Raw genomic sequence first — 57,671 nt, forward strand, 5'->3', positions numbered from 1 at the left:
ACCAGTGTGCTCGACGACAAATGTTCGCCAAACAGCAGAACGGCCTGCAACAGCACCAGCGTTGGCGCCAGGTACTGGAGGAATCCCAGCGTCGTGTAGGGCAAATGCCGTGCAGCGGCGTTGAAACACACCAGCGGCACCAGCGTCACCGGACCAGCGGCCACCAGCCACCAGGCTTCTGACGTGGTCCAGAATTCGGCTTGAGCGCTGCTCGCGGTGGGGTTGAACAGCAACCACGCGACGGCAATCGGCACCAGCATCCAGGTTTCCACCACCAGGCCCGGCAGCGCCTTGACCGGTGCCTGCTTGCGGATCAGTCCGTAGAAACCGAAGGTCAGCGCCAGCACCAGGGACACCCACGGCAGACTGCCGACTTGCCAGACCTGCTGCGCGACGCCGACCGCCGCCAGGCCAACCGCCAGCCATTGCATGCGGCGCAGTCGTTCGCCAAGGATCAGCATGCCCAACAGCACGTTCACCAGCGGGTTGATGTAGTAACCGAGACTGGCTTCGAGCATGCGCCCGTTGTTCACCGACCAGACGTAGGTCAGCCAGTTGGCCGCGATCAGCGTGCCGCTCAGGGCCAGGATCGCCAGGCGTTTAGGGTTGTCACGCAACTCGCGCCACCAGCCCGGATGTTTCCACACCATCAGCAGCAAGGCGCCGAACAGCGCGGACCAGAGCACTCGGTGGATGATGATCTCCACGGCGGGCACGCTGGCGATGGCTTTGAAGTAGAGCGGGAAAAGTCCCCAGATGATGTAGGCACTCAGGCCCAGAATGTACCCGCGACGCGGGTTGGCGGCTTGCATTCAGAATCCTTGCTTAGGCAGCTAACAAAGAGGGGATTGTAAGGAGGTTTGCCTAGGAAAGTCTTACCTGATTAGGTAGGGCAATTGTGAATACCTGACTGTGGGAGTGAGCCTGCTCGCGATAGCGTTGTGTCAGCAACTGATGTGCTGAATGTGTCGCCGTCATCGCGAGCAGGCTCGCTCCCACAGGGGGCCGTGTTGGGTCAGAAGAGTTTTAGGGGTTCTTCATTCAGGGCCGCCAGTTGTTCGCGCAAGGCCAACACCTGATCGCCCCAATACCGCTCCGTACCAAACCACGGAAAACTGTGCGGGAACGCCGGGTCGTCCCAGCGGCGGGCGAGCCAGGCGCTGTAGTGCATCAGGCGCAAGGCGCGCAGCGGTTCGATCAATGCCAGTTCCCGCGGATCGAAGTCGTGGAACTCACTGTAGCCGTCCATCAATTCTGACAACTGACCGAGACATTCCTGACGATCACCCGCCAGCATCATCCAGATGTCCTGCACCGCCGGGCCCATGCGGCAGTCGTCGAGGTCGACGATGTGGAACATCTCGTCGCGGCACATCATGTTGCCGGGGTGGCAGTCGCCGTGCATGCGGATGTTCTTGTGCGGCGTAGCGTTGTAGACCTCTTCCACCCGTTTGAGCAGGTCGCGGGCCACGGACTCGTAGGCCGGCAGCAGACTTTTGGGTACGAAATTGCCTTCGAGCAATGTCGTCAGCGAGTCATGACCGAAGTTCTTCACACCCAGCGCTTCACGGTGTTCGAACGGTTTTGTAGTGCCGACGGCGTGCAGGCGACCGAGCAGTTGCCCCAGGCGATACAGCTGATCGAGATTGCCCGGCTCCGGCGCACGGCCGCCACGGCGGGGGAACAGGGTGAAACGGAAACCGTTGTGTTCGTGCAGGCTGGCACCGTTGTGAATCATCGGCGCGACCACCGGCACGTCGCACTCGGCGAGTTCGAAGGTGAATTGGTGTTCTTCGAGAATCGCTTCATTGGTCCAGCGCTGCGGACGGTAGAACTTGGCGATCAGCGGCTCGGAGTCTTCGATACCGACCTGATAGACACGGTTCTCGTAGCTGTTGAGCGCCAGAATGCGCGCGTCGCTGAGAAAGCCGATGCTTTCGACGGCATCGAGCACGAGGTCTGGGGTGAGGGTTGCAAACGGGTGGGCCATGCTGACTCCTGCGCGCGGCAGGCTGCCGCGTCCGGCCAAGCATGGTAGCGCAGACGGGGCTTCTTTAGGGGGATCGTTCCCACGCGGAGCGTGGGAACGATCATTAGGGGGGCGTTTATCAGGCGCCGACGATCCCGCCGTCCTCGCGGGAAATTGCCATCACCGAAGACCGCGGCTTGCCATTTGGCAGATGCTCAGGGAACGTCGACCCACCGTTCTCCCCCGGATGCTGAATCCCGACAAACAAGGTCTTCTGGTCTGGCGAGAAGCTGATCCCCGTCACCTCGCAGCCCACCGGCCCGACCATGAAGCGACGAATCTCCCCGGTCACCGGATCAGCGCAGAGCATCTGATTGTTGCCCATGCCCGCGAAGTCGCCGGCGTTGCTCGAATCGCCATCGGTGAGAATCCACAACCTTCCGGCCTTGTCGAAACCCAAGCCGTCCGGGCTGTTGAACATGTTCTGCGGTGTGATGTTCGACGAGCCGCCCTTCGGCGTACCGGCGTGAACACCGGGGTTGCCCGCGACCACAAACAGGTCCCAGGAAAAGCTTTTGGCACCGTGATCGTCACGGTCTGTGCGCCAACGCAAAATCTGTCCGTAGACGTTTTTCTCGCGAGGGTTCGGTCCGCCCACCGGCTGGCCATCCTCGCCACGCTTGGCGTTGTTGGTCAGCGTGCAGTAGACCTGGCCATCCTTGGGGCTGACAACGATCCATTCCGGACGGTCCATGCGCGTGGCTTTCACCACGCTGGCGGCGAGGCGGGCGTTAATCAACACTTCGGCCTGATCGGCGAAACCGCTGCTGGCGTCGATGCCGTTTTTACCGTGAGTCAGTTCGATCCATTCGCCCTGGCCTTTTGGGTGATCGGTGTTGCCGTCGCCCGCGTCGAAGCGCGCCACGTACAAGGTGCCATGGTCCAGCAGGTCGCGGTTGGCCTTGGGGTTTTTGTGGTTGATCTTGTCGCGGCTGACGAATTTGTAGATGAACTCACCGCGCTCATCGTCGCCCATGTACACCACGGCGTGACCGTCACCGGTTTCGGCCAGGGCGGCGTTTTCATGTTTGAAGCGGCCCAGCGCGGTGCGTTTGACCGGCGTCGATTGCGGGTCGAACGGGTCGATCTCCACGACCCAACCGTGACGGTTGAGTTCGTTGGGATTTTTCGCCAGGTCGAAACGCTCGTCGTGCGGGTGCCAGTTGATCTCTTTGCTGGCCGCCACCGCGCCGTAGCGTTTCTGCGCGGCGTCGAATTTTTGCTCGGCATTGCTGCTGCCGAAGCAGTCGGTGAAGTTTTCTTCGCAGGTCAGGTACGTGCCCCACGGCGTCTTGCCGTTGGCGCAGTTCTGGAAGGTGCCCAGGACGTTCTTGCCGTGTGGGTCGGCACTGGTTTTCAGCAGCGCGTGGCCGGCGGCCGGGCCGCTCAGGCTGATTGGCGCGTTGCCGTGAATGCGCCGGTTGTAGCGCGAGCCCTGGACGAAATGCCACTGGTCGTTCTTGCGCTGCACTTCGATCACCGACACGCCTTCGCAGGCCAACGCCTTGCGCACGTCAGCAGCCGATTGCGGCATGCCGCCGTGGGCGTAGAGGTAGCGATAGTTGGTGTATTCGTTGTTGATCGCCATCAGCGCCCGGTTTTTGTCACCGGGAAACTCGAACAGGCTCATGCCGTCGTTGTTGTCGCCGAACTGGACTTCCTGATGCTCGGCCGTGCCGTTGCCACTCGGGTCGAACGCCGGACCGTTCTTCTGCAGGGGTTGGCCCCAACTGATCAATACCGAAGATTTGTAGCCTGGCGGCAGAGTGATGGCATCGCTGGTGGCGGCGGGAATACTGTCAAACCCCAACAGTTTGCTGGAGCCGGCGCTGACGCTGGCGGCCAGTACGCTGCGGCTCAGCAGGTTGCCGCCCAGGAACATTGCTGCACCGCAAAGGGCGCCGGCGCTGATGAAGCCTCGGCGGCTGAGGCCGACCATTTTCTCGAGGTCGGTGGATTGGTTGTCTTCTAATAGGCTCACATCAGGCTCCCTGCGGGTTTTTGCAGTCACCTTAATGAGCGTTAATGACACTTGTGTTTCAAAGCGGTGTACCGAGCAAAACGTTGGATGGTGCGAACTGCACCAGCACCGGTTTATTGGCGGCCAGACCGAGGGTTCTCAAGTGCAGCGGCTCGGCCAGCGCGCAGAGTGTCTGGCCATTGGGCAAGCCGATGCGCACTTCGCTGGGGCCGTCCTCGGCGTCGAGAATTTCCTCGATAATGCCCTTCAGGCAATTATTGCCGGGTGTTGCCCCTTGATCGATGCCCAGCAACTCCAGCCAGCCGGCCTTGATCAGTGCGACCACTTCGGTGCCGGTTTCGAGTTCCAGACGCAGGGTGCTGTCGTGAGTGATCTGCGCATCGATGCTCAAGCCTTCGGCCAGTTCAAGGCGAATCCGGTCGTTGTGCCCTTGGTTCTCAATTGCCACAACCTTGCCATGCAGTTGATTGCGCGCGCTGGTTCTGAGCATCAGTCGACCGAGCAGGTCGAGATCGCTGGCATCTTCGGCGGCTTCCAGCACCTGAGCCTGCAAGGCTTGCAGCTTTTGATACAGGCGCAATACGCGCTCGCCTTCGCTGGAGAGTTTGGCGCCACCGCCGCCCTTGCCGCCGACACTGCGCTCCACCAACGGTTTTTGCGCGAGGTTGTTCAGCTCGTCGATGGCGTCCCAGGCCGCTTTGTAGCTCAGCCCCGCGCTTTTCGCGGCACGGGTGATCGAGCCCTGTTCGGCGATGTGTTGCAGCAACGCGATGCGCTGCGGACGACGGACGATGTGCTGGGACAACAACGTAGGCAAGGACATGGCAAGACGCTTTGGGCTGTGGCGATGGGAAGGACGTTGGCGGCTTGGGGCCCGGGAGTCAAGTCAGGGCGCATCGCCGGGTTTGGGTGTGCGGGCCAGGCAATAGACGTCGACACGTGCGGCGCCGGCGTCCATCAACAGGCGAGCCAAGGCTTGGGCCGTGGCGCCGGTGGTCAACACATCGTCCACCAATGCTAAATGACGACCCTTGGTGCACGCATCGGGCGTCAGGGCGAAGGCGTTGCGCAGGTTCTTTTTGCGGGCCTCGGCATTCAGGTCCTGTTGGGCGCTGGTGTCCTGAATTCTCAGCAACAGCGTTTCATCGCACGGAATCTCGAGGCTGGTGCTGAGCCAACGGGCGGGCATCGCGGCTTGGTTGAAACCCCGTTGGCGCAGGCGTTTGGTGGCCAGCGGAACCGGGATGAGCGCGTCGGGTCGATTCAGGTCTTCATCGAAGCGATGTTGCAGAAACTGAGCGAGAAGCTCGGCAAGCAGGCGACCAAACGGCCACTTCGCAGAGTGTTTGAAGCGTGTGATCAACGTGTCCACAGGAAAGCTGTAAGTCCAGGGCGTAGCGACCCGTTCAAAGGCTGGCGGCAGTTTCAAACATTGGCCACAGGTCAGGCCAGCAGTGGGCAACGGCAGGGCGCAGGTTTGGCATTGATCGCCCAGCCAGGGCAACTCCGTTTCACAGGCCATGCAGAGGGGTGTGCATTCATCGGCGGGTTCTGAACAGAGCAAACAGAGTTGTTCGTTTTTTAACCAGATGTAAACCGGTCCTTCGTATCGTGGTTGACAGCGCATGAGTCTTCCTTAAATATGCCGAACATCCGTGTCGCGTCTGTGGGTATTCCATTCCCCAGTCGCTTGCCAAGCATAAAACAAAGGAAACGCCCATGAGCGCCAGCACCACTGCAACCCTGCGTCATGACTGGTCTTTGGCCGAAGTCAAAGCACTCTTCGTTCAGCCATTCAATGACCTGTTGTTTCAGGCGCAGACGGTGCACCGCGCGCATTTCGACGCCAATCGGGTCCAGGTGTCGACGCTGCTGTCGATCAAGACCGGTGCCTGCCCGGAAGATTGCAAATATTGTCCGCAGTCCGGTCACTACAACACCGGCCTGGAAAAAGAAAAGCTGATGGAAGTGCAGAAGGTCCTCGAAGAGGCCGCTCGCGCCAAGGCCATCGGTTCGACCCGTTTCTGCATGGGCGCGGCGTGGAAACATCCGTCGGCCAAAGACATGCCTTACGTGCTGGAAATGGTCAAAGGCGTGAAAGCCATGGGCCTGGAAACCTGCATGACCCTCGGTCGTCTCGATCAGGACCAGACCGTTGCGCTGGCCGACGCCGGCCTCGACTACTACAACCACAACCTCGATACCTCGCCGGAGTTCTACGGCAGCATCATCACCACACGCACCTACAGCGAGCGCCTTCAAACCCTGGCTTACGTGCGTGAATCGGGGATGAAGATCTGCTCCGGCGGCATCCTCGGCATGGGCGAGTCCCTCGATGACCGCGCCAATCTGCTGATCCAGCTGGCCAACCTGCCGGAGCACCCAGAGTCGGTGCCGATCAACATGCTGGTGAAAGTCGCCGGTACGCCGCTGGAAAATGCTGACGATATCGATCCGTTCGACTTCATCCGCATGCTCGCTGTCGCACGCATCCTGATGCCGCAATCCCACGTGCGCCTGTCCGCCGGCCGCGAAGCGATGAACGAGCAGATGCAGGCCCTGGCGTTCTTCGCCGGTGCCAACTCGATTTTCTACGGCGAAAAACTGCTGACCACCGCCAACCCGCAGGCGGACAAGGACATGCAGCTGTTCTCGCGTCTGGGCATCCTGCCGGAAGCGCGCGAAGAGCACGCTGACGAAGTGCATCAGGCCGCGATCGAACAAGCGCTGGTTGAGCAGAAGAGCAGCGAGCAGTTCTATAACGCTGCTGTTTGAAGCCTCCACCGAACCTGTAGGAGCAAAGCTTGCTCGCGAAGGGATCGCCTCGGTCATTCAGAAAAACCGAGGTGCCTTAATCGCGAGCAAGCTTTGCTCCTACAGAGCTGTATCTCCTTCCCACTCGCGAGGTCTGCATGTCTTTCGATCTCAGCGCGCGCCTTGCTGCCCGTCGTGCCGAAAATCTCTACCGCCAACGCCCATTGCTCGAAAGCCCCCAAGGCCCGGAAGTGGTGGTCGATGGTCAGCCGTTGCTGGCGTTCTGTAACAACGACTACCTGGGCCTGGCCAATCACCCGCAAGTGATCGAAGCCTGGCGCGCCGGTGCGGCCCGTTGGGGTGTTGGCGGCGGCGCGTCGCATTTGGTCATCGGCCACAGCAGCCCACATCACGCGCTGGAAGAGGCCCTGGCCGATTTCACCGGTCGCCCGCGCGCGCTGTTGTTCACCACCGGTTACATGGCCAACCTCGGCGCAGTCACCGCGCTGGTCGGGCAGGGCGATACGGTGCTGGAAGACCGGCTCAATCACGCGTCCCTGCTGGATGCGGGTCTGTTGTCCGGGGCGCGCTTCAATCGCTACCTGCACAACGACGCGGCGAGTCTGGCCAAGCGTCTCGAGAAGGCGACCGGCAATACCCTGGTGGTCACCGACGGCGTGTTCAGCATGGACGGCGACATCGCCGACCTGCCGGCGCTGGCTCGAGAGGCGAAAGCCAAAGGTGCCTGGTTGATGGTCGATGACGCTCACGGGTTTGGTCCGCTGGGCGCCAATGGTGGCGGGATCGTCGAGCATTTCGGCCTGAGCCAGGAAGATGTGCCGGTTTTGGTCGGCACCCTCGGCAAGGCGTTCGGGACCGCCGGGGCTTTTGTCGCCGGCAGCGAAGAGCTGATCGAGAGCCTGATCCAGTTCGCCCGTCCCTACATTTACACCACTAGCCAGCCGCCGGCGCTGGCCTGCGCGACGCTGAAGAGCCTTGAGTTGCTGCGCACCGAACACTGGCGACGTGAGCATCTGAAAACGTTGATCCGCCAATTCCGCCACGGTGCCGAACAAATCGGCCTGGAGTTGATGGACAGCTTCACGCCGATCCAGCCGATCATGATCGGCGATGCCGGGCGTGCGGTTCGACTGTCGCAGATGCTGCGTGAACGCGGTCTGATGGTGACGGCTATCCGTCCTCCGACCGTGCCCGCCGGCAGCGCCCGACTGCGGGTGACCCTGACCGCCGCGCACAGCGAGGCACAGGTGCAGCTATTGTTAAATGGACTGGCCGATTGTTTTCAACAACTGGGACCGGAGCCAAGCCATGCGTGATCGTCTGATTCTGCTGCCCGGCTGGGGCCTCGGAATTTCTCCCCTGGAGCCCTTGGCGGCAGCGTTGCAAGGACTGGATGAACACTTGCGGGTCGAGATCGAGCCGTTGCCGGAACTGGAATCGAGCGATCTTGAGGAGTGGCTCGATGAGCTGGACTCGACGTTGCCTCAGGACGCCTGGCTCGGCGGCTGGTCGCTCGGCGGCATGCTCGCTTCAGAATTGGCGGCCCGGCGCGGCGATCGTTGCTGCGGCTTGCTGACCCTGGCGAGCAATCCTTCTTTTGTCGCCCATGAGCAATGGCCGAGCGCGATGCCTGCCGAAACCTTCGATGCGTTTCTGGCCGGTTGCAAGGCTGATCCGCGCATGACGTTGAAGCGTTTTTCGCTGCTCTGCGCTCAGGGTGCCGAAGACCCGCGCGGGTTGTCTCGGCTGTTGCTCGGTGGCGCGCCACACACTTCGGCAGAGGTGCTGATGAGCGGCCTGGAGTTGCTCGCACAACTGGATACCCGCCAGGCTTTGCAGGCGTTTCGCGGCCCGCAATTGCACTTGTTCGCCGGCCTCGATGGACTGGTTCCAGCCGAAGCGGCGGGCGACCTGCTGACATTGCTGCCGGATGTTGAAATTGGTCTGATCGAGCAGGCCAGTCACGCGTTTCTTCTGGAAGACCCTCACGGTGTGGCGGGGGCGATTCAGGCCTTTTTGCATGAGTCCGGTGATGACTGATTTATCCCTTCCCAACCTGCCCGGCGGCTTGCCCGACAAACGCCAGGTGGCGGCATCTTTTTCCCGTGCGGCGGCAAGCTACGACAGCGTGGCCGAATTTCAGCGCGACGTTGGCAGTGAATTGTCGAGTCGTTTGCCGGAGGACTTCGTGCCGGGTGTGTGGCTGGATCTGGGCTGCGGCACCGGGCATTTCAGTCGTGCATTGGGCGAGCGATTTCCTGCCAGTCACGGCCTGGCCCTGGACATCGCCGAAGGCATGCTCAATCACGCCCGGCCGTTGGGCGGTGCAATGCATTTCATCGCTGGCGATGCCGAGCGGTTGCCGTTGCAGGATTCGACCTGCGATCTGATCTTCTCCAGCCTGGCGGTGCAGTGGTGCGCGGACTTCGCTTCGGTGCTCAGTGAAGCCAATCGCGTATTGAAACCAGGCGGAATTTTCGCGTTTGCTAGTCTGTGCGTAGGCACACTGTTCGAGCTGCGTGACAGCTGGCGTCAGGTGGATGGCATGGTGCACGTCAACCGCTTCCGCGAGTTCGGGGTTTATCAACAGCTTTGCGCGGACAGTGGGTTGAGCGTCGCGAGTCTGGAAACCCGACCGCACGTGTTGCATTACCCGGATGTGCGCAGCCTGACCCATGAGCTGAAGGCGCTGGGCGCACACAACCTGAACCCCGGTCGGCCGGGCGGTTTGACCGGCAGGGCGCGGATCCTCGGTTTGATCGAGGCTTATGAGCGGTTTCGTCAGGCCAAAGGATTGCCGGCGACTTATCAAGTGGTCTACGCCGTGTTGGAGAAACCCTTATGAGCGCAGCCTATTTCATCACCGGTACTGACACCGATGTCGGCAAGACCACCATTGCCGCAGCTTTGCTGCATGCCGCGCGGTCGGCCGGTTTGAGCACGGCGGCGGGCAAACCGGTCGCCTCCGGTTGCGATGTGACGCCCAAGGGCTTGCGCAATGCCGATGCGTTGGCGTTGCTGGCGGAGTGCTCAGTGCCTTTGACTTATGCACAGGTCAACCCTATGGCGTTCGAACCGCCGATCGCACCGCATCTGGCAGCGCGGGAGGCTGGCGTGGCATTGACGGTGCAATCACTGTTGACGCCCATGCTGGAGATTCTCGATATGCAGGCGGATTTCACCTTGATCGAAGGTGCTGGCGGCTGGCGGGTGCCTTTGGCAGATCAGGACAATCTGTCGGACCTGGCGATGGCGCTGGATCTGCCGGTGATCCTGGTGGTGGGTGTGCGCCTGGGTTGTATCAACCATGCGCTGCTGACGGCCGAGGCGATTGCTCAGGACGGTTTGCAGTTGGCGGGGTGGGTGGCCAATATCATCGATCCAAAGACTTCGCGCCTGGAAGAAAACCTTGCAACACTTGCTGAGCGGATCCCGGCACCGTGCCTTGGGCGAGTGCCGAAACTTAAGGTGGTGACGGCTGAAGCGGTGGCGGAGTATCTGCAGCTGGACTTACTGGACTGACTTTTTCTGGCAGGGGTTTTAACTATGACAAGGCACTGTGCCATTAGTGTTTTTGTCGGGCCTTTTGACGGTGGGTCTGGTTCAATGGCCGCTGTTGATCCTTTGTAGGACGAGTTCTCCCATGGAAATCTCAGGAAACACCGCTTTTTATGCCGGTCTGAGCACTATTCAGACAGGGCAGAACCGCGTCGATCAAGCCTCTGGCCAGATCGCCAACAACACCATCGAACGTTCGGTCACCAGCCAGTCTTCCGAGGCTCAGGTTGATCGCCTGCGCTCGGTGGATCGCAGTCAGCAGTCGGACCTGGCCAGCAATATGGTCGAGATGTCCCAGGGCAAATTTCAGGTTGAACTGGGCGTCAAAGTCGCCAAGGCTTCTGACGAAATGCTCGGTACGTTGATTGATACCTACGCTTGACCCCAAGCTGAATCCGCTCCCACAACGCCGCGACTATTCGCGGCGTTTTTCTGCGTAAGTCCTTCTCGCTCAACTAATCTCTTCTGCACAGCGTATTGCTCAGGCGACGGTGTTGCGTGGCTGTGGATCTGGCATTTGCATCGGATGATGACGAACGGCAAAAGATCGGCGCTTGACAAGAATTAGGCGTAAACGTATGTTTCAAACAACTGTTTGACCGCCACAACAAATCAACGCGGTCGTTCATTCCCGGTTACATCAGCAGAGGTTTATCGCTATGCCTGACTACAAGGCCCCCTTGCGTGATATTCGCTTCGTTCGTGACGAACTGCTCGGCTACGAAGCGCACTATCAGAGCCTTCCGGCTTGCCAGGACGCAACTCCAGACATGGTTGACGCCATTCTTGAAGAAGGCGCCAAGTTTTGTGAGCAGGTGCTGGCTCCGCTGAACCGCGTGGGTGACACCGAAGGCTGCACCTGGAGCGAGTCCGGCGTTAAAACCCCGACGGGCTTCAAAGAAGCCTACAAACAATTCGTCGAAGGCGGCTGGCCTAGCCTGGCCCATGACGTAGAGCACGGCGGCCAAGGCCTGCCGGAATCTCTGGGTCTGGCCGTCAGCGAAATGGTTGGCGAAGCCAACTGGTCGTGGGGCATGTACCCAGGCCTGTCACATGGCGCGATGAACACCATTTCCGAGCACGGTACGCCCGAGCAGCAAGAGGCTTACCTGACCAAGCTGGTTTCCGGCGAATGGACCGGCACCATGTGCCTGACCGAACCGCACTGCGGCACCGACCTGGGCATGCTGCGCACCAAGGCTGAACCTCAGGCCGATGGTTCCTACAAAGTTTCCGGCACCAAAATCTTCATCTCGGCCGGTGAACACGACATGGCCGACAACATCGTCCACATCGTGCTGGCACGTCTGCCGGATGCACCGGCGGGCACCAAAGGCATTTCGCTGTTCATCGTTCCCAAGTTCATGCCGAACGAAGACGGTTCGGTCGGCGCACGCAATGCTGTGACCTGCGGTTCCCTGGAACACAAGATGGGCATCCACGGTAACGCCACCTGCGTGATGAACTTCGACGCGGCCACCGGTTTCCTGATCGGCCCGGCGAACAAAGGCCTGAACTGCATGTTCACCTTCATGAACACCGCACGTCTGGGCACCGCGCTGCAAGGTCTGGCTCACGCCGAGATCGGCTTCCAGGGCGGTCTGAAATACGCTCGTGATCGTCTGCAAATGCGCTCCCTGACTGGCCCGAAAGCGCCGGAAAAAGCCGCTGACCCGATCATCGTGCACCCTGATGTACGTCGCATGCTGTTGACCATGAAAGCGTTCGCCGAAGGCAACCGCGCGATGGTTTACTTCACCGCCAAGCAAGTCGACATCGTTAAATACGGCGTGGACGAAGAAGAGAAGAAGAAAGCCGACGCACTGCTGGCTTTCATGACGCCAATCGCCAAAGCCTTCATGACTGAAGTCGGCTTCGAATCTGCTAACCACGGCGTGCAAATCTACGGCGGCCACGGCTTCATCGCCGAGTGGGGCATGGAGCAGAACGTTCGCGACAGCCGCATTTCGATGCTGTACGAAGGCACCACCGGTATCCAGGCACTCGATCTGCTGGGCCGTAAAGTGCTGATGACTCAAGGCGAGGCCCTGAAAGGCTTCACCAAGATCGTCCACAAGTTCTGCCAGACCAACGAAGGCAACGAAGCGGTCAAAGAGTTCGTCGAGCCATTGGCTGCGCTGAACAAAGAATGGGGCGAGCTGACCATGAAGGTCGGTATGGCTGCCATGAAAGACCGCGAAGAAGTCGGCGCGGCGTCGGTGGATTACCTGATGTACTCCGGTTACGCCTGCCTGGCTTACTTCTGGGCTGACATGGCGCGTCTGGCTGCCGAGAAATTGGCTGCCGGCACCACCGAAACGGCGTTCTACACCGCCAAGCTGCAGACTGCGCGCTTCTACTTCCAGCGCATCCTGCCGCGTACCCGCACTCACGTTGTCACCATGCTGTCGGGCGCTAACAACCTGATGGACATGAAAGAAGAAGACTTCGCGCTGGGTTACTAAGCCTCACGCTGCTCTTCAATAAACCGCCGCTTCTTTTGGGAGCGGCGGTTTTTTTATGGGCGCCAGACACGCAACGCTGCAGCGTCCATCAAGGCGTCGGGATAAAAGGCGTGCCATCGCAATAGAAGTTCCCCGGCAAAACACCCCTGACCGGTACGGCCTCCGGGGCTGACCGAATCGCTTGCCCGGCCGCATTGAGCGTCGTATAGAAGACGTACATTACCCCTCTGCCGATCAGGCCCATGGTCAATGGATACGGCACGTTCAAGGTCTGACCCAGCGTCGCAGCGTCGGCTGACAGCAAGGCAGAGACGGTGACTGGCGGATTGATCAGCGTGGAGCCATCGTCCTGTCGACTGAGTGCACAGTTCACAGTAACCGTCGCATTGACCCGCAAGAGCACCGAGGGCGGGATAAATACCTCAATGAAACGGTTGGAATAGGGCAGGTCACTGGGTTGCGGGGAGTTGCAGGTGAGATTGCCATTGTTCAGGTTTCTTACCACTGGCGGCAGCAACTGCATGAAGGTCGACAGATTGAAGATCAGATTCCTGGCGACCAGCCCGTCGAAGTTTACCCCGCCACTGGTGATCCTGAACCTGACGGATGCCGGCGTATCATTGGTGTTGGCTCCCGGAACAGCGGCTTGCACGCGTGCCGCAGGGACCACCAACCGCATCGGCAACGACTGCCCGGCATACACAACAGCCACCGCCGCCAGCGTACCGACGAGCACCGTGATGGAGTTGCCAATCTGCAAACCGTCGACACTGTCCAGCCACACCTCCATCCCGGCTGGGGTGATATCAGCCAGGGTCACTGTGTTGTCTGGCGCAATAGCCTGCGTCACCCGCGGCACGGGAATATTTGAAGGCGCTATTTGAAGCGCGACCCTGACTTCAAGGATCAATGAGTCTCGAGCGCGATTGCCGGCTCGGTCCATAAGGCGGTAGATCAGCTCGCCAGTGCCGCGGGTACGAAAAATTTCCGCCGGGACGGCGATAAATCGATCGGCCGGAGAATCGGGCAAAGTAACAACCGGCGGAACGGCATAAGAAACCTCCCTGTGACTATTAGTGTTTCCGTAGTAGGGCACGTAGCGCAGGCCAATCTGGTTATCGATTTCGGGGTGCGGTGGTATCCGGAACATAACGGGGTCGTTGGCGAGCAGATAAGCCTCGGTGATCAGCGCAGTGTCGAGGTTGAGCGGTAGCAGCGGGCGTGGCGGTGTGATGGTCAGGTGGCCAAAAGGTGCAGTTTTCTGAATCAGCAACCGGGTGCTGGCGGTGGCGCTCAGTAAATTGTCGCCGTCATCCAGAACGTACGTGAGCCGATACTCGCCTTCACTGCCTACCTTACGGCGCGCTACAAGCACCTCGAAATCCCCGGCGGGATACGCCGCCATTTGATGGTAGGCAAGGATTTCATATTCACCCGGAGACGGTAACTCTGCGTATATCCGGATAATGGGGCGTGACCCGGCGGGACCGGGTTGTGGCAATGCCGGGATGCGAATACGCAGGTCACGTGCCGTCGCCGTCAGGGGAATCAAGCCACCGGAATTGGGTATGGCTTCCACCACGCTCAGCGGTAGCAGCCTGGGTATCGCATCACGAATCTGAGCAAGTGAAGTGGTGCTGACTGCCTCGATAATTAGGTCTTCCATACGTGTCACTCCTGTCAGGTTTGGACGACACTCTCCTATCCCGAAAGTGGTGGCAGGGCTCCGGTGAGTGGTGCAGGGAATTAAACGCTGTTAAAACACCGACCGATACTGTCATAAGTGACAGTTGCAAATGGCGTGCATTTTGCATGAGGCGTGATGTTGCCAAGCGCCAAGCTCTGAAGGCTTTCCTGCTCCGGCGATCCGACATCTGTAAAAAAGCCATGGTTGATCGATCTAATGGCTATCAGCCACTTTTTTCTGAAATACCTGGCAAATCGCTCAGAAAAACCGAATTTCTGCCGTTATAGAGGGTGCGGTGTGATGCAGATCACATTGCGTGTGCTTAATTGTGCCAAGTAAAGGCACAATGCCATCTTCGATTTGCCCGGGCCGGAGCTCAACCCCTTGCCGCGTTCTTCTGCTGTACGTTTCAGCCATTTCCTGCCGTCATTACTGCTTTTACTCGCGGGGCTTGCGGCTGCGTACGTGAAGGATCTGAACGTCTTTTTCACCTCGCTGTTCAACGTACTGCCAACCCTGGTGTTGTTGCTCGGCGGTGCTTACTGCGCGGTTTACCGACGTCAGCGTGAGCTGTTTCTGATGGTTACGGTGTACATCGCCTACTATCTGCTCGACACCCAGACCGACTATTACCGCGACAACGGCAAGGTTCGTGAAGACGCAGCCGTGGTGTTCCATTTGTGTTGCCTGCTGTTGCCGTTGCTGTTCGGCATCTTCGCCGCGTGGCAGGAACGCACTCATTTGTTTCAAGACATGGTGGCGCGCTTCGCCGTGTTGCTGGCCTTCGGTAGCGTGGCGTTGGGACTGGAACAAAGTTACCCGCAGGCGCTGTTGATGTGGTTGTCGGAGATCCGTTGGCCAGCGTTGCATGGCGCCTGGATGAGCCTGATCCAGTTGTCTTATCCCGTGTTCATCGCCTCGTTTGTGTTGCTGGCCTGGCAATACTGGCGCAACCCGAGACCCTTGCATGCTGCCCAACTGGTGGGCTTGCTCGGTTTGTTCTGGATGTTGCCGAAAACCTTCATCCTGCCGTTCACCTTGAACATCATGTGCAGCCAGGTGATGTTGATGATTGCCGCAGCGGTCGCCCATGAGGCCTATCAAATGGCCTTCCGCGACGAACTTACCGGCCTGCCGGGGCGCCGCGCCTTGAACGAGCGGATGCAGCGATTGGGGCGCAATTACGTGCTGGCGATGAGCGACGTCGATCACTTCAAGAAATTCAACGACACCCACGGTCACGATGTCGGCGATCAGGTATTGCGACTTGTCGCCAGCAAGTTGTCGAAAATCGGCGGAGGCGGTAGGGCGTATCGCTACGGCGGTGAAGAATTCGCCCTGGTGTTCGCAGGCAAGACCCTCGAAGAGTGCATGCCGCACCTGGAAGTCATCCGCGAATCCATCGCCACCTACAACATTCAACTGCGCAATCAGGACAGCCGTCCTCAGGACGACCAGCAAGGTCGTCAGCGTCGCGCGGGCTCGGGCGCCTCCAGTGTATCGGTCACCGTCAGCATTGGCGTGGCCGAACGACTGGAGCAGCGCACTCCCGAAAAAGTGCTCAAGTCCGCGGACGAGGCGCTCTACAGTGCCAAAGGTGCCGGTCGAAACTGTGTGGTGGCGTTCGGTCAGACCCGCCGTGGCGCAGTGCGCATGGACGCCGCTAATGATTGAGTGATGATGGCGCATTCAGCGTCTGGACTGTGATTGTGAGGCCGGGTGCGCGGCAGTAGGTTTGGGGAATCTGCTGCCGGAGAAATGACCATGCCTGAGTACAAAGCTCCCCTGCGCGACATGCGCTTTCTGATCGACCACGTTTTCGATTTTCACAGCAACTACGCCGCGCTGGGCGCCACCGATGCCAGCCCGGACATGGTCAATGCGATCCTCGAAGAAGGTGCAAAGTTCTGTGAGAACGTTCTCGCACCGCTGAACCGCAGCGGCGACGAAGAAGGATGCCATTTCGACAATGGCGTGGTGACTACGCCTACAGGCTTCAAGCAGGCCTTCGCACAGTACGTTGAGGGTGGCTGGCACGGTATGGCGGCTGATCCGGTTTACGGTGGCCAGGGTTTGCCGAGCTCACTGGGGCTGGTGATCAGCGAAATGGTCGGCTCCAGCAACACCTCCTGGGGCATGTACCCCGGTCTGACTCACGGTGCAATGTCGGCGATCCACGCCCATGGCACTGAAGAGCAGAAACAGACTTACCTGAGCAAACTCACCGCAGGCCAATGGACCGGCACCATGTGCCTGACCGAAGCCCATTGCGGCACTGACCTGGGCATCATCAAAACCCGCGCCGTGCCTGCGGCCGACGGCAGCTATGCGATCTCCGGCAGCAAGATTTTCATCTCCGCCGGCGAGCACGACATGAGTGAAAACATCATTCACCTGGTGCTGGCGAAACTGCCGGACGCTCCGGCCGGGACCAAGGGCATTTCGCTGTTTATCGTTCCTAAATTCCTACCCAATGCCGAGGGTGAGGCGGGCGAGCGCAACGGCGTTTCCTGTGGCTCGATCGAACACAAAATGGGCATCAAGGCCTCGGCCACCTGCGTGCTGAACTTTGACGATGCCAAGGGCTTCCTGATCGGTGAGCCGAACAAGGGCCTGAATTGCATGTTCACCATGATGAACCATGCACGACTGGGCACCGGCATGCAGGGCTTGTGTCTGGGGGAGGCGAGCTTTCAGGGCGCGATCAAATACGCCAACGACCGACTGCAGATGCGAGCGCTGACCGGCCCGAAAGCGCCGGAAAAAGCTGCCGATCCGATCATTGTTCATCCTGACGTGCGCAGGATGTTGCTGACGATGAAAGCCTTCAACGAAGGCAACCGGGCGCTGACTTATTTCACTGCTCAGTTGCTGGACGTGGCGCATCTGAGTCCGGATGAGACGACGCGTCAGGATGCCGAAGACCTGCTGGCGTTCCTCACGCCAATCTGCAAAGCCTTCATGACCGATACCGGACTGGAAGTGACCAACCACGGCATGCAGGTGTTCGGTGGTCACGGTTTTATCCGCGAGTGGGGCATGGAGCAGTTGGTACGCGACTGCCGGATCGCACCGATCTACGAAGGCACCAACGGCATTCAGGCGCTGGACTTGCTTGGAAGAAAAGTCCTCGGCAGCCAAGGGAAATTGCTGCGCGGGTTCACCAAAATCGTTCACAAGTTCTGTACGGCAAACGCCGGACATCCGCAACTTGCCAGCTACGTGGCGCAGCTCAACGACCTGAATCAGCAGTGGGGAGAGGTGACCGCCAAGGTCGGCATGGCCGCGATGAAAAATCCGGATGAAGTCGGCGCGGCTTCGGTGGATTACCTGATGTACAGCGGTTACATCATCCTCGGCTATTTGTGGCTGCGCATGGCGCTGGTCGCTCAGGCGCAGCTCGATTCGGGCAGTGGCGATGCCGATTACTGCCAGGCCAAACTGGCAACCAGCGAGTTTTACTACAAGCGTTTGCTGCCACGCACGGCGGCTCATCGGGCGGCCATCGAGGCGGGTAGCGATTGTCTGATGAACCTGCCTGCGGAGTTATTCGCACTATAGTGTTTCAAGCCGAGGTAAAAGAGCCCGCCTGGTTGCGGGCTTCTTTAATGGTTTGCCCGCCAGTGACTAAAAATAACAAAATGGTCACGAGCTGACCCTATGTGTCGTAAAAGTTGTTGGGTTACACTCAAACCCAACGAAAGCACCACTCCTACGAATCACCTGTTTAGATCTTGCGAGGTTTGCCATGGCTGACTACAAAGCGCCCCTGCGCGATATGCGCTTCGTCCTCAATGAAGTTTTCGAGGTCGCCAAACTCTGGGCCGAGCTGCCTGCGCTGGCCGAGACTGTCGATGCTGAAACGGTCGAAGCCATTCTCGAAGAAGCCGGCAAGGTCACCAGCAAAAGCATCGCACCCCTGAGCCGTGCGGCTGACGAAGAAGGTTGCCATTGGGCGGACGGTGCCGTCACCACGCCGGCAGGTTTCCCACAGGCTTATCAGACTTACGCTGGAGGCGGTTGGGTCGGTGTCGGTGGCGATCCGACCTACGGCGGCATGGGCATGCCCAAGGCTGTTTCGGCTCAGGTCGAAGAAATGGTCAACTCCGCCAACCTGTCGTTCGGTCTGTACCCGATGCTGACCGCGGGCGCCTGTCTGTCGATCAACGCCCACGCCAGCGAAGAGCTGAAAGCCGCGTATCTGCCGAACATGTACGCCGGCGTCTGGGCCGGCTCCATGTGCCTGACCGAGCCGCACGCCGGTACTGATCTGGGGATCATCCGCACCAAGGCAGAGCCTCAGGCCGACGGTTCCTACAAAGTCAGCGGTACCAAGATCTTCATCACCGGCGGTGAGCACGACCTGACCGAGAACATCATTCATTTGGTACTGGCCAAACTGCCAGACGCACCGGCGGGGCCCAAAGGCATTTCGTTGTTCCTGGTGCCCAAGTTCATGGTCAATGCCGATGGCAGCCTGGGCGCACGTAACCCGGTGACCTGCGGTTCGATCGAACACAAGATGGGCATCCAGGCCTCCGCGACCTGTGTGATGAACTTCGACGAGGCCGTGGGTTATCTGGTCGGCGAGCCGAACAAAGGCCTGGCCGCGATGTTCACCATGATGAACTACGAACGTCTGGGTGTTGGTATCCAGGGCCTGGCCAGCGGCGAGCGTTCGTACCAGAACGCCGTCGAATACGCCCGCGACCGTCTGCAAAGCCGTTCGCCGACCGGCGCGCAGAACAAGGACAAAGTCGCTGACCCGATTATCGTCCACCCGGACGTGCGTCGCATGCTGTTGACCATGAAAGCCTCGAACGAAGGCGGCCGTGCCTTTTCGACCTACGTGGCCATGCAACTCGATACCGCCAAGTTCAGCGAAGACGCCACCACCCGCAAACGCGCGGAAGATTTGGTGGCCTTGCTGACCCCGGTGGCCAAGGCGTTCCTGACCGACCTGGGTCTGGAAACCACGATTCACGGCCAGCAGGTTTTCGGTGGCCACGGTTACATCCGTGAGTGGGGCCAGGAGCAACTGGTCCGCGACGTGCGCATCACCCAGATCTACGAAGGCACCAACGGCATTCAGGCGCTGGACCTGGTAGGACGCAAGATCGTCGGCACCGGCGGGGCGTTCTACAACCTGTTTGCCGACGAGATCCGTCATTTCACCGCGACTGCCAGTGCTGATCTGGCCGAGTTCACCAAGCCGCTGAACGATGCCGTGACCACCCTCGACGAACTGACCGCGTGGCTGCTCGATCGGGCGAAAAGCAACCCGAACGAAATCGGCGCTGCCTCGGTCGAGTATCTGCAAGCATTCGGTTACGTGTCTTATGCGTACATGTGGGCACTGATGGCCAAGGCCGCTTTAGGCAAAGAGGCGCAGGACGATTTCTACGCGAGCAAGTTGGGCACGGCGCGCTTCTATTTCGCACGTCTGCTGCCGCGTATTCACTCGTTGAGCGCGTCGGTGAAGGCCGGCAGCGAGTCGTTGTTCCTGCTGGATGCAGGGCAGTTCTGACAATGTAACGTCATGTAAGCATTCTCTTACATGACGTACTGCTCTTCTCCCATAGATGAAGATTGGATCCACAGCTAATCTACTTCACATGGACGTCGCGCAGGAAGCGCAAAGCAACAACACGGACACGTAGGATTCTGCCAGGACGGCGGAGTGAAATGGATGTCAGGGAAACAGTCTGCAAAGCCCCGCTTCGGCGGGGTTTTCTTTTATCTGCAGAAAAGTGCTCAGCTCATTTCATCCAGTGCTGCCGGGCTGCTTAAACGCCCCTCCGAGCCATTCATTACTTCCTCCAGCAACGTACGCAGTAAGGCCATAGAGGCCTGTTGCCGCTGCACATCCCGACACACCAAGCCAACTTTCAGCGGCACCCTCGGCTCGCTCAATGGTTTCCACAACAGTTCCTTGTTGCCGTGTGCCTGTTGCGAGCGTCCGGGCAACACCGTCGCCAGTCGCGTGTGCGGCAGACTGTCGAGAATCCCCGCCATGTTGTTCAGTTCTGCCTGTACCTGCGGACGTCGTCCCAGATTGGCCAGTTGCGCCTGCCAGATCTGCCGTACTTGAAACTCTTCACCCAGCAGCAACATCGGCAATTCGGCGGCCTGACTCATGGACACTTTCTTGAATTCCCGCAACGGGTGATCCGCCGGGATGACCAGGGTCAGCTCGTCTTCGTACAGCATCACGCCGTGCAGCCCCGGCTGACGAGGCGGCAGATAGCTGATGCCGATGTCCAGAGAACCGTTGAGCAACCGCCGCTCGATTTCCAGCCCCGTCAGTTCATAGATCTGCACCACCAAATGCGGCTGCGCCTTGCGCACGCGTTCGAGCATCTGCGGCACCAGGCTGGTGTGGACGGTTTGCAAGACGCCGATGGCCAACGTGCGCAGCGCTTGACCCTTGAAGTTGCCCAAGGCTTCCCGTGCCCGCTGCAATCCATCCAGTAAGGGCAGGGCATGGTTGTACAAAGTATGAGCAGCCAGGGTGGGCAGCAGGCGTTTACTGCTGCGTTCAAACAGGCTCACATCGAGGTTTTGCTCGAGGTGGCGGATCTGCTGGGACAGCGCCGGTTGGGAGATTGAAAGCCGCTCGGCAGCCCGGCCCACATGACCTTCTTCATAGACCGCGACGAAATAACGCAGTTGTTTGAAATCCATAAGGAATGCTTATCGAAAATGCTGGGAAATCGAAATGGCTCAAGGCCTTGGCTGAGCCTAGTCTAACCGCATTCACAAGGCTTACAGGGCCGCAGAGCGCGATGAATAGCGTTTGCTTCGAGGGTGTTTACATAGGTAAGGCAAAAAACCTCGCACGAGGTTTGATCAGATGAACTTGTTCAGCTTGCGGCGCAATCCTCCGAGTCTTGATGACTTGGCCGTGGACGCCTTCCTGCCGTCCAAAGACGACAATCTTTCCAGCGAGTGCCTGATGCCCAGTGTCGAGCGACCGAAACAGATATTCGTGCGCGGCCAGGGTTCATGGTTGTGGGACAGCGATGACCGCGCGTATCTGGATTTCTCACAGGGTGGCGGGGCCAATAGCCTTGGACACAGCCCTTCGGTACTGGTCAACGCCATTGCGATGCAAGCTCAGTCGCTGATTAATCCCGGTTTCGGCCTGCATAACCGCGGCATGCTCAATCTTGCTGAGCGCCTCTGCTCCAGCACCGGCAGTGATCAGGCGTATCTGCTCAACAGTGGCAGCGAAGCCTGTGAAGCGGCGATCAAACTGGCGCGCAAATGGGGCCAACGACATCGCGGCGGGGCCTCGCGGATCATCGTTGCCAACAACGGTTGCCATGGTCGTAGTCTGGGGACGATTTCGGCGTCGGACAGTTCGAATCTGACTAACCGATTCGAGCCGTTGCTTCCAGGCTTCAGTCACGTGCCGTTCAATGATCTTCCGGCCTTGCATGCGGCCGTCGATGCCCAGACCGTGGCGATCATGCTCGAACCGATCCAGAGCGAAGCCGGGGTGATACCGGCCACCGAGCATTACCTCAAAGGGGTCGAGCGCCTGTGCCGTGAGCTGGGCATTCTGCTGATCTTTGACGAAGTGCAAACCGGTATCGGCCGTTGCGGCACTTTGCTCGCCGAACAATCCTACGGCGTGCGGGCAGACATCGTCGTTCTCGGCAAAGGGCTGGGTGGTGGCGTGCCATTGGCGGCGTTGCTGGCGCGGGGCAAAGCCTGCTGTTTCGACGTCGGCGAAGTGATGGGTACTCATCATGGCAATGCACTGATGACGGCTGCCGGGCTTGCCGTGCTCAACAGCGTGCAGGACAAGGGATTTCTCGATCATGTCGGGGAAACCGGTCAGCACCTGAGCGAAGGTCTGCAGCGTTTATCCCATCGCTATGGTCACGGCGAGTTGCGCGGGCTAGGACTGTTCTGGGGGCTTACCTTGTCCGACGAATCGGCTGATGCCGTCGTCAAAGCGGCGTTGTACGAAGGCTTGCTGCTCAACGCTCCGCAGCCTGATTGCCTGCGCTTTACCCCGGCCCTGACCGTCAGCAAAGCCAATATCGACGAAATGCTCCTGCGCCTGGCCCGCGCCTTCTCCCGTGTGCGCACTGCGCAACTGCAGTGTCGCAAAGGGATTGCCGTCTGATCAGACCCGTCCTACACGAACTCCCGAACCGTCTCGCGGTATAACGCATCGCCCCATGCCTGATTCTTTTGGCGTGGGGCGTTTTTTTGTCTCTGCATTTCGCCGGAAAGGTTTCACTCTCGGACGTGATGGCACTGAACCCTGACGAACGGCAAAGGTCGATTAGCTGTAGGCTCACACGAGCCAACTTTAATCAGGAACTGACCCCATGGACTTTATTCGCATCATCATCGCCATTCTGTTGCCGCCACTGGGTGTGTTTCTGCAAGTCGGTTTCGCCGGGGCGTTCTGGCTGAATATTCTGCTGACGCTGTGCGGTTACATCCCCGGGATCGTGCATGCGGTGTACATCATCGCCAAGCGCTGAAATCATCGGCGTCAGGTAGATCGCTTTCGCGAGCAAGCCCGCTCCCACATTCGACCGTATTCCCCTGGGAGGACTCGGTCAGTGTGGGAGTGGCGGTGCGACGATTCGACTTGCTCGCGAAAGGGGCACCGCAATTTCCGCACTCAGCGCGACCTTCAGTCCGCCAACGCCATCACCCTTCGATAAAACAACCATTCCTGTTCCAGCGCATGGGCCTGATTGCCGGCCTTGCGAAAGCCATGGCGTTCGTCGGCGTAGTAATGCGCTTCAACCAGAATGCCGTTGTCCCGTAGCGCCGTGACCATGTCGCGGGTCTGTTGCGGCACCACCACGGCGTCCAGTTCACCCTGAAAGAAAATCACCGGCACACGGATGTTGCCCGCGTGCAGCAACGGCGTTCGAGCGGCGTAGCGTTCGGCATCCTGCACCGGGTCGCCGATCAGCCAATCCAGATAATCGCCTTCGAACTTGTGGGTCGTCCGACCCAGCGCCACAGGATCACTGACGCCATACAGGCTGGCGCCGGCGCGGAAGACTGTGTGAAAGGCCAGCGCGCACAGTGTGGTGTAGCCGCCAGCACTGCCGCCGCGAATAAACGCCTTGTTGCCGTCGATCAGTCCGCGATCGGCGAGATGAGCGACGACGGCGCAGGCGTCCTCCACGTCCACTTCGCCCCAGCTCAAATGCAGCGCTTGTCGATAAGCCCGGCCATAGCCACTGCTGCCGCGGTAATTGAGGTCGGCCACGGCGAAGCCGCGTTGCGCCCAATACTGGATGCGCGGATCGAGCATGGGGTAGCAGGCCGAAGTCGGGCCACCGTGGATAAACACCACCAGAGGCGGTTTCGCATCACCGGTCATCGCTGGATAGAAGAAGCCGTGTGCCTCGCCCGAACCGCTTGGGTAGCGCAGGGTTTGCGGAACGCTGATCTGCTCGGCAGGCAACGGTGCAATACCGCCAGCCAGTGTTTTGACCTGCCGGGTATGGCGGTCGATGGCAATGACTGCCGATGAGCTGACTGGCGAAGCGGCGATGCAGTAAATGAACTGCTCATCCAGTGCGAGAGAGCGGAAGCGGCTGTAATCGCCAGTGAAATCTTCACCGGCGTCACCACAAAGACCCAGTCTGCCAAATCCGTCTTCGGTCCAGCTCGCCAGATAGCGGTCTTCGCTCAGCGGCAACCAGGTGCAGCCACCCAACTGCCACGGCGCTGGTCCATGATCAGCGGCGGCACTCGGCAGCGGGCTCAAACCGTCTGCCGATTCCACCCAAGGCTGCCAGTAGCCGCCGCGATCAGTCAGGCAAAACAGACGGCCGCTGGTATCGAATCTCGGTTGTTGCAGCGATTCCTCGGCGTCTCCGCCAGCCACGCAACGCGGTGGAGCAAAACGGCCGTCGTTCTGGCGTTCGGTAACCATCAGGCGAGTCGCGGTCCATGGCTGATCCGGGCGGCTCCACTCGATCCACGCCAGTCGTTGCGCGTCGGGACTCAACGTCGGCGCGGCGTAGAAGTCGGCGCCTTCGGCCAGCAGATGACGTACTCCATCAGCCACATCTATAGCGACCAGACGATGCCGATCGCGGTTTTCTTCAACCGCCAATACCTGCCCGTTAGCGAACTGCAGATCGCCGTATCGGCATTCGCCTGAGCTCAGTAACTCAGGTGTCTCGCCGGCCAGCGACTGCCGATACAGCTGTTGGTCCGCCTCGTTGACGAACACTATCCCGTCATCGGTCAGACAGAACGCGCCGCCGCCGTATTCGTACACGCGACTGCGCACACTGAAGCCCGCTGACGTCAGGCAATGCGCCTGGCTGTCACGCCAATGCCAGATTCGGCAGGCGGCGTCCTCGGGGCGGTACTCGTTCCAGAACAAGCCATGTGGGCCGACCTGCAACTCGGCGAAGTCGATGCCGGCCGCAACAGCCTTGGCAGCGCTGAAGGGTTCAGCTTTTAGCGATGAGTCGTGAATTTCGTTCATTGCGAAAGGCCAGTTGTTCGATGGTCTGGGTCGCGTGCTCGGCTTCTTCGCGGGCCTTGAGGATCACGCCGTGATGTTCGGACTTGCTGCACACCGGGTCGGCGTTGCTCGCGTCACCCGTGAGCATGAACGCCTGGCAGCGACAGCCGCCGAAGTCTTTTTCTTTCTCGTCGCAGGAACGGCACGGCTCGGGCATCCAGTCGTAACCGCGAAAGCGGTTGAAGCCGAACGAGTCATACCAGATGTGCTGCATGCTGTGGTCGCGCACGTTGGGAAACTGCACCGGCATCTGTCGGGCACCGTGACACGGCAGGGCGGTTCCGTCCGGTGTGACTGTCAGAAAAATACTGCCCCAGCCATTCATGCAGGCTTTCGGGCGCTCTTCGTAATAGTCGGGGGTGACGAAAATCAGCTTGCACGGATGCCCTTCGGCTTCGAGCTTGGCGCGGTATTCGTTGGTGATGCGTTCGGCTCGGACCAGTTGTTCCTTGGTCGGCAACAGACCGACCCGATTGAGCTGCGCCCAACCGTAGAACTGGCACGTGGCGAGTTCCACAAAGTCCGCCTCAAGGGCGATGCACAGCTCGATGATCCGGTCGATCTTGTCGATGTTGTGCCGATGGGTCACGAAGTTCAGCACCATCGGATAGCCGTGGGCTTTCACCGCGCGGGCCATTTCCAGCTTCTGGGCGAAGGCTTTTTTCGAGCCGGCCAACAAGTTGTTCACTTGCTCGTCGCTGGCCTGGAAGCTGATCTGAATGTGGTCCAGGCCGGCCTTCTTGAAGTCGCTGATTTTCTGCTCGGTCAGGCCGATACCGGAGGTGATCAGGTTGGTGTAGAAACCCAGCTTGCGCGCCTCGGTGATCAGCTCGGCGAGGTCCTGGCGCACCAGCGGTTCACCGCCGGAAAAGCCCAATTGCGCCGCGCCCATCTCCCGCGCTTCGCGGAACACCTTGATCCACTGCTCAGTACTGAGTTCTTTGCCTTGCTCGGCGAAGTCCAGCGGATTAGAGCAGTACGGGCATTGCAGCGGGCAGCGATAAGTCAACTCGGCCAGCAGCCACAGTGGCAGGCCGATTTCCGGTTTGGGCGGTAACTTGTCTGACGCGCAATCAGGCAAGTTCGATCCAGTGCTGAGCACGGGCGACCTCCATGAATTGCTCGATGTCGTCACCGAGCTCGGGCACGCCAGGGAACTGTGCGTCCAGTTCGGCGATGATCGTCGCGACGTCACGCTCGCCGTCGATCAAACCGCCGATCAGTGCGGCGCTTTCGTTGAGTTTGATCATGCCTTCCGGGTAGAGCAGCACATGACCTTTCTGCGCCGGTTCGTACTGGAAGCGGTAGCCGGGACGCCAGGTCGGGGTCTTGCTGCGATCAAAACTCATAAGGTGATTCCTTTATGCCAGACCCGTTGCTCGGTCACGCTGTGATACGGCGGGCGTTTCAGTTCGTAGGCCATGCTCATGGCATCGAGCATGCTCCAAAGAATGTCCAGTTTGAACTGGAGAATTTCCAGCATGCGCTCTTGACCGGCCCGCGTCGTGTAGTGCTGCAAAGTGATTGCCAAGCCGTGTTCCACGTCGCGGCGTGCCTGACCCAGACGCGTGCGGAAATACTCGTAACCAGCCGGATCGATCCACGGGTAATGCTGCGGCCAACTGTCCAGCCGCGACTGGTGGATCTGCGGCGCAAACAGTTCGGTCAGCGAGCTGCTGGCGGCTTCCTGCCAACTGGCACGGCGGGCGAAGTTGACGTAGGCATCGACGGCAAAACGTACACCGGGCAATACCAATTCCTGCGAGCGTAGCTGATCCGGGTCGAGGCCGACCGCTTGCCCAAGACGCAGCCAGGCTTCGATGCCGCCGTCTTCGCCGGGGGCGCCGTCATGGTCGAGCAAACGCTGAATCCACTCACGACGAATCTCGCGGTCCGGGCAGTTGGCGAGGATCGCGGCGTCCTTGAGTGGGATGTTCACCTGATAGTAGAAACGGTTGGCCACCCAGCCCTGGATCTGTTCGCGCGTTGCCCTGCCTTCATACATCGCCACGTGGTATGGGTGATGGATGTGGTAGTAGGCGCCTTTGGCCCTTAACGCCGCTTCGAACTCGGCGGGGGACATTGCTGTGTCAGTCATTTCGGTTCTCCGGGTACGACCGGTGGATTCTTTGGTGCCTGGTCGGACGCCTTCGCGGGCAAGCCTCGCTCCTACAGGGCACGCTCTTGTAGGAGCTGAGCTTGCTCGCGATGGGGCCATCCGCTACAGCACAATACTCATGCCGTCATACGCCACTTCAACATCACGCCGAGCCAGTTCTGCACGCTCTGGCGAATCCTCATCGAGAATCGGGTTGGTGTTGTTGATGTGGATAAGTACTTTGCGCTGGTTGGGCAGCTGTTCCAGCACTTCCAGCATGCCGCCGGGGCCGTTCTGCGCCAGGTGGCCCATTTCACGACCGGTGCGGGTGCCGACGCCACGGCGCTGCATTTCGTCGTCATCCCACATCGTGCCGTCCACCAGCAGACAATCGCTGCCCGCCATGATCTCCAGCAGCGGTGCGTCGACCTTGCCCAGGCCCGGTGCGTAGAACAGTTTGCCGCCGGTGTTGAGGTCTTCAACGATCAGGCCGATGTTGTCGCCGGGGTGCGGGTCGAAACGGTGCGGCGAGTACGGCGGTGCGGCGCTGCGCAACGGCAGAGGGGTGAAACGAAGACTCGGGCAGCCCGGGATGATGAAGCTGCGGTCAAGCTCGATCTGGTTCCAGGTCAGCCCGCCGTTCCAGTGGGTCAGCATGGTGAACAGCGGGAAACCGGTGCTCAGGTCTTCGTGGACCATGTCGGTGCACCAGACCTGGTGCGGGCAACCTTCGCGCAGGCTGAGCAGACCGGTGGTGTGGTCGATCTGGCTGTCCATCAGGATGATCGCGTTGATGCCGGTATCGCGCAGGGCGCGGCCCGGTTGCATCGGGGCGAAGCTCTGGAGCTGGGCGCGGATATCCGGCGATGCGTTGCACAACACCCAGTTCACGCCGTTATCGGAAATCGCGATAGACGACTGAGTCCGCGCCTTGGCGTTCAGGCTGCCATCGCGAAAGCCGGCGCAGTTCACGCAGTTGCAGTTCCACTGGGGGAAACCACCGCCGGCGGCGGAACCTAGAATCTGGACAAACATGGCCGCTCCATCATTCGAAAACTGAAAATAAAAACGCCTCGGCGAGCCGAGGCGTTGCACTGCGCTACAAAAAGATTAGCGGCTTGCGAAGTACATGGTGACTTCAAAGCCGATACGCAGGTCGGTGTAAGCAGGTTTGGACCAGGACATAGAAGCGCTCCTTCAGGTGATGGGACAGTTGAGATCTATACATATAGTCCACCTCCAGCCGGAGATGTTCAGATAGTTAGGTGGCTATGTTACTCAAAATTACAGGGCGATTGGCCGGGAATCTTTGAGAAAGCTAATTGCAGCACCGGTAATGATCATTTTGCCGCTTGCCAAGGCGATGCCGGGCAAGGTCCGCTGGCCAGACAGCGCCAACCGCCTTCGGCCTGATTCAGTCGTTGTACGGCGGCCAGTAACGTTTCACGGTCGATCGTCAGAATCGTCTGAGGTAGAAGCTCCAGATAATCCGACGAGCGGCCGGCCAGTTTGCCCTGCCAAAGCAGTTCGGCGGCCTGCGCATTGGGCAGCGCCGCGCTATCGAATTGATCGGCCAGTGCCTGGCGCTGGCCGATGAAAGTCTCGTGATCGATATCGTCGATCATCCCGGCCAATCCACGCAGGAAGTGTTCGATGTGTTCCAGCAGATCCAGAGGGGCGACGCTGGGTGATTGCACGCCGAACAACAATCCTGTCTGCCCATGGATCTGCCGCAGGGCGCTGAACACCGCATAGCCGAGCTGCAGTTCTACCCGCAGGCGTTGGTAAAACGGCGTCTGGCAGAGGTGAGCAAGCAAGCGCCAGGCGGCTTCGTCAGCGATGTCTGCGGTTGCGGTCGGGCAGAAGAGCAACAAGGCGTGTTCGCTGGACCCGGTATCGACCGCGCTCCACAGATGCTGCGCGTTTATCGGGGAGGGCGGCGTCAGTTGATTGTCCGCAGTGCCGGGCACACGACTCAAGGCAAGGCCCATCGCCGCTTGTGTCTGGGCGGACAGGCCGGTCGCCAGACCATCCCAGCGTGCGCTCGACCAAAGCTGGATCAAATCGTCCGAGTCAGCGGTGCGCTCAAGGCAGTGATCGGGCAGCGCTTTAAGCAACTGTCGAATGGGCATCAACGCAGCGCTCGGCGGCTCTTCTTGCGAGAAACTGGCATCAGGTTTTGTCAGTTCTTTCAGCGTATGTTCGAGGACGGTCGGCATCGGCTCCTGTAGCCCGGTCATTTTCAGCAGCCATTCATTGCCTGATGCGCGGAAGGAAAAATCGACACCTGCCTGACGAGCGTCTTCACGCAACGGCTGAAGGCGGTTTTCCAGGCTCATTTGAACGTTGCTGCGAGGCGCCGAGTCCAGACGCCAGCGCAGGTAAACGGTACCTTCGGCACTGTTATCGGGCAACGCCTGACTGAACTGCATGGGCGAACGTTCACGACGACCGCGTGAGCGATCCTGGGCAAAGGTCCGCAAGCCTCGGTGTTTGCTGGTCTGGCCGCGGATCAGTCCGGCACTCGGGGCCGGAGCTTCTGCGCGTAAAAACGGATTAGGTGTTGGCAGTTGCCATTGGCCTGTGAAGTTATCCACAGCGCCGATTTGTTTCAGGACGTCCTTGAGGGCTGCAACGCCCGATTCGGATAACCCTGTTTCACGCTGTTCACTGTCGAGTCGGGCCAGTTGCAGGGCGCCACTGACTTGTTGCTGACGTTGCAGCAGGGCGGCGTATTCTTTGCGCAACCCGGTCCAGGGTTGCTGTGAGGCAAAGAATCCAAGCCAATCCAGTAGCTGTTCGCGGATCCCGTTGGGCTTCGCGTTGGCAGGCAACGTGAGCTCGATGTGCAACAAAGCCTGGCCGGCGAACTGATACAACGGCGCAGCTTTGAGGCTGTCAGTCAGCCCGCACTCATGCAATTGCGCCAGCAGGCCACCGGGTTTCGCCGCGTTCAGCCAATGACACAGGAACGCCAGCGCCTCGGGCGATGAATCGGACAATGCGTCGAAGGCAAACAGCAGATCCAGTCGACGCTCTCCAGCCTGTTGATAACTTTTGTCCGAAGAGTCCGTCAGCGATGTAGGCGTTTGTTGCGGGACCTTTTCCCCTACGGGAATAGCAGCGCTAAAGCGCTGAGCCATCGCCCTCAACTCATCGAGACTCTGCGGCCCAGCCAAGCACAAGGTCATTTGCCCGGTCTGATAAAACCGCTGATAGAAACCCTGCAAGGCTTGCTGGAACTCAGGTTGCGGCACCGGCAGGCTGTAGCGGTTGCCAGCATGAAACGCTCGGAGTGGATGCGCCGCTGAAACACCGTCGAACAGCGCGAATTGCTGTTGAGAGGTCGTATCCCGCGACCAGGCGACAAATTCTGCGTGCAGCACTTCCCGTTCCCGCCGCTGATCGTCCGGATTCATACGTGGATGAGCGAGCATGTCCGACAGGCGCTCCAGTCCCCCGGTAAACGCTTGAGGCGGTAACTCGAAAAAGTAGTCAGTGGTGCGTTCGCTGGTCCGCGCATTCACCTGACCGCCATGACCCTGGACGTAGGCCATCAGTGCTTGGCTCGCAGGAAAACGCTCTGTACCGAGAAACAGCAGGTGTTCGAGAAAGTGCGCCAGCCCGGGCCAGGCCAGCGGCACGTCATGGCTGCCCGCCGCGACGCGCAACGCCGCAGCACTGCGCTTCAAATCGGGAACATGACGCAGCGTCACCCGCAGACCGTTGGCCAGGGTTTCAGTGTGAAGGTGGGGGTGATTCAGCGCAGGCATGAGCACTTCCAGAACAGAGAAGCGCTAATGCTAGCGGATAACGGTAGATCAGCGCTTGTTAAGCTCGCTGTAAAGCTCGGGGCGGCGATCGAGGAAGTAGCGATTGGCGGCGCGGGAATCGACCATCAACTGACGATCCAGCTCGCCGACAATCAGCGCTTCATCAAGGCCCGCCTGGGCGATGCGATTGCCATCCGGCGCGGCGATGCTGCTCTGACCGCAATACTGGATCTCGCCTTCGTTGCCGCAATAGTTGGCGTAAGCCACATAGCACTGGTTTTCGAAAGCCCGGGCGCGGACGGTGACGTCGGCAATGAAGTCGTAAGGAATCATGTTCGCCGTCGGCACCAGAATCAGCTCGGCGCCGGCCAGGGCCAGGCGTCGGGCGTTTTCCGGGAACTCCAGGTCGTAGCAAATCAGGAAGCCGAGCTTCCAGCCATTGAGTTCAACCAACGGAAATTCATTCGGTCCGGCGCTGAACATCGAGTGATCGAGGTCGCCGAACAGGTGAGTCTTGCGGTAGTTGCACAACCGCTCGCCATTGGCGTCGATCAACTGCACGGCGTTGTAAATCTGACCGTCTTCGGTGCGCTCGGGGTAGCCATACAAAATGGCGATCCCGGCCGTCTTGGCGATGCGCGCGATCTGCTGCGCCGACTCACCGTTGTACACCTCCGCCAGCACGCTGACCGCGTCGAGGCCGATGTTGTAGCCGGTCAAAAACATCTCCGGCAGCACCAGCAAATCCGCGCCCTTGGCTTCCAGCGCCAATTGATGCAGACGTTGCAGGTTACCGGCGACATCCAGGGGCAGCGGTGGACATTGGTAAAGGGCTACGCGCATTTCGGATTCCTTTTACTCGGGCAGGGCGATCGGGCCGATCTCGTTGAACACATCTCCTGGACCCGGGTTCTCGGCGTGAGTTTCACCGCCGAAGTGTTTCATGATGCCCCACACCGCATTGAGCGAGGTCTGCACCGCGCCTTCGACCCACGCAGGCGTCCACGAAACATCGTCACCGGCGATGAAAATGCCGCGCTGCTCGGCCGGCATGTCGGTCTGCATGAAGTGCGCGTACATGCGCTGGTTGTAGCGATAGTGACCGGGCAGCGCGCCCTTGAAAGCACCGAGGAAATGCGGGTCGGCTTCCCAGGACACGGTGATCGGATCGCCAATGATCCGCGCCGCGATATCGACTTTCGGATAGATCTTCTTCAACGCATCCAGCGCCAGTTTCACGCGTTTTTCCACGGGTTGCGGGAGCATTTTCAGCGCGTCGCTCATCCACGAGTACGACAGGCAAATCACGCCCGGCTTGTCGTCGCCATTGTCGAACAGGTAGGTGCCACGGGTCAGGCGATCGGTGAGGGTCATGCTCATCAGGTCGCGGCCGGTTTCCGGATCCTTGTCCTTCCAGAATGGCCGGTCGACCATCACGAAGGTTTTCGACGATTGCATGTAGCGCGTACGGTCGAGGGCCATCCACATCTTTTGCGAGAAAAGGCTTTCGTCGCATTCGATCTGGGTGGTCAGCAGCCAGCTCTGGCACGTGGTCAGCACCGCTGCGTATTCGCGGGTGTCGCCCCAGTTATCGGTGACGGCAAAGCGCCCGTCCGCCGCGTGGGCAATTTTTTTCACGCCGGTACGCGGTGCGCCGTTGTGCAGCGAGCTGAGGCTGGTGCCTTCTGGCCAGTGCATGCAACGTTCCGGCACATGACGCCAGATCCCCAACGGTACTTGTTCCACGCCGCCGACCACCAAGTGCTGGTGATCGTCGCAGTTGGTCATGACCACACGGAAGATTTCCAGCATCGAGTTCGGGAAGTCCGAGTCCCAGCCGCCGGTACCGAAACCGACCTGACCAAACACTTCGCGGTGATGGAACGAGAGCTTGGCGAAAGCTTTGGAGGTGGCAACGAAGTCGTAGAACGTGCGGTCGTCCCACAGCGGGACGAGGGTGTTCCACAGCTCTTTGAGGCGCGGTACGTCGCGGTCGCGGATCGCTTGCTGGATATCCGAGAACTGCGAACCGGCTTCCAGCGCATCGGCCCAGGCGTCGGCGACTTCCTGGAACAGTGCAGGAAGATCCGCCAGTTTCTGTGCGTAATGAGTCTGACCTTCGAGGTCGATCACCGTGCTGCCCGAGGCAGGTGTCAGCGGGTTCGGGAAAGGTTTGGTTTCGAGGCCGAGCTTGTCGACGTAGTGATAAAACGCGGTGGACGACACCGGGAAACGCATGCCGCCGAGCTCGGCGATGATGCCTTCAGCGCCGTTGAATGCCTGGGAACGCAGACGGCCGCCCATTTTCGAGGCTTCGTAGACGACGGGTTTCAGGCCCAGTTTCATTAATTCGTACGCGGCCACCAGACCTGCGATGCCAGCACCGACAATCGCGACCTCAGCGCCATGGTTGTGCGCAGGGATGCTGCCCAGACCGGCCGGGTGCTCGATCCAGTCGTCGAAGGCGAAGGGAAAGTCCGGACCGAAAATGGTGACTGGTTTTTTACCGTCTGCAGGATGGCGATTGTTCTTGTTCATGGCTGACCTTGCTGGCGACCGGACGCGGCATGTGCGTCTGAGTATAGGAAAAGATGGCAGCCATTCTAGAGAGCGTAGAACACGTTAATAAGACGCAATGTGTCGTCGTTTTGCTAAATATTTGATCAGAATGACGATGGATTGCTACACATCGTCAATGTGGGAGCCGAGCTTGCTCGCGATGAGACCCTCCCAGACACCAAAGAGCTATCGGCAAAAACTCAAACCGGTTGCCCCCGATCAATCTTGCTACTCAAGATGATCGACGTAGTCGTCTTCTCCACCCCATCCACACTGCCGATCTGATCCAGCAACTGATCCAGCTGCTCAGGTGAATCGGTGCGCAACCACGCCACGTAATCAAATTCGCCACTGACCGCGCACAACTGCTGCACCTGAGCCATCGCGCTGAGACGTCGCAACACTTCCTTGCCCGAGCGTGGTTGTACCGTGATCCCGACGTACGCCTGCAAGCCGCCATCCACGACACGTTGACCCAAGCGCACGCCATAACCGGTGATCACCTTGGCCTTTTCCAGCCGCGCCAGCCGCGAAGTAACGGTGGTGCGGGCGATGCCCAGTTGGCGGGCGAGCATGGCTACGCTCTCGCGGGCATTGATCTGCAGGGCTGCAATCAATTGACGATCGATTTCGTCAAGAACGGGCGGGCGGGTGTCAGGCAAAGGTCGTCTCCAGCGGCGTAGATCAATGGGTTGGCATGTTACAGGCACATCTCGCACAGCGGATGTTTGATCTAGCCTTCAGTACCGTTCAGTCGATTTTTACCTGCGACAATTTGCCATAAGTAACTAGGTGGTACATTATTCCGCGCTTGTCACAAATGGGGAAAATTACCGACATGAATAATTCTGGGGCTGCCGGCGGCGGCAAATGGTTGCTGTTGGGGCTGGGTGTCCTGATTGCATTGATCGGGCTCGGCCTGGCCGGTGGCGGCGGCTATCTGGTCTCGCTCGGCGGTAGTTGGTATTTCCTGCTGATGGGCCTGGCGATGCTGGTTTCCGGGTTGATGATCGCCCGTCGTAAGCCGCAGGGGGCGTTGTTGTATGGCTTGGCGTTGATCCTTACTGCGATCTGGGCGGTGTGGGACACCGGTTTTGAATACTGGCCGTTGGTCTCTCGGGTGCTGACGTTTGCCGTAATCGGTCTGGTTGTCGCGCTGGTCTATCCGACGTTGGTGCGTGCTTCGGGTGCGACCGCAGGCCGTGGCGCTTACGGCCTGGCCGGCATTCTGGGCGTTGGTGTTGTTGCAACGCTCGCCTACATGTTCGTGCCGACCCACGTGGTCAAGGCCAGCAGTGAACCTGCGGTGACACCGGTCGCACCGGGCACCGAACAGAAAGACTGGGCCCATTGGGGCAATACCACTGCTGGCAACCGCTTTGCCGCGCTGGATCAGATCAACAAGGGCAATATCGACAAATTGCAGGTGGCCTGGACCTTCCGCACCGGCGACATCCCGCAAAGTACTGGTGCTGGGGCTGAAGACCAGAACACGCCGCTGCAAATCGGTGACACGGTCTACACCTGCACCGCCTACGGCAAAGTCTTCGCCCTGGATGCCGACACCGGCGCCCAGCGCTGGAAGTTTGACCCACAAGGCACCGCGCCAAACTGGCAGCGTTGCCGGGGTCTGGGTTACTCCGAAACTCCCGCGTCTTCGGACAATCAGCCAACGGCCTGTACGAAACGTCTGTTTCTGCCGACCGGCGATGCGCGTCTGATCGCGATCAATGCTGAAACCGGCAAACCCTGCGAAGAGTTCGGCAACAAAGGCACCGTCGATCTGACAACCGATATGGGCGAAGTAAAGCCCGGCTACTACCAACAAACCTCGACCCCATTGGTCGCAGGTGACGTGGTAATCGTCGGTGGTCGCGTGGCCGATAACTATTCCACCGGAGAACCGCCAGGCGTAGTCCGTGCGTACGACGTGCGTAGTGGTGAACTGGTGTGGGCGTGGGATCCGGGCAATCCGAACACCACCAAACGTCCGCCGGCCGGTGAGACCTATACCCGTGGCACACCGAACGTCTGGTCGGCCATGTCCTACGACGCCAAACTCGGTCTGGTTTACCTGCCAACCGGCAACGCCACCCCGGACTTCTTCGGCGGTCAACGTACGGAGTTCGACGACAAGTGGAACTCGTCCATCGTCGCCATCGACGTGAGGACCGGTCAGGTGCGCTGGCATTTCCAGACCACTCATCACGACTTGTGGGACTTCGACCTGCCTGCACAACCGCTGCTGTACGACGTCCCTGACGAGAAGGGCGCAATGCAGCCGGCCTTGGCGCAAGTCACCAAGCAGGGCGAGATCTTCCTGCTCAACCGTGAAACCGGTGTGCCGATCGCACGCGTCGAAGAGCGCCCGGTGCCTCAGGGCAATGTGCCCGGCGAACGCTACTCGCCGACTCAGCCGTTCTCGGTGGACATGCCGTCAATCGGCAACAAGACACTGACCGAGTCCGACATGTGGGGCGCGACACCGTTCGACCAATTGATGTGCCGCATCCAGTTCAAAGGCATGCGCCACGAAGGCGTCTACACCCCGCCGGGCATGGACCGTGCGTTGCAATTCCCGGGCTCATTGGGCGGTATGAACTGGGGCAGCGTCTCGGTTGATCCGAACACGAATTACATGTTCGTCAACGACATGCGCCTGGGCCTGGCCAACTACATGATCCCGCGCAACAAGATCGCCGCCGGGGCCAGTGGTATCGAAATGGGCGTCGTACCACAGGAAGGCACGCCGTTCGGTGCGATGCGCGAACGCTTCCTCTCCGCGGCCGGCATTCCGTGCCAGAAACCACCGTTCGGCACCATGTCCGCCATCGACCTCAAGACCCACAAACTGATGTGGCAAGTCCCGGTCGGCACCGTGCAAGACACCGGTCCGCTGGGCATTCGCATGCACCTGCCGATCCCGATCGGCATGCCGACCCTCGGTGCTTCCCTGGCCACCCAGTCGGGCCTGCTGTTCTTCGCCGGCACCCAGGATTTCTATCTGCGTGCTTTCGATACGGGTAACGGTAATGAAATCTGGAAGGCTCGTTTGCCTGTGGGTAGCCAGTCGGGTCCGATGACCTACGTTTCACCGAAAACCGGCAAGCAGTACATCCTGCTCACCGTTGGCGGTGCGCGTCAGTCGACGGATCGTGGTGACTACGTGATTGCGTATGCCTTGCCGAAGTAAAGGCTGAATCGCAGGAACGAGAAAGCCGCGCAATTGCGCGGCTTTTTCGTACCTGCGAATTGTTATCGCCGTAAAGCGTTGTCGATGAGTTCGATCTGAAAGCGATACCGCGCATTTACATGTTTGAGAAGCATTGCTCCGATTGAAATCCCAAGCACCAGAGCGATCACCATCAGCAAAGCAGTATTTCCCAGATTGCCAGCCACCGGGCCAGCCATCAGGGTCTTGTTTAGCCATGGGAGGCCACCAAACTCCTTAGTGCAAACGTAAGCCGTACCGAGAAGTGCAAGGCCTGCGGCTTTTTCTCCAAAGAAATAGGCGACTCGAGCTTCCGCGCGATTTATTTTGAGTTCGAGCCAATACTTTGCGTTAGCCAATGCTTTTTCAGGGTGGTTTTTCAGGGCTTCGACGAAGTCGCTCTCGTGCGTAATGTCCGCCAGCATGTTTCTCAAACTGATGGTTTTCCATCGGGCTAGTGTCCAGGCTGATGCGACGATGGGGGTCAGCAGGGACGCCAATGTAGAGAGAGTGGATAACAGGATTAGAACGAGTACAACGTTTTTCATCGTATCCGGTAACAGTGATTGAGATGTGTGCCAATAGGCCAGCAGCGCTGCGATTCCAATCCCTACTGCACCTCCTAGAAGAGACCAATTAGCGAAGCGTTCTGCACGCAGCTCTATCCCTGTGCGTCGTGAGGCTGCCTTTCGAGGTTCGCATTTACTTAAGTACTCAAGAACCTTGATGGTTTCATCGAGATTGTTATCCGGCGGGTCCTTTTCCATGCTGCTCATTTGTTGCTCCTTTTTGTGTGACGTACAAGTTTTCGCAGTAAGAGAACACTATTAAAAAAACGCGCCTAAAAACTCTAAGCATAAAAAACCCGCTCAATTTGTGCTTGGTCGCTTGCGCAACCCTAGGCATGGCGGGTGTGTTGACAGCGAGACTATTTAGAACTGCTTTGTTTTTCAACTAGGTTGTACAAAAGAGCGGGTGCTTTGTGACGGTGATCTATTACAAAATGCAAGAAAGACCTAGGTTCGTAGGTGTAAGCCATTATTGTTTTCGACAACCTCGGCAAACACCTCCCGAAATCGCCTCATCTCCGCATCGGTGCCCACACTGACCCGAACCCAGGTCGGCCAGCTCTGCCACACACGTCCTATCAGGACGCCGCGCTCGGCAAGTGCGTGCACGACGCCTTCAGCCGGGCGTTTGACGTCGATCATGAAGCAATTGGCTTGCGACGCCGTGCAGCGAAAGCCGCGTGCTTTCAGCCAGGTAATGGTCTCGTCGCGCAACCGGGCGTTGTTTTGTTTTCGCTGCGGAAGCAGTTCAGTGTCTTCAAGGCTGGCTATGCCGCCCAGCAGTGTCGGGATGGCCGGCACGTTGTAACCGCCGAAGACTTCAAGTTGCTCAAGCAACGTCGGGTGACCCACCGCAATGCCGAGACGTGCGCCGGCCATGCCGTAGATTTTCGAGAAGGTGCGCAACACCAGCAGGTCTGGATGTTCCTTGACCAGCGGAATGCAGGTCGGCGCATCCGAGAAGTCAATGTAAGCCTCATCCACCAGCAGGATTGAACCCTTGGGCTTTTCGGCCAGCGCCCGTTCGATGTCCGCGCGCGGGGTGACGGTGCCTGTCGGATTATTCGGATTACACACGTAGATCAATCCAGCGTGCGGGTCAGCTGCCAGCATCCCGGGAATGTCGTGAGCATGCTTGGTGTTGAGTGGCACTTCATGCACCGAGACTTTTCGGCCGCGCGCTGCTTCAGCGGGATCTTCATAAGAAGGAACGGCCATCACCAGGCTGCCGTTTTGTGTGAAGGCGTGCACCGCGTGCTGCAACACCGCTTTGGAACCGCAGTAGGTCTGAACGTATTCTTCTGGCACACCCTGCTGTCGTGCGAACAGCGCATTGAGTGCGTATTGGGTTTTATAGGGATAGCGGCCGCATAAGGCGATCCCTTGCTGCATCGCCTGTCTGGCGGATTGCGCCGGTCCCCACGGGCTTTCATTGAAGTTGATCAGCACTTCATCCGAAGGGGCTGGCGCGGTGACGGCCGGGGTTTGCGCACGGACCCACGGCGTATGCGCCAGAAACGGCAGCACGGCAGCAAAACCCATGATCGAGCGGCGAGTGACATCAACCATAAAAACTCCCTTTTCTGAACGTCAGTTGCGCCTAGGCTTTGATTGGCCAGACAGTTGTGTGACGAGAGGGGCTACGGTTGATTTAGTCGAGGCTGGACGCCAACAGTAACGCGTAGTCGAATGCGAAACCGGGGATGCGAGGCGATGGAAATGACCAGGAAGATGCCTCCCGCTGTGCGGGAACATGCAGTGCAGATTGCCCATCACGAAATGGCGCACTACGTCATTGCCCGAGCCTTGGGGTTTGAAACGGGCGGCGTGACTCTGACAGTGACCATGGATTTAAGGCATCAAGGCGGGGCGTCCATTAGCTTGGTGCGGTCAATTTCGTCGATGGAAGCCATGAGGGAACATCTGGAAGCTCGGATGATGGTCCTGTTTGCTGGCGCTATGGGGCAGACATTAGCTTCAAAGCCTTCGCCCAAAAAAATCGTCGATAAGTCGAAAGCGACAGCCATCCTCAAAGGAGAGTTCGGGGCGGAACAGGATTACGCAAAAATAAGGGAGTTACGGCATTTGCTGCGCAATATCACCTACCCCGATACGGATCCGGCTTCGTCTGACCGCATAGCGGCTGAGCTGAAAGAGATTACTGAGCGCGTGTGGTTTCGGACTCAAAAAATCGTCGAGGCATTGGCCGATACGATTACCGAGTTGGGAGGGACGGTGGTAGACGGCATGGTCATCGTGGAACAGTGGGGTAGGGCGGCGGATACGTATGAGGTCGTGTTGACGGGGGAGATGCTTGAACGGCTGCGGCCGGTGCAGGCCATTCCTTCGTTAACTGTTGCTTCTAAAAGTTGAAGGTGATCTGCGCGTATGAAGATTGGAAGCCCCGAAAAGTCGGGGCGTATTTCAAGGAAGAGCTGCCGGTATTCTTCGGACTTCGCCGCAGTCCGAGCAGGTCACCGTGTCAGCACCTTCACCACATCATCAATCACCGCTTTGCTCATTGCCGTCAGATAGTGCGCGGCCCGGGCGTGGCGGTCGGTGTCTTTTGCGTAGGCGGCATCCACAGCAAGCGCTTTGGCTATGAAAAGAAAATCAGATGCCTGTGCCAGCGCGTCGCTGATAGGGACGCCAGCGCGGACGTTGAACAGCGCTTGATTCGAGCAATAAATCAACGGGGTAAAGCCGATGGTTTTCAGTTCTGAAGGTTCGGACGGGTTTGTTTTGCTCATGGTCTAGCTCCTAAGCTTGATGAGCTGCCACTTTCGTTTCCAAGCGAATGGGTGGCAGCTGTGCGCAGGTTGGAAACCGGGAGCTTAGGAAACCGGCACGTCCGAAGACGTCCCACGCACAGCCGCCATGACACAGGGATTGCAGCCGTAAAAACGTCTGAGGTCATGTTGGGCGCGTTGTTGCGATTCGCTCGTCGGGTTTCCAAGCCCGATCGCTGAATGGTCAGCGACGTCCGGAGAGTATCCCGTCAAAGAAAAGGCCAACAAGGCGGCAAAGTGCCCCAAATGCAAGTTTCGGAGTTTGCCTACAAGGTCTGCGGGCGTCATCCGATATTTCGACACCTTAAGTAAACACAACTAAACGCCAGGCACTGAACACCCACATCCACCAGAAACCCTCGTTAACAATTTCATTGGCAATCAAGGTGGCCGCACGGCCGTTAAAGTCTAGAGTTATTCCCTTGAGGTCATATTCCTTGGGTGGCATATTGGTATGGGTTGGGAGATTGAATACACCGATGAATTTGAAGGTTGGTGGGAGGGGTTGGATGCAAAGGAGCAAGCCTCGGTTTCAGCAAGCGTCGATCTGCTGGGGTTTTTCGGGCCGGGTCTGCGTTACCCGCATAGCAGCGATATTAAAGGCTCACGACTGGGCAATCTCCGAGAGTTGCGGGTCCTGCATGCGGGTCGACCTTATCGTGTGCTCTATGCGTTTGATCCACGCCGATGCGCGTTACTTTTAATCGGAGGGGACAAAACCGGTCGAAACCGTTGGTATGACGAGCATGTCCCGCAGGCGGAAACATTGTATGACGACCATTTGGAAACATTGCGTAAAGAGGGCCGCAACGATGGCTAAAAAATTTGCTGAACTTCAAGCTCGCATGACGCCGGAGTCTCGCGCTAACGCAGATCGGTTGTTCCAGCAGCACCTGAAAGAAATGCCTCTGCACGAGCTGCGTAAGGCCCAGGAGTTGAGTCAGGAAACGCTGGCCAAGACGCTGCACGTCAACCAGGCAGCGATCTCCAGAATGGAGCGGCGCACAGACATGTACATCAGCACCTTGCGAAACTACATCCGCGCCATGGGCGGCGAACTGGAAATTATCGCGACCTTTCCTGAGGGTCAGATCAGGATCGAGAATTTCGCCAACTGAGTGATGTTTCGGCAGGCGCTCGTCGCGATTGAGTATTCCAACCGACACGAAAAAGCCGCGCATTGCGCGGCTTTCTTGTTTGGTGGGCCCACACGGACTTGAACCGTGGACCAAAGGATTATGAGTCCTCTGCTCTAACCAACTGAGCTATAGGCCCTCAGTAGGCCGCGGATTATAGCGACGGTTTCTCGGCTGTGCTATCCGAAAAGTCTGAAATGGCTATACGAAGAAACGTCGCGGCAAATTCTTCCGGTGGCAAGGGCAGGCTGACGATGTAGCCCTGGATCTGTTCACAGCCTTCGGCAGCGAGGAATTGCTGCTGTGCGAGGGTTTCCACGCCCTCGGCAATGATGGTGAATTGCATGCTGCGGCCCAGGGCGATGATGGCGCGAACGATGGCTGCATCGTGGGGATCATCCGGCAGGCCGCGGACGAAAGACTGGTCGATCTTGAGAATGTCCAACGGCAGACGTTTGAGGTAACTCAGGGACGAGTAACCGGTGCCGAAGTCGTCGATCGCCAGTTGCACGCCCAGGTGTTTGAGTTGATGCAGCACTGCCAGCGCCTCTTCAGCCTGGCTCATGATGAAGTTTTCAGTAATTTCCAGTTGCAGGAAACCGGGTTTGAGGCGGTTGTCCTTGAGCAATTGTTCAATCCGGCCGAGCAGGTTCGGCTGACGCAATTGAGCGCCCGCGAGGTTGACCGATAGCGGGCCGACGGGTTCGTAAACCTGATTCCACTCGAACATCTGCCGGCAGGCGGTTTCGAGAACCCAATCGCCGATTTGCAGAATCATGCCGTTTTCTTCGGCCAGCGGAATGAAGTGCTCCGGCGGCACATCGCCGAAGGTCGGGTGACGCCAGCGAATGAGCGCTTCTGCGCCGACCAGGCGATGGTCGACCAGGCTGATCTTCGGTTGATAATGGAGGTGCAGTTCGTTGCGCTCGATCGCGCGTCGCAGCTCATGTTCCAGTGCCACTCGCTCGCTGGCTTGAGCAGTGAGGTCGCGGGTGTAGCTTTCGACCCGGTTGCGACCCTTGGCCTTGGAGCGGTACATCGCCGCATCGGCGTTCTTGACCAGCGTGGCGACGTCGCAGCCATCCTTGGGATACAGGCTGGTGCCGATACTGGCGCTGATAAAAAACTCATGTTCGCCAGCCTGGAACGGTGCACCAAAGCAATTGAGCAACTTGGTCGCGATGTTGTCGGCGTCACTGGATTGCTGCAGCCCGGGCAGCAGGATGATGAATTCGTCGCCGCCCAGTCGCGCCACGGTGTCGATGTCGCGCAACTGCTCCTTGAGGCGCACGGCAATGCCCTTGAGCAGCAGGTCGCCGACCGGGTGACCCAGGCTGTCGTTGATGTGTTTGAAACGGTCCAGGTCCAGGAACAGCACCGCGCCCTGGCCGCCGTTTTCCTGCTGGTTGTTGAGCGCGGTCAGCAGTCGGCTCTCGAACAGCGTGCGATTTGGCAGCCCGGTCAGCGGGTCGTGGTGTGCCTGGTAATCGAGCTTGGCCTGGGCATGTTTGAGGCTGGAAATGTCCGCGAACACCGCGACAAAGTGGGTGACGAATCTGTCCCGGTTGCGCACCGCACTGATGGTCAGCCAGCTCGGATAGAGCTCGCCATTCTTGCGCCGGTTGGAAATTTCGCCCTGCCAATGGCCTTCGGCAGTCAGTTGATGCCACATGGCGGCATAAAACGCGCTGTCGTGCAGGCCCGAGGCGAGCAGGCGAGGGGTGTGGCCCAATGCTTCGCTCTCGCTGTAGCCGGTGATTTCGGTAAACGCACGGTTGACCGCGCTGATGTGCTGTTGAGTGTCGGTGATCAATACACCTTCGGCGGTGCTCTCGAATACCGTGGCGGCCTGTTGCAGTTTCTCCTGCATCAGGTGTCGCTCGGTGATGTCCCGGGCTATGGTCAGCATGCAATCTTCATCGCCGATCGGTAGCGGACGGCTGGACACCTCGCAGAGGCGGATCTGTCCGTCGCTGCGGCGTATATGGCAACTGAAGTCGCGGACGAAACCGTCCCGGTGCAGCAGATCGAGCATCTGTTTGCGTTCGTTGAGATTGACCCAGATTCCCAGTTCGAGAGCGGAGCGATCCACGGACATCGCGCTGTTGAAACCGGTAATGCGACTGAAACCCTCGTTGACCTCAATCAGTAAACCGTCGCTCTGCCGGGACAATAGCAAGCCGTCGGGGGAGGCATGGAAGGCCTTGGCGAATTTCTCTTCGGAGGTTTGCAGCTGTTTCTGGGTTTCCTTGAGCTGGCTGATGTCCCGCACGACCACTACCAGCGCAGGGGTTGTATCGAGATCGAACGGCTCAGCGGAGATCAGGCCGGTAAACACTTGGCCATTGTTGCGGCGAAAGGGCATCTCCAGGTTACGGATGCTGCCGGCCTGCAACCGTTGCAACAAGCCCGGCCCGACGCCGGGTATGCCCCAGATGTTCAGGTCGGTGGCCGTCTGGCCGATGACGTCTTCGGCCTTGAGACCGATCTGTTCTTCGAACGCTTCGTTGACCTCCATCAGGCAGCCGTCGGAGAGTCGCGCGATGACCAGAATGTCCGGGCATTGCTGGAACACCGAGGCGAACTTCTGTTCCGACAGGCGCAACGCTTCTTCGGTGCGCTTGGCTTCGCTGATGTCGATCATCAGTCCGCGCATCACCGGTTCATGGCCGTGCTCGATCAGGCTGACGATATCGCGCACCCAAATGCAGCGGCCATCGGCGGTGATGACCCGGTAATCGTGGCTGTGATCGCGCCCGGCCAGTACTTCGTGATCGCAGAAGGTCTGGGCGCGGGTCAGGTCGGCCGGGTGGATAATGTTGCGCCAGAAGCCCGGAATCAGCCAATGAGACAAGGGGTAACCGAGCAGATCCTCGGCATGGGGGGACACATAGCTGTAGGTGAAATCGCTGATCTGCGCTTCCCAGGCGATGGCCGAAAGACTCTCCACCAGCCCGCGGTAATGGTATTCGCTGCTGCGCAGTTCTTGCTCCAGGTCGACCCGGCGGGCAATTTCTGAACTCAGCCGGCGGTTGACCCGGATAACCATCGCCAGCACGATGATCAGCAGCAGCAATCCCGGTAGACCGTAAACCAGCAGATCGTTCCAGAATGTTCGATGATCGAGGACGTTGCCGATCCAGTGCTCCTGAATCTCATTGATTTCGTCCGGGGTCATGTCCGCCAGGACTTTATCCAGAATACCGACCAGTACCTTGTTGTTCCGGGGCACGCCCATTGCCAATTGATAACGATAGGGGGTTTCGCCGCTGACGTAGAGCCCGTCGAGCTTGAGCTGACGCAGGCTCCAGACGCTGGAGGCGAGATCGCCGACCACCGCATCCACTTCATCGGTAGCCAGCGCCTGCAGCGCTGAGCTGACGTTAGGCATCGCCACCAGATTGAGGTCGGGATTGTGGGTGCGCAACAGCTCGTGGGGTGCGTAGTTTTCCACCACGGCGACTTTCAGACCGTACAAGTCTTTGAGTTTGCGTGGCTGGGGGCCTCCGACATGGGCCAGGATGACAATCGGAAAGTCCAGGTAGGGGCGGGTGAATGACAGGTAAGTCTGGCGCTCCGGGGTCGACATGATGCCGGGCAACAGGTCCAGTTTGGCTTGTTTGGCTTGCTCCAGGACGACGGTCCAGCTGACGGGCTCGATGGGCGTGAGCTTGATGGCCAGGCGTTGACGGATGAGTTCGATATAGTCTGCTGCAAGGCCCTGATAGCGGCCCTGATCGTCGCGAAACTCGAAGGGTGGCCATGACGCATCGACACCCAGGCGCAAGTCCGGGTGAGCCGCCAGCCAGCTACGTTCTTCGTCGGTCAGAGTCAGCGCGCCAGCCGTTGCGGTCCAGGTCAATAGCGACAGCAAAAAAAGCACGGTCGGCAGTCTGGGCATAACGGTCTCGTTATGGCTCGGGGAATGTTTCGAGTGTAGACGGGCAATTCGGAGGGGGGGAGGTGCGGGGGATTTAATCTGTATAAAAGCAAAACCCCCGGCCTGGGCCGGGGGGGTTGTTGTTACTCGTCGAGGAAGGAGCGCAAATGCTCGCTTCTCGTCGGGTGGCGCAGCTTGCGCAGCGCCTTGGCTTCGATCTGACGAATCCGTTCACGGGTCACGTCGAACTGCTTACCAACCTCCTCGAGGGTGTGGTCGGTATTCATGTCGATACCGAAGCGCATGCGCAGAACCTTGGCTTCACGGGCAGTGAGGCCGGACAGAACTTCGCGAGTCGCTTCTTTAAGGCTCTCAACAGTGGCGACATCGATTGGCGACTGCATGGTCGAGTCTTCGATGAAGTCACCCAAATGGGAGTCTTCGTCATCACCGATCGGGGTTTCCATGGAGATCGGCTCTTTAGCGATCTTCAATACCTTGCGGATCTTGTCCTCAGGCATTTCCATGCGTTCGCCCAACTCTTCCGGGGTCGGTTCGCGACCCATTTCCTGCAACATCTGGCGGGAAATGCGGTTGAGCTTGTTGATCGTCTCGATCATGTGCACCGGAATACGGATGGTGCGGGCCTGGTCGGCGATCGAGCGAGTGATCGCTTGACGGATCCACCAGGTGGCATAAGTCGAGAACTTGTAGCCGCGGCGGTATTCGAATTTGTCTACCGCTTTCATCAAACCGATGTTGCCTTCCTGGATCAGATCGAGGAATTGCAGGCCACGGTTGGTGTACTTCTTGGCGATGGAGATCACCAGACGCAAGTTCGCTTCTACCATCTCTTTCTTCGCGCGGCGGGCCTTGGCCTCACCGATCGACATGCGACGGTTGATGTCCTTGATCTCGGCGATCGTCAAACCGGTTTCGGTTTGCAGCGCGGTCAGCTTCTGCTGGCAACGAATGATGTCCGGTTGCAGGCGACCAATGGCTTCAGCGTATTTGCTTTTGCCTTTGGCCAGTGCGTCGGTCCAGCTTTCGTCAACTTCGTTGCCCGGGAACTGGCGCAGGAAGTCGGCACGCGGCATGCGGGCATCACGAACGCAAAGTTGCATGATCGCGCGCTCTTGCTGACGCAGACGATCCAGGGCACTGCGAACACGCTCGACCAGGCCTTCGAATTGCTTCGGAACCAGTTTGATCGGCATGAACAGCTCAGCCAGAAGCACCAGCTCGGCAATTGCCAGCTTGTTGCCACGACCGTGCTTTTTCAGCGCCTTGCGGGTGATTTCCATCTGATCGGAGACAGCGCCAAAGCGCTGAGCTGCGATGACCGGATCCGGACCGCTTTCGGCTTCTTCTTCGTCGTCGGTGCTGGCTTCAGCGTCATCGTCGTCGGTGTCGTCGTCCGCTTTCACGGCTTTCGGGTCGACAGGCGGCGGCACTTCTGCAGCAGGCGGCGCAATGCCGTCGTCCGGGTCGATATAACCGCTCAGGACGTCGGACAGGCGGCCACCTTCGGTGGTGACGCGAGTGTATTCGGACAGAATGTGGTCAACCGTGCCAGGGAAGTGCGCAATTGCGCCCATCACTTCGCGGATGCCCTCTTCAATACGCTTGGCGATTTCAATTTCGCCTTCACGTGTGAGGAGCTCTACCGTACCCATTTCACGCATGTACATGCGCACTGGGTCGGTAGTGCGACCAATGTCGGTCTCGACCGCTGCCAACGCTGCTGCTGCCTCTTCGGCCGCGGCTTCGTCGGTATCGGCGTCGGCCAGCATAAGGGAATCCTTATCTGGCGCAACCTCGAATACGTTGATCCCCATGTCATTGATCATGCGGATGATGTCTTCCACCTGTTCCGGATCTGAAATATCCTCCGGCAGGTGGTCGTTGACCTCCGCGTAAGTCAGGTAACCCTGCTCACGACCAAGTGTGATCAACTCTTTGATACGAGACTGCTGTTGCGCTTTTCCGGACATAACACCCTATCCACTGAAGGTCTTGGCGGGCAAAAAACAAGCCGAGGATTATACCTGAGCTATGACCTCACGCGCCAGTTGAGGTCGGGCTTGATGCGGAAACATTGCGACTTAATAGGTCGCGCAGTTGATTTTTCTCTTCGGCACTCAGTTCACTTTGACGTGCTTTCCTGAGAAGTTGTTCCAGGTTTCGCTCGCGTTGGCGGGCTGACAAGCTAGTAATGGTGTCGAAAAACTGTTGTTCAAGGTTATCTCCGTCAATCAGCCATTCCTTTTCCGCCAGCGCCTTGAGCAAACGTCCTTGCTCCGTACCGTGCCAGCGTGCAATCAATTGAAATGAGTTTAGCTTGGGATTCTTCTGTACGGCTTCGAGAAGGGCCACCAGTAATTGCGTGTTGGTGTGATCCTCGGCAGCAAAGTGCCCGGCATCCTCGACTTTCTCGGCCAATTGCGGGTGATGCAACAGCGTACGCAAGGCGGCCAGGGTCGGCGGCTCTACAGCGGCCGGCACCCGTGGCGCGCGGGGTTGATCTTGATCACCGCCGCGTTTGCCGTTTTTGTCCCACGGTTTTTTGTCCCATTTTTTGCCGCCGGCGCCGGGTTTCTTCGGCGTCCATTCCTGCTGCGGCGCATACATCTCTTGTGCCTGCGGCTGATGGTAGTCGCTGTAATCCGGCATGGCGTCGTAATCGATGCCCGGGTCGTACGCCGGCGGTGATTCCTGAGGTGCGCTTTGTACCAGTTGGCTCACGGCTTCACCGCTAAGCCCGGTAATTTCGGTCAGACGCTGACGCATCAGGATGCGCAGGTTCGCCCCCGGGACTTTGTCGATCAGCGGCGCGGCGAGGGTGGCCATGTGGGCCTTGCCTTCGAGCGAGCGTGGGTCCGATTCCTCGGTCAGCTGTTGAAAAAAATAATCCGCTAATGGTTGGGCGTGCTGGTTGATCCGTGCGCGGAAGGCATCGGTGCCTTCGGAGCGGACCAGCGTGTCCGGGTCTTCGCCTTCGGGGAGGAACAGAAAGCGTGCGCGCCGCCCGTCCTGCAGGCTCGGCAGCGCTGCCTCCAATGCCCGCCAGGCGGCATTTCGACCTGCCTGATCGCCGTCGAAACAGAACAGCACGTTGGGCACGACGCGAAACAGACGCTTCAAGTGCTCTTCGCTGGTGGCGGTGCCCAGGGTCGCGACAGCATTGCGCAAGCCTTGCTGGGCGAGGGCGATAACATCCATGTAGCCTTCGACGACGATGATTTCGTCGAGGTTGCGGTTGTTCTTGCGTGCTTCATAAAGGCCGTAGAGTTCCTGGCCCTTATGGAATACCGGGGTTTCCGGTGAGTTCAGGTATTTCGGCTTGTCGTCGCCCAATACCCGGCCGCCGAAGGCGATGATTCGCCCGCGGCTGTCGCGGATCGGGAACATCACGCGATCGCGGAAGCGGTCATAGCGTTTGCCGGTTTCGGCGTTCTCGATCAGCAGGCCGGCATCAATCATGGCTTTCTGTTGCAGGGTGTCGCTGCTCAAATGCTTGAACAGATTGTCCCAGCCAGGTGGGGCAAAGCCGAGGCCGAAGTCTCGGGCGATTTCACCGGTCAACCCGCGACCTTTCAAGTAATCCACAGCTGCTTTTCGCGATGGATGGCTTTTCAGTGCCTGACGGTAAAAGTCGGCGGCGGCGGTGAGTAGCGGGTAGAGCGGCGAATCGGTCGGCTGTCGCGGTTTGTGCGGCCGTCCGCTTTCTTCGCGGGGGATTTCCATGCCGGCGGCTTTGGCCAGTTCTTCGACAGCCTGGACGAAATCCAGATTGTCGTGGTCCATCATGAAGCCGAGGGCGTTGCCGCCAGCGCCGCAGCCAAAGCAATAATAGAACTGCTTGTCGGGGCTGACGCTGAAGGAGGGGGTTTTCTCTTTGTGAAACGGGCAGCAGGCGGTGTAATTCTTGCCGGCCTTTTTCATTTGCAGGCGCGAGCTGACCACATCGACGATGTCGGTGCGGTTCAGAAGGTCGTCAATGAAGCTCTGGGGAATTAGCCCGGCCATGGCGTTCTCGTCATCTGCGCTGCAATTGATCCGAAACGAAGGGCGGCTGAGCGCGGGTCGTTGTTTGAGGCGCGCAAAATGTGCGGCTCGACCAGTGTCGTCTGCGTAATCGCTGTCGGGAAGTGTATCTGCCGAAAATCCACTGACGTTAGTACCAATCAGTATTCGACTATTTGAAAGTGTTGCGCTGAAATCCGCTGCGGCCAGTCGATGGCCTCGGATAGCTCATAAGCTGGCACGCAAGAAGGTGCCTTGGGCTGATCGTCGTGAGAGGAATCAGTGGGTGTGCTCGTCAGTAGCCTTGGAAGGCTCGTCAGAAAAGACGTGCACCGCTGGCAAAAGAGCCAGGTCTGACGCTGTGAAGCAGATTTGTCTCGGTCGCGTCTGCGGCTTTGACGGTGAAGCATCAAGCGTTTTCCGCAAATGCCATTAGCCCGGCTGAGGGCCGGGCTTGGCAGAAGCTTGCTACGAACGTCTGTGTATTAGTACAGACGAACGGCGCGGCGCTGTTCGCGCTGAACTTTCTTGGCGTGACGCTTAACAGCGGCTGCTGCTTTGCGCTTACGCTCAGAAGTAGGCTTCTCGTAGAATTCGCGGCTACGAACTTCAGCCAGTACACCGGCTTTTTCGCAGGAGCGCTTGAAACGACGCAGAGCTACGTCGAAGGGTTCGTTCTCTTTTACTTTGACGGCTGGCATCCAGAGCTACCTTCATTCATTACCGGGGTCAACATCCTCGTGGCAAAAGAGCACTTGAAGACGTCGGTTTTTAAGGGTTGCGGATGTTAACCCCTCATCGCTCGGAATGCAAAGCCTCTGATCGAAAACCGCTGGTCGGGGCATCACGTGGCGACTATTATGCGCGCCTTCGAATTCAGCCTAAACAAGGCGCAAACCCATGCTAGTACTGGGATTAGAAACCTCCTGCGACGAAACCGGTGTCGCATTATATGACAGTGAACGCGGCCTGCTGGCCGACGCGCTGTTCAGCCAGATCGACCTGCACCGCGCCTATGGCGGGGTCGTGCCGGAGCTGGCCTCGCGTGATCACGTCAAACGCATGCTGCCCTTGATTCGTCAGGTGTTGGCTGAAGCTGACTGTGTGCCGACCGAGATCGACGCCATCGCTTATACCGCGGGTCCTGGCCTGGTCGGTGCCTTGCTGGTGGGCGCTTCCTGCGCTCAGGCGCTGGCTTTCGCCTGGGGTATTCCGGCGCTGGGTGTGCACCACATGGAGGGTCATCTACTGGCGCCGATGCTGGAGTCGCAACCACCGGAATTCCCGTTCGTCGCTTTGTTGGTGTCTGGTGGTCATACGCAACTGGTTCAGGTTGACGGGATCGGTCAATACACGCTCTTGGGTGAGACCCTCGACGATGCCGCCGGTGAAGCTTTTGACAAGACCGCGAAGATGATGGGGCTCAATTATCCGGGTGGCCCGGAAATCGCTCGGCTGGCGGAGCAGGGGGTTGCAGGACGTTTCACTTTCCCGCGTCCGATGTGCGACCGTCCGGGCCTGGCTTTCAGCTTCAGTGGCTTGAAAACCTTCGCCCTGAACACCTGGCAGCAGAGCGTCAGTGCCGGGGACGACAGCGAGCAAGCCCGTTGCGACATCTCGCTGGCGTTCCAGCAGGCCGTGGTGGAGACTTTGACCATCAAGTGCAAGCGTGCCCTGAAACAGGCCGGTATGAAGCGTCTGGTGATTGCTGGCGGCGTCAGCGCCAACAAGGCACTGCGTACTTCGCTGGAGAAGATGCTCGGCGACATGAAGGGCGATGTTTTTTATGCCCGTCCGGAGTTCTGCACTGACAACGGCGCGATGATTGCCTTTGCCGGCTGCCAGCGTTTGCAGGCCGGTCAGCATGAAAGCCTGGCGATCAGCGTGCAGGCGCGTTGGCCGATGGAGCAATTGTCGGCGCTGTGATGATGTGCGGGATGAGCGGCGCTCATGCCCGGTATTTAAAAATGCCGTTCGCGCCCGGCAAATAGGTCGCGTAGATTGCCCCGATGGCGCCAGACGATCAGTCCCGTGAGTGCGCTCATGGGTAGCAGTGCCGCCGGCTCCTGCCAGGCCAGCAGCGGCAGGGTCAGCGGTGTGGCGATCAAGGCTGCCAGTGAGCTGGTGCGGGTCAGGTAGAACGTCAGCAGCCAGGCGCAGACTGCCAGCAGTGCGGCGGGCGGGTAGAGCCCCAGCAGCATGCCGGCAGAGGTGGCGACACCCTTGCCGCCGCGGAAGCGAAAGTACAGCGGGAACAGGTGGCCGATGACGGCACAGACGCCGATCCAGGCCTGCTCCTGAAGCGAAAGGCCCGCAACGCCGGCGATCAGTACGGGTAGCAGGCCTTTGAAGAGGTCCCCGATCAAGGTCAGGACGGCGAGTTTTTTGCCGGCCAGGCGCAACATGTTGGTGGCGCCGGCATTGCCCGAGCCACTCATTCGCGGATCGGGTTTACCGGTCAGGCGGCTGAGCAAAATGGCGAAGGACAGAGAGCCGAGCAGGTAGGCGAGGGTCGCCAGTAACCAAAACATGCTAACTATTCCGGGCGAGGACGCCCTGATTCTAACGGCGCATTGCGCCCTTGTCGTGCAGCGGAGAAAAGTGCTTGGACAGAGTGTTTATCGAGGGCCTGGAAGTCGACACCGTGATTGGTGCCTACGACTGGGAGCGAGGCATCCGACAGTGCTTGCGTCTTGATCTGAGTTTCGCCTGGGATAATCGCCCGGCCGCCGCCGGAGATGACCTGACGCTGGCGCTCGATTACGCCAGTGTGTCGTCGCGAATTCAGGCCTTTGCCGAGCAGGCGCAGTTCCAGCTGGTCGAGACCTTCGCCGAGCGTCTGGCTGAAGTCCTGATGAGCGAATTCAACATCACCTGGATGCGCCTCAAGCTGACCAAGCCAGGCGCCATCCCGGCTGCCACGGGTGGTGTGGGCGTGGAGATCGAGCGCGGATGTCGCTGACTCAGGTGTATCTCGGGCTTGGTAGCAATATCGAGCGCGAATCCCATTTGCAGGCTGGCCTGGAAGCCTTGACAGGTTTTCTGGTGGATATACGCTGCTCGGCGGTGTTCGAAAGCCAGCCGGTGGGGATCAAGAGCGGGCCATTCTTCAATTTTGTGGTATCGGCTTTTACCGATTTGCCGCTAATGGAGCTGGATCGCCGGCTGAAATTCATCGAGGCGGACAATGGCCGTTATGCGCCGGACCGCAAAGGTTTGCCGCTGGATATCGACGTTTTGCTGTTCGGTGACCTGGTGGGCAACTTCGATGGCTTGATCCTGCCGCGGGCAGAAATTCTGAAAAATGCCTTCGTGCTGTGGCCGTTGTCGCTGATTGCGCCGGATCGCGTGCATCCGGGTGTAGGCAAGAGCTTTGCGACGTTGTGGCGCGAGGCGCAGATTGATCAGGTGTTGGCGCCGGTGGCGTTTGAGTGGCGCGGTGAGCAGTTGACCCCTTCAGATCTGTTGTGATCTTGCGAGCGCCATCGCGAGCAAGCTTTGCTCCTACAGGAACTACGCTGACCCTGTAGGAGCGAGCGGTGCGGCGATCCGACTTGACCGCGATGCTTTCAGGCAGACGCCGCTTCTTTGTAAGCCTTCAGCGCCTTGAGTCGTTCGCGCTTGATCGCCTCACCCAGCTCCGGCCCTTTGAATCCCTTCTCCATCAACGGCTGAACCGCTACGGTCCGAGCAGCATTCGCTGCCCCCCGCAAATAATCAGCCTGTGGGTAACTTCGTTGCTCCAGCCCTTTACGTCCACGCGCGTCCATCTCGCACGCCGCGATAAATTCCTCGAACCGATGCGGCCGGCGGTAAACGTCAAAACTCTGCAGCAACTCCAGCAAGGTCGACGGCTTCAGCTCTAGGGCGCGATGGCCGTGGGTGTGATATTCGCCCACCAGCAGAGCCAGTTCCTGACAGTCCTTCGGTGCCTTGAAGCGTTCGTTGACCGCTTTGATCAGCTTCAAGCCCTTGTGCTCGTGGGCAATGTGTCGGGGCCATTCCTCCTCAGGTGTCAGTCCCTTCCCGAGGTCGTGCAGCAGGCAGGCCCAGCGCACGGTGAGTGGTTGTTTGTGTCGCGCCGCTTGCTCCAGCACGCTCAATGTGTGCACGCCCGTGTCGATTTCCGGGTGGTGGGCTTCCGGTTGCGGTACGCCGAACAGGGCATCGACTTCCGGCATCAATACCTTGAGAGCGCCACACTCGCGCAGTACTTCGATGAACACCTGTGGCTGATCTTCCATCAGGGCGCGGGAAATTTCCTTCCAGCTGCGTTCCGCGGTCAAGGCTTCCAGTTCGCCTGATTCGCTGAGTTGGCGCATCAGTTCCAGTGTCTCCGGCGCGACGGTGAAACCGAGCCCAGAATAACGAGCAGCGAAGCGAGCAACACGCAGAACCCGGAGCGGATCTTCGGCGAACGCGGGGGAAACGTGACGAAGCAAGCGCGCCTCGAGATCGCGCTGGCCGTGGTAAGGATCGGTCAGGTTCTGCTGATCGTCTTCGGCCATGGCATTGATGGTCAGGTCACGACGGATCAGGTCTTCTTCGAGGGTGACTTCGGGGCTGGCGTGAAAGGTAAAGCCGCCGTAACCGCGTCCGCTTTTGCGCTCGGTCCGGGCGAGGGCGTATTCCTCACCGCTTTTTGGGTGAAGAAATACCGGGAAATCAGCACCCACCGGGCGAAAGCCCTTGGCGAGCATTTCTTCAGTGGTAGCGCCAACCACAACCCAGTCGATGTCGGTGACAGGCTTGCCCAGCAGGCGATCACGTACCGCGCCGCCGACTTTATAAATCTGCATAAAAAACCTCCGTTAGCCCGACAGAATAACCTTTGCGTCGAACCTCCGGAGGCACAAACAAGATCAAAGATGGATGACAGCCAGGTCCAGCCGGCCGTAATCCCCTTCACTGTGTTCACCTCTGGGCGGAACATGATGGGTTTTCATCACCTGGTCGCCTTGCAGGGTTTCCAGATGAATATCGAAGCCCCAGAGCCGGTGCAGGTGTTTGAGCACTTCCTCGGTGGACTCGCCCAGCGGTTTGCGGTCGTGTTGCTGGTGACGCAAGGTCAGCGAGCGGTCACCACGCCGGTCGATGCTGTAGATCTGCACGTTGGGTTCACGATTGCCGAGGTTGTACTGCGCCGCCAGGGTTTCACGGATGATGCGGTAGCCACCTTCGTCATGAATGGCCGGGACCAGCAGATCCTCCTTCTGGTCGTCATCAAGGATGCTGAACAACTTCAGGTCACGGATCACCTGGGGTGACAGGTACTGCAGGATGAAGCTTTCATCCTTGAAGCTGCTCATGGCGAACTTGATGCTCGACAGCCAGTCGGTGCCGGCAATCTCAGGGAACCAGCGGTAGTCCTCTTCGGTAGGGTGTTCACACATGCGGCGGATGTCCCGATACATGGCAAAACCCAGGGTGTAGGGGTTGATGCCGTTGTAGTAGGGGCTGTCGAAGCCGGGTTGGTAGACCACGCTGGTGTGGGACGTCAAAAACTCCATCATGAAGCCGTCGGTCACCAGGCCTTCGTCATACAGGTCGTTCATCAGGGTGTAATGCCAGAACGTGGCCCAGCCCTCGTTCATCACCTGAGTCTGACGTTGCGGGTAGAAATACTGAGCGATCTTGCGCACGATCCGCACGATTTCCCGCTGCCATGGTTCCAGCAGCGGTGCGTGTTTTTCGATGAAATAGAGAATATTTTCCTGAGGTTCGGCGGGGAAGCGCGCGTTGTCCTTGTCGCTGTACTTGTCTGCACCTTTTGGAATGGTCCGCCACAGATCGTTGATCTGTTTCTGCAAATGCTCTTCCCGATCCTTTTGCCGGCGACGTTCTTCTTCGGCGGAAATCGGATATGGGCGTTTGTAGCGATCTACCCCGTAGTTCATCAAGGCGTGGCAGGAATCCAGCAGGTCCTCGACCGCGTCGATACCGTGGCGCTCTTCGCACTGCATGATGTACTGCTTGGCGAAGACCAGGTAATCGATGATCGAACTGGCGTCAGTCCAGGTGCGGAACAGGTAGTTGCCTTTGAAAAAACTGTTATGCCCGTAGCAGGCATGGGCGACGACCAACGCCTGCATGCAGATGGTGTTTTCTTCCATCAAGTAGGCGATGCACGGGTCCGAGTTGATCACGATTTCGTACGCCAGCCCCATCTGGCCGCGAGAGTAGGATTTTTCGGTGCTGAGGAAGTGTTTGCCGTAGGACCAATGGTGATAACCCAGCGGCATGCCGACGGAGGCGTAGGCATCCATCATCTGCTCGGCGGTGATCACTTCGATCTGGTTAGGGTAAGTATCGAGCGCGTAGCGGGCCGCCAGGCGACTGATTTCTTTGTCGTAGGCCTGAATCAGCTCGAACGTCCATTCGGAGCCGGTGGAAATGGGTTGGCGCTTCTGCTCTTTGGCGGTCATGTCACTAACCTGCGCTGGAAGAGTTCACGGAAGACCGGATAGATATCGCCGGCCGAGACCAGTTGTTGCTGGGCAAAAGTGTCAGAGAAGGCTTCAGCGATGCGTTCGTACTCGAACCACAGGGCCTGATGTTCGCGCGGGGTGATCTCAACGTAAGTGTAGTACTGCACGAACGGCATGATCTGGTTGATCAGAATGTCGCGGCAGATTGGCGAGTCATCGTTCCAGTTATCGCCGTCGGAGGCCTGGGCGGCATAGATGTTCCACTCATTGCTCGGATAGCGTTCGGCCATGATCTCCTGCATCAGTTTCAAGGCGCTGGAAACGATGGTGCCGCCGGTTTCGCGGGAGTAGAAAAACTCCTCTTCATCCACTTCCCGGGCGCTTGTGTGGTGGCGGATGAACACGACGTCGATCTTGTCGTAGTTACGCTTGAGAAACAGGTACAGCAGGATAAAGAAGCGCTTGGCGATGTCCTTGGTCGCCTGGGTCATGGAGCCGGACACGTCCATCAGGCAAAACATCACCGCCTTGGAACTGGGGTTAGGTTGCTTGATGAGCAGGTTGTACTTGAGGTCGAAGGTATCGAGGAACGGTACGCGATGAATGCGTGCACTGAGTTTTTCGATTTCTGCTTCGATTTTCTGAATATCGCCGAAGTTGTCAGGCTCATCCCGCTTCAATCGCAGCAGTTCTTCTTTGGCTTCGCGTAATTTTGCCCGGCTGCTGCCAGACAGGGCGATTCGCCGTGCATGGGCCGAGCGCAAGGTGCGGATGATGTTGATCCGCGACGGATTGCCCTCGTTACTGATCCCGGCACGAACGGTCTTGAAGGTGTCAGTGCCGGTCAGGTTGCGCTTGACCAGGTTCGGCAGTTCAAGGTCCTCGAACATGAATTCGAGGAATTCCTCCTGGGTGATCTGGAAGACGAATTCGTCCATCCCTTCGCCCGAGTTGCCGGCCTTGCCAGGGCCTCTGCCACCGCCACCTCCGGGCGGGCGGGCAATGTGCTCGCCGCTGGTGAATTCCTTGTTGCCCGGGTGCACGACGGTCTGCTTGCCACCGCGACCGTGGTGAAGCACCGGCTCGTCAATGTCGCGACCGGGGATGCTGATCTGTTCGCCGTGCTCCATATCGGTAATGGAACGCCGGCTGACCGCCTCTTCGACAGCCTTTTTGATGTGATCACGGTAACGCCGCAGAAACCGCTGACGGTTCACCGTGCTCTTGTTCTTGCCATTGAGACGTCGGTCGATCACATAGCTCATGACTGCTCCTTAGAAGCTGTCCTGAAAGGGGCGAGCGGTTATGCAGCATCGACACCGAGCCAAGGGATGTTCACGCTCCCCCAAGCGCTTTTGGACGCTGCCTGAACCTCGCTACCGACTTTCGAACACCTTCCAGAGGTCTGTGTAACAGAAAATGCGTACACAGGCCTCTGGCTGACGACAACCGGTCTGACCGGCAGCGGGTTATTGTGATTTTCTGACCCGCAGGTACCACTCGGACAGCAGTCGAACCTGTTTGTCGGTGTAGCCCCGCTCGACCATTCGTGTGACGAAGTCGTTGTGCTTCTGCTGGTCCTCTTTGCTGGCCTTGGCGTTGAAGCTGATGACTGGCAGGAGGTCCTCGGTGTTGGAGAACATTTTCTTCTCGATGACCACCCGCAGTTTTTCGTAGCTGAGCCAGGTCGGGTTCTTGCCGTTGTTATTGGCCCGGGCGCGCAGTACGAAGTTGACGATTTCGTTGCGGAAATCCTTCGGATTGCTGATGCCGGCCGGTTTTTCGATTTTCTCCAGTTCTTCGTTCAGCGCTACGCGGTTAAGGATCTCGCCGGTTTCCGGGTCGCGGTATTCCTGGTCCTGGATCCAGAAGTCGGCGTACAGCACATAGCGATCGAAGATGTTCTGGCCGTACTCGCTGTAAGACTCGAGGTAGGCGGTCTGGATTTCCTTGCCGATGAACTCGATATAACGCGGTGCCAGGTACTCCTTGAGGAAGCGCAGATAGCGTTCGCGGGTTTCGGCCTGGAATTGTTCCTGCTCGATCTGTTGTTCCAGCACATAGAGCAAGTGCACCGGGTTGGCGGCGATTTCGTGCGGATCAAAGTTGAACACTTTCGACAGGATCTTGAACGCGAAGCGGGTCGACAGGCCGTTCATGCCTTCGTCGACACCCGCGTTGT

48 protein-coding genes and 1 tRNA gene (2 of these 49 only partly in view) are annotated in these 57,671 nt (G+C 58.9%); 19 read left to right on the plus strand and 30 right to left on the minus strand.

The window, feature by feature from the left end; genetic code table 11:
* The 5 genes from rarD to CKW16_RS03285 form a co-directional block, all read right to left on the minus strand.
* Nucleotides 1–812: the 5' portion of an EamA family transporter RarD gene (gene rarD / locus CKW16_RS03265; RefSeq protein WP_046045337.1), read on the minus strand. 76 nt of this gene lie to the left of the window's left edge; 812 of the gene's 888 nt are visible here — the first part of the coding sequence; its start codon is at nt 810–812; its stop codon lies off the left edge, out of view.
* Between the two features lie 203 nt (nt 813–1,015).
* The gene (locus tag CKW16_RS03270; protein WP_095127183.1) at nt 1,016–1,990 is read right to left on the minus strand and encodes a serine/threonine protein kinase; all 975 of its coding nucleotides are present in this window, start codon (nt 1,988–1,990) and stop codon (nt 1,016–1,018) included.
* Nucleotides 1,991–2,108: 118 nt separating this feature from the next.
* The gene (locus CKW16_RS03275; RefSeq protein WP_095127184.1) at nt 2,109–4,010 is read right to left on the minus strand and encodes a PhoX family phosphatase; all 1,902 of its coding nucleotides are present in this window, start codon (nt 4,008–4,010) and stop codon (nt 2,109–2,111) included.
* 58 nt (nt 4,011–4,068) lie between these two features.
* A complete protein-coding gene (locus CKW16_RS03280; protein ID WP_095127185.1) occupies nt 4,069–4,833 on the minus strand; it encodes a TOBE domain-containing protein in 765 nt (254 codons plus the stop codon).
* A 63-nt stretch (nt 4,834–4,896) separates the two neighbouring features.
* Entirely contained in the window at nt 4,897–5,637 is a 741-nt protein-coding gene (locus CKW16_RS03285; RefSeq protein WP_095127186.1) for a ComF family protein, read from the minus strand.
* Between the two features lie 92 nt (nt 5,638–5,729).
* Here CKW16_RS03285 and bioB point away from each other — a divergent pair, with 92 nt between their 5' ends.
* The 7 genes from bioB to CKW16_RS03320 all read left to right on the plus strand — a co-directional run bounded on the left by bioB (nt 5,730) and on the right by CKW16_RS03320 (nt 12,808).
* Nucleotides 5,730–6,785: a biotin synthase BioB gene (gene bioB / locus CKW16_RS03290; RefSeq protein WP_008147151.1), complete on the plus strand. Its 1,056-nt coding sequence runs from the start codon at nt 5,730–5,732 to the stop codon at nt 6,783–6,785.
* 137 nt (nt 6,786–6,922) lie between these two features.
* Nucleotides 6,923–8,101, plus strand: coding sequence for an 8-amino-7-oxononanoate synthase (bioF, locus tag CKW16_RS03295; RefSeq protein ID WP_095127187.1), 1,179 nt, complete (start codon nt 6,923–6,925; stop codon nt 8,099–8,101).
* Entirely contained in the window at nt 8,094–8,825 is a 732-nt protein-coding gene (locus CKW16_RS03300; RefSeq protein WP_046052400.1) for an alpha/beta fold hydrolase, read from the plus strand. Before bioF ends, CKW16_RS03300 begins: the two co-directional genes overlap by 8 nt.
* Nucleotides 8,818–9,630, plus strand: a complete 813-nt coding sequence (bioC, locus tag CKW16_RS03305) for a malonyl-ACP O-methyltransferase BioC (RefSeq protein ID WP_095127188.1) — start codon at nt 8,818–8,820, stop codon at nt 9,628–9,630. The genes CKW16_RS03300 and bioC overlap by 8 nt, the downstream gene beginning before the upstream one ends.
* Complete coding sequence (gene bioD, locus CKW16_RS03310; RefSeq protein WP_095127189.1) at nt 9,627–10,307, plus strand: dethiobiotin synthase; 681 nt, start codon at nt 9,627–9,629, stop codon at nt 10,305–10,307. The genes bioC and bioD overlap by 4 nt, the downstream gene beginning before the upstream one ends.
* Before the next feature lie 121 nt (nt 10,308–10,428).
* Nucleotides 10,429–10,725, plus strand: coding sequence for a pyrroloquinoline quinone biosynthesis protein PqqE (locus CKW16_RS03315; protein ID WP_095127190.1), 297 nt, complete (start codon nt 10,429–10,431; stop codon nt 10,723–10,725).
* 277 nt (nt 10,726–11,002) lie between these two features.
* Complete coding sequence (locus CKW16_RS03320; RefSeq protein WP_056741279.1) at nt 11,003–12,808, plus strand: phenylacyl-CoA dehydrogenase; 1,806 nt, start codon at nt 11,003–11,005, stop codon at nt 12,806–12,808.
* An 88-nt stretch (nt 12,809–12,896) separates the two neighbouring features.
* On the opposite strand, the gene CKW16_RS03325 is transcribed toward CKW16_RS03320, so the two are convergent.
* Nucleotides 12,897–14,474 carry a hypothetical protein gene (locus CKW16_RS03325; protein WP_095127191.1) on the minus strand — a complete coding sequence of 526 codons (1,578 nt, stop codon included), beginning with the start codon at nt 14,472–14,474 and terminating at the stop codon, nt 12,897–12,899.
* A gap of 405 nt (nt 14,475–14,879) precedes the next feature.
* Between CKW16_RS03325 and CKW16_RS03330 the strand changes: the two genes are divergently transcribed.
* From CKW16_RS03330 to CKW16_RS03340, 3 genes are all read left to right on the plus strand, one after another.
* On the plus strand, nt 14,880–16,169 hold the full coding sequence (locus CKW16_RS03330) for a GGDEF domain-containing protein (RefSeq protein ID WP_095127192.1): 1,290 nt from the start codon (nt 14,880–14,882) through the stop codon (nt 16,167–16,169).
* 90 nt (nt 16,170–16,259) lie between these two features.
* Nucleotides 16,260–18,056 (plus strand): acyl-CoA dehydrogenase C-terminal domain-containing protein, encoded by a 1,797-nt coding sequence (locus CKW16_RS03335; RefSeq protein WP_095127193.1) that lies wholly within the window; start codon nt 16,260–16,262, stop codon nt 18,054–18,056.
* A 187-nt stretch (nt 18,057–18,243) separates the two neighbouring features.
* The gene (locus tag CKW16_RS03340; protein ID WP_095127194.1) at nt 18,244–20,022 is read left to right on the plus strand and encodes an acyl-CoA dehydrogenase C-terminal domain-containing protein; all 1,779 of its coding nucleotides are present in this window, start codon (nt 18,244–18,246) and stop codon (nt 20,020–20,022) included.
* A 227-nt stretch (nt 20,023–20,249) separates the two neighbouring features.
* Here CKW16_RS03340 and CKW16_RS03345 read toward each other — a convergent pair whose 3' ends face one another.
* Nucleotides 20,250–21,179 (minus strand): LysR family transcriptional regulator, encoded by a 930-nt coding sequence (locus CKW16_RS03345; protein WP_095127195.1) that lies wholly within the window; start codon nt 21,177–21,179, stop codon nt 20,250–20,252.
* A 169-nt stretch (nt 21,180–21,348) separates the two neighbouring features.
* Here CKW16_RS03345 and CKW16_RS03350 point away from each other — a divergent pair, with 169 nt between their 5' ends.
* The gene (locus tag CKW16_RS03350; RefSeq protein ID WP_095127196.1) at nt 21,349–22,632 is read left to right on the plus strand and encodes an aspartate aminotransferase family protein; all 1,284 of its coding nucleotides are present in this window, start codon (nt 21,349–21,351) and stop codon (nt 22,630–22,632) included.
* 208 nt (nt 22,633–22,840) lie between these two features.
* Nucleotides 22,841–22,999 carry a YqaE/Pmp3 family membrane protein gene (locus CKW16_RS03355; RefSeq protein ID WP_007904205.1) on the plus strand — a complete coding sequence of 53 codons (159 nt, stop codon included), beginning with the start codon at nt 22,841–22,843 and terminating at the stop codon, nt 22,997–22,999.
* Between the two features lie 155 nt (nt 23,000–23,154).
* Here CKW16_RS03355 and CKW16_RS03360 read toward each other — a convergent pair whose 3' ends face one another.
* The 10 genes from CKW16_RS03360 to CKW16_RS03405 all read right to left on the minus strand — a co-directional run bounded on the left by CKW16_RS03360 (nt 23,155) and on the right by CKW16_RS03405 (nt 34,112).
* Nucleotides 23,155–24,981 carry a S9 family peptidase gene (locus tag CKW16_RS03360; protein WP_095127197.1) on the minus strand — a complete coding sequence of 609 codons (1,827 nt, stop codon included), beginning with the start codon at nt 24,979–24,981 and terminating at the stop codon, nt 23,155–23,157.
* Nucleotides 24,947–26,101, minus strand: coding sequence for a pyrroloquinoline quinone biosynthesis protein PqqE (gene pqqE, locus CKW16_RS03365; RefSeq protein WP_176471511.1), 1,155 nt, complete (start codon nt 26,099–26,101; stop codon nt 24,947–24,949). The genes CKW16_RS03360 and pqqE overlap by 35 nt, the downstream gene beginning before the upstream one ends.
* Nucleotides 26,094–26,369, minus strand: a complete 276-nt coding sequence (pqqD, locus tag CKW16_RS03370; RefSeq protein WP_095127199.1) for a pyrroloquinoline quinone biosynthesis peptide chaperone PqqD — start codon at nt 26,367–26,369, stop codon at nt 26,094–26,096. The genes pqqE and pqqD overlap by 8 nt, the downstream gene beginning before the upstream one ends.
* Nucleotides 26,366–27,118 (minus strand): pyrroloquinoline-quinone synthase PqqC, encoded by a 753-nt coding sequence (gene pqqC / locus CKW16_RS03375; RefSeq protein WP_095127200.1) that lies wholly within the window; start codon nt 27,116–27,118, stop codon nt 26,366–26,368. Before pqqC ends, pqqD begins: the two co-directional genes overlap by 4 nt.
* A 123-nt stretch (nt 27,119–27,241) precedes the next feature.
* Entirely contained in the window at nt 27,242–28,153 is a 912-nt protein-coding gene (gene pqqB / locus CKW16_RS03380; protein ID WP_095127201.1) for a pyrroloquinoline quinone biosynthesis protein PqqB, read from the minus strand.
* A gap of 75 nt (nt 28,154–28,228) precedes the next feature.
* Nucleotides 28,229–28,303, minus strand: a complete 75-nt coding sequence (gene pqqA, locus CKW16_RS03385; RefSeq protein WP_009045898.1) for a pyrroloquinoline quinone precursor peptide PqqA — start codon at nt 28,301–28,303, stop codon at nt 28,229–28,231.
* A gap of 155 nt (nt 28,304–28,458) precedes the next feature.
* Complete coding sequence (gene pqqF, locus CKW16_RS03390; RefSeq protein WP_095127202.1) at nt 28,459–30,891, minus strand: pyrroloquinoline quinone biosynthesis protein PqqF; 2,433 nt, start codon at nt 30,889–30,891, stop codon at nt 28,459–28,461.
* Nucleotides 30,892–30,939: 48 nt separating this feature from the next.
* A complete protein-coding gene (locus tag CKW16_RS03395; RefSeq protein WP_095127203.1) occupies nt 30,940–31,734 on the minus strand; it encodes a carbon-nitrogen hydrolase family protein in 795 nt (264 codons plus the stop codon).
* Nucleotides 31,735–31,746: 12 nt separating this feature from the next.
* Nucleotides 31,747–33,429 carry an NAD(P)/FAD-dependent oxidoreductase gene (locus CKW16_RS03400; RefSeq protein ID WP_095127204.1) on the minus strand — a complete coding sequence of 561 codons (1,683 nt, stop codon included), beginning with the start codon at nt 33,427–33,429 and terminating at the stop codon, nt 31,747–31,749.
* Nucleotides 33,430–33,650: 221 nt separating this feature from the next.
* Entirely contained in the window at nt 33,651–34,112 is a 462-nt protein-coding gene (locus CKW16_RS03405; RefSeq protein WP_007980298.1) for an Lrp/AsnC family transcriptional regulator, read from the minus strand.
* A 176-nt stretch (nt 34,113–34,288) separates the two neighbouring features.
* On the opposite strand from CKW16_RS03405, the gene CKW16_RS03410 reads away from it, so the two are divergent.
* Nucleotides 34,289–36,643 (plus strand): glucose/quinate/shikimate family membrane-bound PQQ-dependent dehydrogenase, encoded by a 2,355-nt coding sequence (locus CKW16_RS03410; protein ID WP_095127260.1) that lies wholly within the window; start codon nt 34,289–34,291, stop codon nt 36,641–36,643.
* Nucleotides 36,644–36,705: 62 nt separating this feature from the next.
* On the opposite strand, the gene CKW16_RS03415 is transcribed toward CKW16_RS03410, so the two are convergent.
* Both CKW16_RS03415 and CKW16_RS03420 read right to left on the minus strand, forming a co-directional pair.
* Entirely contained in the window at nt 36,706–37,437 is a 732-nt protein-coding gene (locus CKW16_RS03415) for a hypothetical protein (protein ID WP_095127205.1), read from the minus strand.
* A 240-nt stretch (nt 37,438–37,677) separates the two neighbouring features.
* Complete coding sequence (locus tag CKW16_RS03420; RefSeq protein WP_095127206.1) at nt 37,678–38,799, minus strand: pyridoxal phosphate-dependent aminotransferase; 1,122 nt, start codon at nt 38,797–38,799, stop codon at nt 37,678–37,680.
* Between the two features lie 150 nt (nt 38,800–38,949).
* On the opposite strand from CKW16_RS03420, the gene CKW16_RS03425 reads away from it, so the two are divergent.
* Nucleotides 38,950–39,603 carry a peptidase M41 gene (locus tag CKW16_RS03425; RefSeq protein ID WP_095127261.1) on the plus strand — a complete coding sequence of 218 codons (654 nt, stop codon included), beginning with the start codon at nt 38,950–38,952 and terminating at the stop codon, nt 39,601–39,603.
* A 101-nt stretch (nt 39,604–39,704) separates the two neighbouring features.
* On the opposite strand, the gene CKW16_RS03430 is transcribed toward CKW16_RS03425, so the two are convergent.
* Nucleotides 39,705–39,980, minus strand: a complete 276-nt coding sequence (locus CKW16_RS03430) for a DUF3077 domain-containing protein (protein ID WP_095127207.1) — start codon at nt 39,978–39,980, stop codon at nt 39,705–39,707.
* Nucleotides 39,981–40,473: 493 nt separating this feature from the next.
* On the opposite strand from CKW16_RS03430, the gene CKW16_RS03435 reads away from it, so the two are divergent.
* Entirely contained in the window at nt 40,474–40,839 is a 366-nt protein-coding gene (locus tag CKW16_RS03435) for a type II toxin-antitoxin system RelE/ParE family toxin (RefSeq protein WP_095127208.1), read from the plus strand.
* Nucleotides 40,832–41,137 (plus strand): XRE family transcriptional regulator, encoded by a 306-nt coding sequence (locus CKW16_RS03440; RefSeq protein ID WP_095127209.1) that lies wholly within the window; start codon nt 40,832–40,834, stop codon nt 41,135–41,137. The genes CKW16_RS03435 and CKW16_RS03440 overlap by 8 nt, the downstream gene beginning before the upstream one ends.
* A gap of 80 nt (nt 41,138–41,217) precedes the next feature.
* Here the strand turns inward: CKW16_RS03440 and CKW16_RS03445 are convergent.
* From CKW16_RS03445 to rpsU, 5 genes are all read right to left on the minus strand, one after another.
* Nucleotides 41,218–41,294, minus strand: a tRNA-Ile gene (locus CKW16_RS03445).
* A gap of 15 nt (nt 41,295–41,309) precedes the next feature.
* Nucleotides 41,310–45,056 carry a bifunctional diguanylate cyclase/phosphodiesterase gene (locus tag CKW16_RS03450; protein WP_095127210.1) on the minus strand — a complete coding sequence of 1,249 codons (3,747 nt, stop codon included), beginning with the start codon at nt 45,054–45,056 and terminating at the stop codon, nt 41,310–41,312.
* 122 nt (nt 45,057–45,178) lie between these two features.
* Nucleotides 45,179–47,029 carry an RNA polymerase sigma factor RpoD gene (rpoD, locus tag CKW16_RS03455; protein ID WP_008147190.1) on the minus strand — a complete coding sequence of 617 codons (1,851 nt, stop codon included), beginning with the start codon at nt 47,027–47,029 and terminating at the stop codon, nt 45,179–45,181.
* Between the two features lie 67 nt (nt 47,030–47,096).
* Complete coding sequence (gene dnaG / locus CKW16_RS03465; protein ID WP_095127211.1) at nt 47,097–49,064, minus strand: DNA primase; 1,968 nt, start codon at nt 49,062–49,064, stop codon at nt 47,097–47,099.
* A gap of 482 nt (nt 49,065–49,546) precedes the next feature.
* On the minus strand, nt 49,547–49,762 hold the full coding sequence (gene rpsU / locus CKW16_RS03470; protein ID WP_002551877.1) for a 30S ribosomal protein S21: 216 nt from the start codon (nt 49,760–49,762) through the stop codon (nt 49,547–49,549).
* A 199-nt stretch (nt 49,763–49,961) separates the two neighbouring features.
* On the opposite strand from rpsU, the gene tsaD reads away from it, so the two are divergent.
* Nucleotides 49,962–50,987: a tRNA (adenosine(37)-N6)-threonylcarbamoyltransferase complex transferase subunit TsaD gene (gene tsaD / locus CKW16_RS03475; protein WP_046045367.1), complete on the plus strand. Its 1,026-nt coding sequence runs from the start codon at nt 49,962–49,964 to the stop codon at nt 50,985–50,987.
* Nucleotides 50,988–51,022: 35 nt separating this feature from the next.
* Here tsaD and plsY read toward each other — a convergent pair whose 3' ends face one another.
* Nucleotides 51,023–51,592, minus strand: a complete 570-nt coding sequence (plsY, locus tag CKW16_RS03480; RefSeq protein ID WP_095127212.1) for a glycerol-3-phosphate 1-O-acyltransferase PlsY — start codon at nt 51,590–51,592, stop codon at nt 51,023–51,025.
* A 74-nt stretch (nt 51,593–51,666) separates the two neighbouring features.
* Between plsY and folB the strand changes: the two genes are divergently transcribed.
* Together folB and folK are read left to right on the plus strand one after the other, a co-directional pair.
* Nucleotides 51,667–52,023 (plus strand): dihydroneopterin aldolase, encoded by a 357-nt coding sequence (gene folB, locus CKW16_RS03485; RefSeq protein ID WP_008008297.1) that lies wholly within the window; start codon nt 51,667–51,669, stop codon nt 52,021–52,023.
* Nucleotides 52,014–52,532 (plus strand): 2-amino-4-hydroxy-6-hydroxymethyldihydropteridine diphosphokinase, encoded by a 519-nt coding sequence (folK, locus tag CKW16_RS03490; protein ID WP_095127213.1) that lies wholly within the window; start codon nt 52,014–52,016, stop codon nt 52,530–52,532. Before folB ends, folK begins: the two co-directional genes overlap by 10 nt.
* A gap of 98 nt (nt 52,533–52,630) precedes the next feature.
* Here the strand turns inward: folK and CKW16_RS03495 are convergent, their stop codons facing one another.
* The 4 genes from CKW16_RS03495 to CKW16_RS03510 all read right to left on the minus strand — a co-directional run.
* Entirely contained in the window at nt 52,631–53,860 is a 1,230-nt protein-coding gene (locus tag CKW16_RS03495; RefSeq protein ID WP_095127214.1) for a multifunctional CCA addition/repair protein, read from the minus strand.
* Between the two features lie 63 nt (nt 53,861–53,923).
* Nucleotides 53,924–55,486, minus strand: a complete 1,563-nt coding sequence (locus CKW16_RS03500) for a SpoVR family protein (protein WP_008147197.1) — start codon at nt 55,484–55,486, stop codon at nt 53,924–53,926.
* On the minus strand, nt 55,483–56,754 hold the full coding sequence (locus tag CKW16_RS03505) for a YeaH/YhbH family protein (protein ID WP_095127215.1): 1,272 nt from the start codon (nt 56,752–56,754) through the stop codon (nt 55,483–55,485). Before CKW16_RS03505 ends, CKW16_RS03500 begins: the two co-directional genes overlap by 4 nt.
* Before the next feature lie 204 nt (nt 56,755–56,958).
* On the minus strand, nt 56,959–57,671 hold the final stretch of the coding sequence (locus CKW16_RS03510; protein ID WP_033056218.1) for a PrkA family serine protein kinase. Its footprint extends 1,210 nt past the window's final position; the window shows 713 of its 1,923 coding nt (coding positions 1,211–1,923); the start codon falls outside the window, past its right edge; it ends in the stop codon at nt 56,959–56,961.

Origin of the sequence: Pseudomonas sp. Irchel s3h14 (assembly GCF_900187425.1) — a bacterium.
Lineage (GTDB): Bacteria > Pseudomonadota > Gammaproteobacteria > Pseudomonadales > Pseudomonadaceae > Aquipseudomonas.

Bases quoted from the DNA above. Each gene is read 5' to 3' on its own strand.
- CKW16_RS03270 (WP_095127183.1), bottom strand. From the start codon at position 1,990: ATGGCCCACCCGTTTGCAACCCTCACCCCAGACCTCGTGCTCGATGCC.
- CKW16_RS03280 (WP_095127185.1), bottom strand. From the start codon at position 4,833: ATGTCCTTGCCTACGTTGTTGTCCCAGCACATCGTCCGTCGTCCGCAG.
- CKW16_RS03285 (WP_095127186.1), bottom strand. From the start codon at position 5,637: ATGCGCTGTCAACCACGATACGAAGGACCGGTTTACATCTGGTTAAAA.
- bioB (WP_008147151.1), top strand. From the start codon at position 5,730: ATGAGCGCCAGCACCACTGCAACCCTGCGTCATGACTGGTCTTTGGCC.
- bioF (WP_095127187.1), top strand. From the start codon at position 6,923: ATGTCTTTCGATCTCAGCGCGCGCCTTGCTGCCCGTCGTGCCGAAAAT.
- CKW16_RS03300 (WP_046052400.1), top strand. From the start codon at position 8,094: ATGCGTGATCGTCTGATTCTGCTGCCCGGCTGGGGCCTCGGAATTTCT.
- bioC (WP_095127188.1), top strand. From the start codon at position 8,818: ATGACTGATTTATCCCTTCCCAACCTGCCCGGCGGCTTGCCCGACAAA.
- bioD (WP_095127189.1), top strand. From the start codon at position 9,627: ATGAGCGCAGCCTATTTCATCACCGGTACTGACACCGATGTCGGCAAG.
- CKW16_RS03315 (WP_095127190.1), top strand. From the start codon at position 10,429: ATGGAAATCTCAGGAAACACCGCTTTTTATGCCGGTCTGAGCACTATT.
- CKW16_RS03320 (WP_056741279.1), top strand. From the start codon at position 11,003: ATGCCTGACTACAAGGCCCCCTTGCGTGATATTCGCTTCGTTCGTGAC.
- CKW16_RS03325 (WP_095127191.1), bottom strand. From the start codon at position 14,474: ATGGAAGACCTAATTATCGAGGCAGTCAGCACCACTTCACTTGCTCAG.
- CKW16_RS03335 (WP_095127193.1), top strand. From the start codon at position 16,260: ATGCCTGAGTACAAAGCTCCCCTGCGCGACATGCGCTTTCTGATCGAC.
- CKW16_RS03340 (WP_095127194.1), top strand. From the start codon at position 18,244: ATGGCTGACTACAAAGCGCCCCTGCGCGATATGCGCTTCGTCCTCAAT.
- CKW16_RS03345 (WP_095127195.1), bottom strand. From the start codon at position 21,179: ATGGATTTCAAACAACTGCGTTATTTCGTCGCGGTCTATGAAGAAGGT.
- CKW16_RS03350 (WP_095127196.1), top strand. From the start codon at position 21,349: ATGAACTTGTTCAGCTTGCGGCGCAATCCTCCGAGTCTTGATGACTTG.
- CKW16_RS03355 (WP_007904205.1), top strand. From the start codon at position 22,841: ATGGACTTTATTCGCATCATCATCGCCATTCTGTTGCCGCCACTGGGT.
- CKW16_RS03360 (WP_095127197.1), bottom strand. From the start codon at position 24,981: ATGAACGAAATTCACGACTCATCGCTAAAAGCTGAACCCTTCAGCGCT.
- pqqD (WP_095127199.1), bottom strand. From the start codon at position 26,369: ATGAGTTTTGATCGCAGCAAGACCCCGACCTGGCGTCCCGGCTACCGC.
- pqqC (WP_095127200.1), bottom strand. From the start codon at position 27,118: ATGACTGACACAGCAATGTCCCCCGCCGAGTTCGAAGCGGCGTTAAGG.
- pqqB (WP_095127201.1), bottom strand. From the start codon at position 28,153: ATGTTTGTCCAGATTCTAGGTTCCGCCGCCGGCGGTGGTTTCCCCCAG.
- pqqF (WP_095127202.1), bottom strand. From the start codon at position 30,891: ATGCCTGCGCTGAATCACCCCCACCTTCACACTGAAACCCTGGCCAAC.
- CKW16_RS03395 (WP_095127203.1), bottom strand. From the start codon at position 31,734: ATGCGCGTAGCCCTTTACCAATGTCCACCGCTGCCCCTGGATGTCGCC.
- CKW16_RS03400 (WP_095127204.1), bottom strand. From the start codon at position 33,429: ATGAACAAGAACAATCGCCATCCTGCAGACGGTAAAAAACCAGTCACC.
- CKW16_RS03410 (WP_095127260.1), top strand. From the start codon at position 34,289: ATGAATAATTCTGGGGCTGCCGGCGGCGGCAAATGGTTGCTGTTGGGG.
- CKW16_RS03415 (WP_095127205.1), bottom strand. From the start codon at position 37,437: ATGAGCAGCATGGAAAAGGACCCGCCGGATAACAATCTCGATGAAACC.
- CKW16_RS03420 (WP_095127206.1), bottom strand. From the start codon at position 38,799: ATGGTTGATGTCACTCGCCGCTCGATCATGGGTTTTGCTGCCGTGCTG.
- CKW16_RS03425 (WP_095127261.1), top strand. From the start codon at position 38,950: ATGACCAGGAAGATGCCTCCCGCTGTGCGGGAACATGCAGTGCAGATT.
- CKW16_RS03430 (WP_095127207.1), bottom strand. From the start codon at position 39,980: ATGAGCAAAACAAACCCGTCCGAACCTTCAGAACTGAAAACCATCGGC.
- CKW16_RS03435 (WP_095127208.1), top strand. From the start codon at position 40,474: ATGGGTTGGGAGATTGAATACACCGATGAATTTGAAGGTTGGTGGGAG.
- CKW16_RS03440 (WP_095127209.1), top strand. From the start codon at position 40,832: ATGGCTAAAAAATTTGCTGAACTTCAAGCTCGCATGACGCCGGAGTCT.
- CKW16_RS03450 (WP_095127210.1), bottom strand. From the start codon at position 45,056: ATGCCCAGACTGCCGACCGTGCTTTTTTTGCTGTCGCTATTGACCTGG.
- rpoD (WP_008147190.1), bottom strand. From the start codon at position 47,029: ATGTCCGGAAAAGCGCAACAGCAGTCTCGTATCAAAGAGTTGATCACA.
- dnaG (WP_095127211.1), bottom strand. From the start codon at position 49,064: ATGGCCGGGCTAATTCCCCAGAGCTTCATTGACGACCTTCTGAACCGC.
- rpsU (WP_002551877.1), bottom strand. From the start codon at position 49,762: ATGCCAGCCGTCAAAGTAAAAGAGAACGAACCCTTCGACGTAGCTCTG.
- tsaD (WP_046045367.1), top strand. From the start codon at position 49,962: ATGCTAGTACTGGGATTAGAAACCTCCTGCGACGAAACCGGTGTCGCA.
- plsY (WP_095127212.1), bottom strand. From the start codon at position 51,592: ATGTTTTGGTTACTGGCGACCCTCGCCTACCTGCTCGGCTCTCTGTCC.
- folK (WP_095127213.1), top strand. From the start codon at position 52,014: ATGTCGCTGACTCAGGTGTATCTCGGGCTTGGTAGCAATATCGAGCGC.
- CKW16_RS03495 (WP_095127214.1), bottom strand. From the start codon at position 53,860: ATGCAGATTTATAAAGTCGGCGGCGCGGTACGTGATCGCCTGCTGGGC.
- CKW16_RS03500 (WP_008147197.1), bottom strand. From the start codon at position 55,486: ATGACCGCCAAAGAGCAGAAGCGCCAACCCATTTCCACCGGCTCCGAA.
- CKW16_RS03505 (WP_095127215.1), bottom strand. From the start codon at position 56,754: ATGAGCTATGTGATCGACCGACGTCTCAATGGCAAGAACAAGAGCACG.